Raw genomic sequence first — 56,203 nt, 5'->3', positions numbered from 1 at the left:
CACCGGTGACGAAGATGATGCCGGTTTGCTGGATGTCTTGCTGCTTGCGGACTCGATTCAGGTCGATGAAGCCCAACTCGGTGACAAGGATACCCAGTCGTCCCAGCGCTGTGACACGACGGTCCGCTCGGGTAATGCCTTCCAGGTCGCAGTTGCCACGCCTGGGGCTGCCAATCGCTGTTCTGACGACAGTGAAACGCTGGTCTCTGGCCGCTGTGGCGATAGCGCCGGTGTGACAAGGATCAGCGCCGTACAAGGCGCAATTGACGACGCGAACAACGATGCCAGCCCGTTGAATAACACCCGTGTGGTGGTTGAGGCGGTCGTTACACTGGATGCCCGCAGCGGTTACGGTGGTTTCTGGATTCAGGAAGAAGACGCAGATGCCGACAGCGATGCCAGCAGTTCGGAAGGGGTGTTTGTCAAAAGCAGCGACTATGACCTAAGCGCAGGCGATACGGTACGGCTGGTGGCCAGTGTGACAGAGTCTGCGGGCGTTACCCAGCTGGACGAAGTCAGTGAGCTGATGGTCTGTAGCCAGGGTGCAACCTTGCCGTTGGCCATCAAGCTGGTATTACCAGTAGCGGATTTGTCCAGCCTGGAAGCGCTGGAGGGGATGCGTATCCAGAATCAACAGGGTCTGGTGGTTTCTGACCTGTACGGGGCGGGTTATGGCTTGGGTAACTACGGTCAGGTGGTGGTGTCGTCGGAGCTGCATTTTCAACCGACGGATGTTGCCTTACCCGGTTCGGCAGAAGCAGCCACTCTGGCACAGCGATATGCCCGGGATCGGCTGCTGGTCGATGACGGGGTGAAGGCCTATTACCCGACGTTTATTCCCTTCCCGGATGTGACCACTGGCTACAGTGCGGACAATCCGGTGCGTATCGGGGATACTTTCACCACCCTGAGTGGCGTGATACATCACTTTAATAACGACTTTATGCTGATTCCCGGCAAATACGCGATCGCCGCCAGCCATGCCCGCACCACCGCGCCAACTGTGAGTGACGCAGCCAACCTGCGAATCGCGACGATGAATGTACTGAATTATTTTAACGGTGACGGTCAGGGCGGCGGCTTCCCGACCTCTCGTGGGGCCAGTACCTATAGCGCCTTCCAGATGCAGAGTAACAAGATCGTCGCGGCGCTTGATGCTATGGATGCGGATGTGGTCGGGCTGATGGAAATTGAAAATGATGGTTATGGCGAAAACAGTGCCATTCATCAGCTGGTGGATGCGGTAAATGCCTTGCAGGCCAGCGGTGATGAGTATGCCTTCGTTGATCCGGGAACGGCCCGGACAGGCACCGACGCGATCGCCGTCGGCTTGTTGTATCGGCCGGAGCGTATCCACCTGAGTGGTACAACCAGAGTTCTATCGTCGGCCAACTCGCCGCGTGATGGGCAAGGGGTGTTATTTGACGACAGTAAAAATCGCCCATCCATCATCCAGTCGTTTGAATTTAATGATTTTGTTTTTACGGTGTCGGTGAATCACCTCAAATCCAAAGGCTCTTCGTGTGGAGAGGTTAATGAAGGCGCAGATGGTCAGGGTAACTGCAACCGCGTGCGTACCCGTGCGGCAACCGGCCTGCTGCAGTATTTGCAGACCAGACCGACCGGTGTGGCATCCACTGCCGTTCTGGTGATCGGCGACCTGAATGCCTATAGCCAGGAAGACCCGCTGCAAGCCTTCCTGGCTGGCGGTTACAGCAACCTCAAACATTCAGATATTGCCACCGAGGAAGCACCGTATAGCTACAGCTACAGCGGCTTGTTGGGCAGCCTGGATCATGCTTTGGCGACGGCGACGCTGGCCTCACATGTGGTCAGTGCCGGTGCCTGGCACATTAACTCGGTGGAAGATTCATTGATGGGTTATGAAACCGAAGCCAATGGCCAAAGCTATTCCTCAGTAGATAACTACGCCAATGCGGATCCTTATCGCTCATCCGATCATGACCCCGTCGTGATTGGTTTACGGCTAGACGCCAGTGTTCAACAGAACCAGCCGCCGGTGCTGGTGAGCGCGCTGACGGATGTCCGTATTACTCGCGCAGGAGCCACTGTCAGCCTGGATCTGGCAGCGCAATTCAGCGATCCCGAAGGGGATGTACTGGATTTTGTTGCCAGCGGTTTACCTGTTGGCTGGGCCCTGTCGGCCAGCGGCGTGCTGACCGGTTCGGCCACTACCACCGTGCTGGCCGAACTGCCAGTAACCATCGTGGTTACGGCAAGAGATGGCGAAGGTTCGGTAGCGGCTCCATTGCGGGTTCTGAATGGAATAGCAGGCTCGGTGGATGAACCGGACGAAGCCGATGCGGGTGACAGTGATACTGGCACCGAGACCGACAACGGTACTGGTAACGGTGCAGATTCCGGCAGTGCGACTGCCGGTGATGGCACGTCTGGCGGTAGTGCTTCTGGCGGTGCTATCAATGGCTTGCTACTGCTGGCGGGATTACTGCTGCTGTGGCGTCGTCGGATATAACTAATCGTCTCTCTGGACAGACATTCCCTATTCAAAATGACCGAGCGCCACGCGGACAGAACCCGACAGCTCACAGTTCTAATGGCCTTGCTGGTGCTGGTGCTGGTGCTTGTGCTCCGTTATTGATCTCTGCCGCGATACATTGTGGCGCAACCTGCTGGGGTGTTCAGACATGCCTTGCAGAATCTCCGGTAAATACCCTGAAGACGCCATGAGATGGAGCGGGCAGCTTATTTGTGCCTTGCTTTGGGGCGCTTGCTGCACAAAATTGGATGTATCTTGCGGGCTTGACATCCAACAAATTCTGTAACTTTTTGTCAGACAATCTAAGATTTTGAATCCCAATGGCTGTTTCTGCGGACTTACCCCTTTTGAGGGATTGATGACCTGTTTTGATGTGTGCGTTGGCACAATAGTTGTACCTGCAAAGCGGCTGTTTGTTACTTTTCGCTACACGTCAGGGGATTAGCACATGTTTAATGGACTTTTGGGTAAATATCGAGCGGTGGTTTTATCTGTCGCCATGTTTATTTTTCTGGATGCGGGCGTACTGGTGCTGAACTTTTATATTTCATCCCAGTTGGCTGAAGATGCCAGTAACGTAAACCTGGCGGGGCGACAACGGATGCTGTCGCAAAAGACAGCAAAAGCATTTTATGACTATGACAAACGGCTGAGTGAGGGCGGTGAAAGCGAATCAGCCTACCAGGAATTACAGCAGGCGGTGGCGCTGTTCGACCGTACTCTGGTTGCGTTTGATCAGGGTGGGGCAACGCGGGGTGCCAGCAGTAATGAATTGGTGCTGGACGCGGTTTCATCCGACGCATCCCGTGCTGCGGTAGAAGCGGCCAAGACGATCTGGCGGCCGATTTCATCCGAATTCAAGGCGTTGTTTGCAACAGCGTCTGGCACTTTGGGACATGAACGCGCCTTGCGGCGGCTGGCACCAATGGTTCGAGACAATAATAACCAGTTGCTGAAACTGATGAATGATCTGACCAACGATCTGGAAACGATCGCACGCAACAAGTCAGAAACCCTGCGAATGATCCAGGCCGGTGCGATTACGCTGGCGATTCTCAACTTCCTGTTGATTCTTTTTCATTTTATTGGCCAGTTGCGGCGCAGTGATTCTGTCGCGGAAGAAGCCCGTAGCGAAACCACGGAAATTCTCAAAAATGTACGCGAAGGCCTGTTGTTGCTGGATGGCAACTTGACCATTGGTACCCAGTACTCCGGCTCCATTCGGGACATTTTTGGTCATCAGGAATATGCCGGTACCTCCTTTCGGGTGTTGCTGAAGAGTCTTGTGACAGAAAGCGATATGCAAACGGTCGAGGAATACATCAAGCTGCTGCTGAACAGTAGCGTCAAGGAAAACCTGATTGGCTCGCTTAATCCTCTTTCGGACATCGAAGTCAGCTTGCCGGATGACCGTGGTGGTTTTCAGGTGAAGCATCTGTCTTTCCGCTTTAACCGGGCGATTGAAAACGGCGAGATTCGCCATGTGCTGGTAACGGTGCTGGATATCTCCGAGCTGGTTGGACTGCGGCGTGAGCTGGAGCAGGCGGCGAAGAACAATGGCCTGCAAATTAACGCCTTGAAAGAGCTGTTACACGTCGACAAGGATTCGATGATGCTGTTTATGACCGCTGCTGAGAGCAGCCTGGTGGCGGTCAACGATATTTTGCGGCAACGGGTTAATAGTAGTTCTGACTTCCGCGACAAGGTAGTCAGCAGTCAGCGGATTATGCATCGGGTAAAAGGCGATGCCAGTGCCCTGAATTTGCCCGAGGTTGTTCGTGCGGTGCACGAATTTGAGCAACAGCTGGAAGAAATGGCGGACATGGCGTCGTTGCAGGGGGGAGATTTCCTGCCGTTGACGTTGGCGCTGAATGATCTGTTCCGCTTGCTGGGCGACATGAAAGATGTGGTTGAGGTGCTTGGTGTCACACCGATGAGACAGCAAGAGCCCGTAGCGGTGAGTACTCTGGATAGCGACAGATTGGGGAGTCTGGTGACGCGTATTGCTGCGGAACAAGGCAAACAGGTAACTTTTGAGCTTGCACAACCCGAGTGTATCAATCTGCCTGCTGAGCAGCTCAAAGTGGTTCAGGACTGCGCCATCCAGTTGCTGCGTAATGCTGTGGTTCATGGTGTCGAACCGATTGCCATACGCCAGCAGCGTGGCAAGGATGACGCTGGCAGGGTGGTGCTGAAAATAACGCAGGAAGACGACGGCTATCGGGTGTCTGTGCGTGATGATGGCCGTGGTATCCAGTTGGAAACTATTCGCCAGCGGGCCATCGAAAAAGGTCTGTACAGCGCCGAGCAACTGGATTCCATGCAAGCCACCAGAATTATGAGTCTGGTCTTTGACCCCGGTTTTTCAACACTGGAGGAGGCTGACGAGCACGGTGGTCGTGGTATCGGTATGGATGTGGTGAAGGCTAATATCCAGCAATTACACGGTCGTATTCGGGTGGCTAATCGTCCTGGTCAGTACTGCGAAATATCCTTTTTGATTCCTGCTCAGGTTGAGCAATATGAAGTAGCGGTGGCGGTATGAAAAGACTGATGATTGTTGATGATTCGCTGATTATTCGTCGGCGAATCAAACGCGCTCATGGATTGGAGGATTTCAGCGTGGTCGGCACGGCAGCTGACGGCGAGCAGGCGGTCAGTCTGGCGCGCCAGACCGACCCGGATCTGATCACGATTGACCTGACCATGCCCAACATGGATGGCATCGAGGCCATTCCGATTCTGGCGTCAATCTGTCCGAATGCCCGTATCCTGGTGGTATCGGCATTGGCAGACAAGGCCACAGCCATCAAGGCACTGAGTCGCGGTGCGCACGGTTTTTTGTGCAAACCATTTACAGACCAGGAATTACACAGCGCGCTGACGGAACTGGCGAGCGATTAGACGCCGTACTGGCGATCTCATTTATCCGGTTGGAGAACACGAATGGATAAAGAATCCATTGAGGTATTTATTAATAGTCTGACTCATTTCTATCGTCAGGTTGGCGTTGGAGAGGTCAGTGTTGGGGTGCCTTATCTGTTGGATAGCAAGTCCCCGCTAGTGTTTGATTTTACCGGTATTATTGGTATCTCCGGCAAGCGCAGGGGCTGCGTTTACTACACTTGTCCCAAGGCGATGCTGACTCATATTCTGACCTCCATGGGGGAGCGCGATGTCAGTTCAGCCCATCTGTGTGATGTCGTGGGCGAAATTGCCAACACCATCGCCGGTAATGCCAGAAAGGCATTCGGCGCTGATTTTCTGATCTCGGTGCCGGTGGTTGTACAAGGGGAACCAGAACGTATTCATATGCCAGATAATACCCGCAGTGTGGTGATTCCGACCCGCTGGAAGAACTACCAGTCAATCATTGTCGTAGCGCTGGAGTAGTGGCGCTAAAGCTAAAGTAGTGGCGCTGGATGTCTGCTGCAGCCGGATACGCTCACTCAGTGCTTCCAGTTCCCTATCGTACAGCGGTTGCTGGCGTGTGGACTGGCCATCCGAGTAGATCAGCCGGGTTTGCATTTGCCAGCGGCATGGATGCTGTTGTGTCAGCCACTGGTTCAACAGCGTCATCGGCATGTCGGTCAGCCCTTCGAGCATCTCAGCCCCCAGCTGTTGTAACTGGGTGCTGAGCTGCGCCAATGCCTGTAAGCGGTCATCGTCGTAACAAAACTCGTTGCCGGTGCCGCATAACACCACTTGTTTGCCGTGATAACTCAATTCTTCCAGAATGGGCCAGGCGTCCGCCCAGGGCGTTTCTGGCGTACCGAAGGCATGGATCGGCAATGCCAGCACCAGTGTCTGGTAGGGCTGGATGTCTTCTGGTACGCAACTGAGCAAGTTGCAAAGCGCAACGGGAGCCCAGTGAATATGGTGTTCCAGTGCGCAGGCCGTCGCAGTAGAGCAACGGCAACTGCTGTCGTAGAGGATGGCTATGTCTGGCATGACACTCGCTCCGGTTAAATCAGGTAACGGGTGGATGCCGACAAATCCTGACTCAGACGGCGGATACAGAGGCGGCCCTGGGGCTGTTGCCGATACAGGTGACGCAAGGCAAAAAAAGGCTGGTACAGACTTTCAAGGCAAAGTTGGCGGCAGTGCGGATTGCAGTCATCGGCGAAGGCGGTGTTACGCAGGTGGCTATAAAGGCGACGCAGCCAACTTTCCTGCAGCGCCGGGAGATGGCGACTGCCTGCTTCTGCGGCCAGATCAAGTCCGATGTCCAAGTATTCATTAACCCAGAGTGTCAGCAGAACCGCGTTGTTTTGCAGCGGGATCAGCTGTTCCAGTTGTTCCAGACGACGGCTATTACTGGAACCGGACGTCAGGAGTGGCCATGGGTTTGTGCCGGAATGGGTGCGGGCGGGTTGCATCGGAAAGGCGAGTAGCGTGGCGGACATGAGTGTGGTCTCTTTCTGATCGAGTCAAGACCACTCTAATGATAATTATTCGTATTTGCAATAAGAAATAATTATTTCCAGTCGAAGGCTTTTTCTTGCCCGTGTGTCAGCTTGATCCAGCCCGGTTGATCACCGCTTTCTGATTCATTCCATTCTCGTGCAGCACAACGGATTTCAGTTTCCAGCACATGGTGGGCTGACCTGGCACATTCAAGGTCGTCAGCCCATGGGGACTGGTTTTGCTTGATCCACAAACTGTCGAAATTCCCTTCCGCCCGAACGGTAAATACCATTTCCATGGATTCACATTGCCAGAAGTGGCTGTTGCCCTTGATGGCGGTTTCGGTCACCGGGCCGATGCTGGATTCGAGCCAGGCACGCACCTGTTCCGGTTGTGCCTTTAACAGGTAAATTTCAATATCAGAAAGAGTTGGAGTCATCTTTGTGGCTGTGCCTCATGAGTCGGAATACGCTTAGCGCAATATACCCCAAGGTGGCACTGATTGCGCCGCCTGCTGTAATCAGCAATCCGAGCAGTGTGATTAATTCCTGGCCAACAGAGTCGGCCAGACGCAGATTGGCGGCGTAGATAATACTGCCACCGAGAAAAAAGAAGGTCGCACCGGCCACAAACAGACCCAGATTGGCGCGTTCCATCTCCGCCCGGCGTAACATCCATTGGTAAGCACGTTGCCAGATGTTTGCCTGAATCTGCATGGATGGCTCCCTTTTTAAAGCGATGACAGTTGCCGTTACTCTGTATCAAGAGTCTGTATCAAGAGCGGCATGGGTAAGAGTGGCACGGTTATTTGTCTCATGGCGTGCGGGGTCTGCGACACGGAGAACATGTCAAGTATAGAAGAGATCGTGCCGGTTGTGAGTTGAAAAAGAAAATCGCCCTGCAGCTGCCAGTATTCATGAGTAAGTACTGACCGCGACGGGGCGTTGCTTAACGCAAATTGCTGGTGGTTGCTGATGGAATCCGGTCAGCGCCCCAGCGGAAGGGAGATGAGCTACCCTCATAGCTCACCAGTAGAATAACTCTCTGGTTATGTAGCGGCTATGTGACCGGATGTCGCAGTGGCGGGTGGGGTTTTGCAAGTGTGTTGCTGGCGGTGCGAGTGGGTGTTGTCTTTGGTGCTGTCTTTGGTGTTATCGGTGGAGGCAACGAAGGGAATGGAACGCCTACCGGCGATCCGGCGGCATTGGTTACGTGGTTGTTTTATAGCCGCTGTTCTGGTAAATTCCGCGCTCCTTTTTATCCGTACACTGTTTGATCTGAGGACTGTTCGCAGCGCCGCCGATCATAAGAACAAAAACGGACTCCTTGTCTTACCGGATTGGCCGGAAGGCTTTCTACCCATAAGGAGCTGACAATGCGTCACTACGAAATCGTTTTTCTGGTTCACCCAGATCAAAGCGAACAGGTTCCAGCGATGGTTGAGCGTTACACCGCGACGATCGAAGGTTCCGCAGGTTCTATCCACCGTTTCGAAGACTGGGGCCGCCGTCACCTGGCATACCCGATCAACGAAGTTCATAAAGCACACTACATTCTGATGAATGTTGAGTGTACCCAGGAAGCCCTGGACGAACTGACCACCAACTTCCGTTACAACGATGCCATTCTGCGTAACCTGGTGATCCGTCGTGATGAAGCGGTCACTGAAGTTTCTCCGATCAAAGCCGCTGAAAGCCGCGAAGATCGTCGTCGTTCCGAGCCGCGTGAAGACAGCCGTGAAAAAGCGGTTGAAACCGATGAGTCTGATGTTGAAGACTCTGCCGATTCCGCTGAAGACGAAGAATAAGAGAGGAGTTAACTCATGGCACGTTTTTTCCGTCGTCGCAAGTTCTGCCGTTTCACTGCTGAAGGTGTAACCGAGATCGATTATAAAGATCTGGAAACCCTGAAAGGCTACGTTACTGAAACTGGCAAAATCGTACCAAGTCGTATCACTGGTACTCGCGCCAAGTATCAGCGTCAGTTGTCTACAGCAATCAAGCGCGCGCGCTATATTGCACTGCTGCCGTATTCTGACGCACACGATAATTGATTGGTCTTGTTGGTTAGGTAGACTGAGCCGCAAGCCTGTTTACCTTAATCAACACGAGAACCAGGTATGAAAAAACTGGCTCAATGGGCCATGCAAAGCCGACTACAAGCAATATTGGTAGCGGCGATTGCTTTTGCCATTCCCATGCTGTTCTGGCTGGGAGCGGCGCTACAGGCGCTGGTGTTATTACGCCAGCCCTCCAGGGACAGCGTTCCGGTGGTTTTGTGGTCTTCCTTGCCAGCATTGGCATGGTTGGCGGCGGGCGATCCGACGCCTGTTCTGGTGTCAGCAGGAACTATCCTGATTGCACAGGTATTACGTTACTCGGTGCGCCTTGATTGGGCGATTCTGACAGCGCTAATACTGGGAGAATTGATTTATTGGTGTTTGCCCTTGTTGCTTGCCGATGTACTGCCCCTGGTGGTGTCTCGCAGCGAGGTTGCTGTCATGGAAGCGTTGCAGTCCAGCCCGGACTTGCAGGCGCGTCTACGACCCTTGGTTGGCCCCATGATTCATGGGGTACTGGCTGCTTTGCATACGCTGGTTATTATCTTGTGTCTGTTGTTGGGACGCTATTGGCAGAGTGCCTTGTATAACCCGGAAGGGTTTGGTGCTGAATTCCGACAGTTGCGATTGCCTTTGGCTTTCACGCTGCCTGCTGTACTGGTCGTGTTTGCTGCTGGCCAGTTGTCGCCGGAGTTGTCTGGCATGGTGCCGGTGTTAACCGTCGCCATGATGTTGGCAGGTCTGGCAGTGTTCCATGGCGTGGTGCATGGCACCAATGCCAGTCCGAACTGGATGTTGCCGATTTATATCGGTTTGATCGTGTTTGGGCCATACATGTACACATTACTAATTTTCGTAGCGATGCTGGATAGCGTATTCGATATCCGCATGCGACTAAAAGACACGGCGTCTGGTGACGAATAGCACCGACTCCCTGTAATGAGGAATTCAAGATGCAAATTATTTTGTTGGAAAAAGTGGCAAACCTGGGTGAACTGGGTGAGATGGTTAACGTCAAGCCTGGCTACGCACGTAACTTCCTGGTTCCCAAGGGCAAGGCTGTTCCTGCTACCAAGGCTAACGTTGAGCACTTCCAGGCACGTCGTGCCGAACTGGAAGCAACGGCGGCTGCCAAATTGGCTGAAGCACAGTCTCGTAAAGAGAAGATTGAAGAAATCGAACTGTCTGTTGCGGTCAAAGCCGGTGACGAAGGCAAGTTGTTCGGTTCTCTGGGTAACCGCGATATTGCGGATCTGGCTTCCCAGGCAGGTGTGGCGTTGGCGAAGGCAGAAGTTCGTCTGCCAACTGGCCCAATCCGTGCCGTCGGTGAATTTGATGTTGCGATTCACCTGCACCCGGAAGTAGAAGCGGTACTGAAGCTGCATGTTGTTGCAGAATAAGTAACCGTCAGTTCGGTGAATGTTTGTTCACCGGCTGCGAAAAAGGCACTATTGGGCGTTGCTCTCTAGTGCTTTTTTTATGTCTGGCGATTACGCCTGTGGCAGGATCCTTTGCTCCAGGTTACTTGCCGGACGTTTCGCACAGCAGGTAGACAGGGCAGCTCTGACAAGACCGGGCGATATTCAGGAAAGGCACTATGACTGACGACTATCACAACGATGACACCGCTGAAACCAGCCAGCGTACACCGCCGCATTCGGTGGAGGCAGAACAGTCTGTGCTGGGTGCCTTGATGCTGGATGAACGGGCCTGGGAATCGGTCAGTGAAACACTGCGAGACAATGATTTTTATCGTCATGACCACCGTCTGATCTTTCGGGCAATCAGTCATTTGTCGTCGGTTGAACAAGCCATTGATGTGGTGACGGTGGCGGAAGAACTGGAAGAACGCGGTCAGCTTGAAAGTATCAATGGCGGTTCTTATCTGGCTCGCCTGGTGGATATGACGCCGTCGATTGAAAACTGCGATGCCTACGCCGAAATCGTGCGCGAACGTTCACAGCAGCGACGCTTGATTGAAGCTGCCAGCGATATCATGCAGAAAGCGTATGAGCCGGGTGGGGATGAAACCCTGACGCTGATCTCGGATGCGGAAAAAGCCATTGCGGAAATTGCCGAGGGTAACCGTAAGGATGGTGGCCCCGAGAAAGTCGCCCCGATCCTGAAAAAGACACTGGATCAGCTCGACCAGATGTTTAACCAGCCGGATGGCCTGACCGGATTAACCACCGGATTTAACCACATCGATCAGCGTACATCCGGCTTCCAGAAGGCTGACCTGGTGATTGTGGCGGCGCGTCCATCGATGGGGAAAACCACCTTCGCGATGAACCTGGTCGAAAATGCCTTGCTGGCCAGCAAGCGCCCCTGTCTGGTGTTCTCCATGGAAATGCCATCGGAATCCATCGTGATGCGGATGCTGTCGTCGATCGGCAAAATTGACCAGAGCCGGATTCGTAGCGGCAAACTGATTGAAGAAGACTGGCCGAAACTGTCGGCAGCCGTCACCATGCTGAAAGATCTGCCACTTTATATTGATGATACCGCCGCGCTGACCCCGCAAGAGATGCGCGCCCGTGCCCGCAAGGTCTACCGTGAAAACGGCGATCTGGCACTGATCATGGTGGATTATCTACAGTTGATGCAGGTGTCAGGCAAATCCGAAGGCCGTACCCAGGAAATCTCCGAAATATCGCGCTCGCTGAAAGCCATTGCCAAGGAATTTGAATGCCCGATGATTGCGTTGTCGCAGCTCAACCGCTCGCTGGAGCAACGCCCCAATAAACGTCCGGTGATGTCCGATTTGAGGGAATCCGGCGCGATCGAGCAAGACGCGGATATTATCCAGTTTATTTATCGTGACGAAGTTTATAACGAAGACACCCCCGAGAAGGGCGTCGCTGAAATCATCACCGGCAAACACCGTAACGGCCCGATTGGTACAGATCGTCTGGCATTTATCGGCAAATACACCCGCTTTGAAAACCTCGCTCATGGCTACGATGACTACGACGACGAATAAAACTGGCTGGCATCAGGCGTGAAGCCCGTGACGTGTCAATCGTGGTGATGAAATGTTATTCAGGAATAATTAATGAAATTTACCCCAACACTGACATTTGAGGGTGGCCGTATCCGTCCGCTGGAAGCCACCGACCGTGATGCGCTGCTGGTTGTGTACCAGCAGCCGGAATTGCCGGGACAGCGACCGTTGGAACAGCCGGAACAGCTGGATCGCATGATTGAACTCAGCGTGCAGATGGCGGCCACCCAGCGCGGCATGATGTGGGCGATTGAGTTGGGTGACGACGCTTCGGGTTATCAGCTGTTGGGGATGGCCAGTGCCTACGACTGGCAACCATCGCTGCTGAAAGTGGCACTGAGAATTGATGGGTTATCAGCCCTGACGATGGCGAATCGTGCTGCCGTACTGTGCAGTTGTATCCACTTTATGGCGGCAAAATATCACCTGTGTAACTTTGCCTATGCCTGGGTTCAGGGGCAGAGCGATGCCATTCCGGCGATGCTGGAGAGTATCGGCTTTCGAGCTTCTGTCATCATGCGTGATGGCTGGCGTCTCGGGCAGCATGACTACTGTGAGCAGACGCTGTATCACCGCATTTTGGCAACGACCGATATGGACACCGCGACGGAGGCAAACGTATGAACTGGAATCTGGAAGTCGGCCCCTTTGTTATTCGTTTGCCGGTAATGGATCAGGACGGTGATGCCTTGTATGGTTTACTCAAGGATCCAGAGGTCAGCGCTCATATTCCCAAACCTCCGATGTACGCATCGGTACAGTCACTGGATGAACTGCGCCGGGCCTCGATGAAGTTTCAGGGCCGGGAGGGCGCTTGCTGGCTGGTGGAGTGCCACAGCGGTGATGTCGATGCCCTGGCCGAGTTGCTGGCTCGGGTCACGCTGTACAACATCAACTGGATGCTCAACAGCGCCCGCTTGCAGTGGGAAATCAGCCCAGCGGTAGACGTCGCCGAATTCGAGACCATCATTGGTGCGATTGAGGCCTTTTGCTTTAATGAACTGGGATTACATCGTCTTGAAGTGGCACTGGTGCCAGGCTCCGCTCGGCATGAACATTTTCTGGCCCAGCTTGGCTACCGGCATGAAGGGCGTTTGCCTGCACAACTGGAATTTGATGGGCAGTGGGTGAACCTGGATCTATATGCCCGTTTGGCAACCGATGCGACCGTTGAGGCTCACGTCTGACAAACTCTCATCAATGGCACTGCGGAACGCGGATGGTATTCCTGTATCTCATTGTTTTTATTATGTTCAGTGGTTCTATTGTGTCTGGTTATCAATGAATGGATCAATAACGTGTCCCAAACACCTATTAATACGCTGGCTGATAGTCGGTTCCTGGAACAGTTACGCAGTCAGATGTTGTCGTTTGCCCGCCTGCAATTAAACGATGACCATCTGGCAGAGGATGCTGTGCAGGAGGCGCTTGCCGGAGCGTTGAAAAATGCCGAGGCGTTTAAACGTCAGGCGGCGTTAAAAACCTGGGTGTTTGCTATCCTCAAAAACAAGATCACCGATGCACTAAGGCAAAAGTACCGTCTGCAAGAGCACGTGCTGCCCGAAGACGACATCTGTAAGAATGGCGAGGATCTGGACGACCAATTGTTTGATCGTCGTGGTCATTGGCATGCGGATGAGCGGCCGCAACACTGGGGATCGCCCCAGCGTCTGGTGCACGAACGGCAATTCTGGTCGGTGTTTGATGCTTGTCTGAATCACTTGCCTGCGCAGCAAGCCCGCGTGTTTATGATGCGGGAATTTCTGGAGCTGAGCAGCGACGAGATCTGTTCCGCCCAGTCGGTCACGGTCAGCAACTTGCACGTCTTGCTGTATCGGGCGCGATTGCAGTTGCGGGAATGCCTGGAAAATAACTGGTTCTCCGGAATCCGGGAGACGTCGATATGATGAATTGTCGTGAAGCGACGCGACTGATGTCGGAAGCGCAGGAGCGTAAATTGACACTGGCCGAATCCGCTGAATTAAAAATTCATACGCTGATCTGTTCAGGCTGTAAAAACTTTGGCCTGCAAATGCAGACATTGCGAGGGCTAATGCACTCCTTCGCTCAGGATGACGAGCCGAAGAACAAAAAGTCTGATACCAAGGGATCTTCTGACGATACTTCCTTGTGACCGATGCTGTAAACACACCTTGCAAAAGGCCTGATCAATGATTTTGTAAGAAACCGGATCGACTAGCGACTGATTGGAAAGTACAGCGGAGTTGTTCTCCGTCCCGTTCTCTACTCACCAGACAGGAATATTCATGAGCCTTCTTGCCTCTCTCTACCGTCCGGCTGACCAGGTACTGCGATCTGTCCAGCCTCTGGATGGTCTGGCGCCCTTGTTGATGCGTCTCTATCTCGCTCCGGTACTGATGCAGGCCGGATGGAATAAGCTGATGGCGTTTGACGATACCGTGGCCTGGTTTGGCAACCCCGCTTGGGGCCTCGGCTTGCCGATGCCAGAATTGATGGCGGCGCTGGCAGCAGGAACCGAGTTTTTCGGGGCCTGGTTGCTGATTTTCGGATTTGCCGTACGCTGGGTATCCATACCCTTGATGTTTATCATGATGATTGCTGCCTTGTCGGTGCACTGGGAAAATGGCTGGTTGGCGATTGCCGATGCTTCCAGCTGGCTGGCGAACGATCGTGTTGCCGACTCGGCAGAACGGCTGGAAGCTGCCCGCAGTATTCTGCAAGAACATGGCCACTATGACTGGCTGACGGGGCGCGGTTCCTTTGTGATATTGAACAACGGTATTGAATTTGCCGCGACCTATTTCCTGATGCTGTTGAGCCTGTTTTTCACTGGTGGTGGTCGATATCTGAGTCTGGATTACTGGCTGGCTCGTCATCATGGGCTGCTGCGCTAGGCTGACGCGGGTTCGAGCAGAAAACAAAAACCTTCCGGACATTTTATGCAGCGGAGCTGACAGCCTTATGTCGAAACAAGGTTTGGGAACCGCTGCTTGTAGCAATCCACACTGGTATGAGCGAATACTCCCATTTCGGGAGTTTTCGTCGTTTTCGTACACCGACAATTATTCACCGCTACCGCAAGACTGGTGGGTGGTGGTCGCCGATATTCGAGGTTCTACCAGAGCGATTGAGAATGGGCGTTACCGTGACGTCAACAGCGTCAGCGCCGCCTGTATAGTTGCCATGATCAATGCCGTAGCGCCGTTGCAGGTGCCGTTTGTCTTTGGCGGTGATGGCGCGACTTTGTGTATTCCACCGGATTGTCGCGATGCGGTTGCCAGGGCAATGGTGGCCAGCCAGCAGTTGGCGACCCGTGAGTTTGATCTGCAATTGCGTATTGGCATGGTGACGTCCCTGTCGTTGATCGAGGCCGGTGCGCCGGTGCAGGTCGCTCGTTACCAGCCTCACCGTCATTTTCAGCAAGCCATGTTTACTGGCGGCGGTCTGGCGCTGGCAGAACAGTGGATCAAACAGGAAGGCAGTCCCTGGCTGCTGGATAGCCAGAGAATTCCGGCCGTCGCGAACTTTGGTGGCTTTGAGTGTCGTTGGCAGGAAGTGCCCAGCCCGGCGGAAGAAACAGTGGCCATTATGGTCGAGGCTTGTGCATCAGATGCCAGGGGGCGCGCCGAGGTACTGGCCCAGGCCGCTCGCTGTATTTTTTCTATCTATGGTGATGACAGCCTGCATCACCCTCTGCGTTCAGACTCACTACGACTGATAACCTCTCCGGCATCGCTGATGACTGAAACCCGCATTCGCTGTCACGAGGATGGCTTTTGGAAACGGCTGCATTATGTCGTCCGTACCTTTGGACGGGTATCGGCCGGTCGATATCTGATGCGGCTGTCTGGCACAAGTCATTGGACTGGCTATCGCAAACGCCTGCTGGCGAATACCGACTACCGCAAATGTGATGATGGTTTACGGCTGGTACTGGCAGGCACTGCAGACCAGCGTATGCAGCTGGAACAGCAATTAGAGGCGCTCGAGCAACAACGGCTGTTGGTTTTTGGCATCCATGCGTCACGAGCGGCGTTGCTGACTTGTCTGGTGTTTGATTATTACCAGCACCATGTGCATTTTCTGGATGCTGCCGATGGCGGTTATGCCATGGCATCCAAAGATCTGAAGCGACGGCGCAAAAAACAATAAGGAATGATTGTCCCCTTTTGGGATGACTCAACGTCTTCTTGATAAGAGAGGCTGAATTTGGCCCCAGATCCAGTGCCCGCGTTTAGTTTGACGTTGATGGCGTGATGTTTGGCTACCATTAATAAAAATGACATGAATGCGTGGTCTGATGGCGAAACCTTCGTCTTTTTTCGGGATAGGCCATGAAACTGACCAGCCAGGCATTTACAGCCCGCCTAGCTTGCGACAAAAATCCAGCTTCTTCGTTACCCGGCGATGACGACAAAGGTGCGCCTTACGAACACCAGTTGACCCAGGATATTCCCCGTTTGCGACGTTACATCGCCAGTCAGGTGAACAACCCTCAGGAAGTGGATGACTTGCTGCAAGATACCTTGCTGCGTTCACTTCGGCCCACCAATCATGAGCGTATCAGCAGTCCTGTGGCTTACGCCCTGCGGGTCGCACGTTCGGTGGTGGTGGACTATTGGCGAGCTGGCAAGCGGCAGCCCGAGCTGCTTGAATCCTTGCCGGAAGCTGTCGGTATCTGTATGGAAGATGAACATATTGACCGGCAAAAGCTGGAGTTATTAAGCAAGGTTGTTGCTGCCATGCCAGAACTACGTCGCCAGGTGTTTATCCTGCGACGGGTTGAGGGCTTGTCTCGTGAGCAGATTGCTTGTCAGCTGGGTCTTGCCGATGAAGCCGTTAAAAAACACATCACCCGCGCAATGATGGATATTGCCAAAGCGATGGCGGGTGCAGGGTATACACATTGAACACTGTGTTGGATCGTATCGGAATCACGACAATCAGCGGGAGGTGGCCAATGGATATCTGGCATGACCTGACCGCATTCGCAGGCGATTTATGAATAAACTGATGTTTTCTGATGATGTGCTGGAGGCGGCTACCGATTGGTATGATCGCATGGAAGAGCTGACGCCAGAGCAGCTGCAGAGCTATCAGAGCTGGCTTGAACAACGCCATGAACATAGAGCGGCGGCGGAATACATTGCCCGTTATTTTGGTGATAACGAGGCGCTTGCTATTGCGGTGCTACAGCGCTCTGCCACAGAAGGGCCTCCTGCCAGTCATCCTTCAGTGCCCCCCGTTGCTGGTGATACTGACCGGGTTGAACCGTCGGCATCAACAAGCCTGCTGGATCAGATTCGGGCATGGTTCAGCCATGAGTCCTTGCAGCCGCTGTTGGCGCCCTTGATGCTGGTGATACTGCTGTTACCACCAGCTATCGGCTATGTTGTTTTATCTCAACCTGCGACCAGCAAAACCCTCAGTTACGCGACTGAACGGGCAGAGCGGCAGGACATGATGCTGGAAGATGGCTCTCGAGTGGTGCTGAATGCGGATAGCCGCGTGCAGGTGACTCTGAGTGAGTCGCAGCGTTATGTTGCTCTGAATAAAGGTGAAGCCTACTTCTCGGTCAGCAAAGACAAACAGCGCCCTTTTATTGTGGATACCGATCTCGGGCAAATCCGAGTGGTGGGTACAGCCTTTAATGTTGATCGTAGCGGTGACCATCTGGTGGTGGTGGTCGAGCACGGTATTGTTGAAGTCACGGCCGCCGGTACAACCTTGCAGTTATTGGCCGGAGATGGGTTGCGACTGGCGGAAGGAACACTTTCCATGTTTCGTGATGCGGACGCTGCGGAATGGCGCAGTGGCTGGCGTGAAGTCAGTGAAGAGCCATTGTCTGAGCTGATTGCCCATTTGCAGCAGTACACTGCGCGTGAGATTGTGCTCGACCAGGTGGATACCCGCCAGGTTTTTTCCGGGCGCTACAGTCAAACCGATGTGCAGACAACGCTGGCGTTGATTGCCAATCTGTTTGATCTGAAACTGCAAGTGACGGATGACCGCCTGCTTCTGAGCGGTCGCTAGCGTCCTGTTAGCCAACAACCAGCTGATAGGCCAGAATCAACAGTACGACCAGCTCGATGATGGCAGCGCCTTGCCAGAAAGCCACCGGGTTACGCTCCATCAGCGGTGGGCGAGCCTTGCGTAAAAAATCCTGATTCGGTGTGTGCAGGTCGTGCACAAACTCGAACATATCGTCGTAGCGCTTGTACGGATCAATACGGGTTGCTTTCTGGATAGCGTCATCGACCCAGGCAGGCACTTCAGACTCCTCATCCACCAGAATACTGCGGTATTGCAGCCGCCGCTGGGCAGACACTGATTTGCAGCGTGCCACTTCCACGCCATAAGGGAATTTACCGCTTAGTAAATGGTAGGCCAGTACCCCCAGCGAAAACTGGTCAGACTGTGGCTGGCCTCCCTGACCAAGAAAATATTCCGGTGCCATATACAGCGCTGTACCGGGCAATTCGTTGCTATTGTCGAGTCCGATTTCTGCCAGTCCACGCACGCTGGTGGAGCCAAAATCAATGATTTTTAATCGCCCTTCATCGTCAATCATCAGGTTATCTGGCTTGAGATCCTGATGCAGCATTTCCAGTCGATGAAAAGCACGCAGACCACGGGCAACCTGATCGATGATGACGCGTACCTGCTCCAGTGTCGGTTTGGGATTGTCCCTTAGCCATTGCGCCAAGGTGCGGCCTTCAAAGTATTCGCTGACGGTATAAAGATATTGGCGAGGTCTGTCCGGTATCCATGGCTGGATAACGTGGGCATTCTGGATGCGCCGACCAATCCACTCTTCCATCATCAGACGTTCGAGATAGTCCTCATTGTGTTGCTGCTCGACAGACGGCAGCTTGAGTACGACTTTTTCGTTGCTTGGCAGATCACGGGCCAAAAATACATGGCTGCGGCTGGTGGTATGCAGGTTACGTATGATCTCGTAGCCATCAAACGTCATGCCTGGCTCCAGCGCCGGAGGCAGTGGCAGCCGGGTCACGTCGGGCAGTAGCGATGTCTGGCTGCTGTCGGGGACGGCAGTCATGCGGATCAGCTGGATACTCAGGTTGTCGTCACTGCCGTTATCCAGTGCATGCCGGGCGATCTGCTCGGCAGCGTTATCCAGATCATCAGCATGCTGGCGAATGGTTTCACGCAGATATTCCGGTGTTACGTATTCATAGATACCATCGGTGGTAAGGATAAACACATCCTCGGCTTGCAGGCTGGTATGGCGATATTCAACCTCCACGCTTTCAGCCATGCCCATGGCGCGGGCCAGATAACTCTTTTCGGCAGATTCCCAGAGTCGGTGATCGCTGGTGAGCTGTTCCAGCGCCTGGTCTCGCAGCCGGTATATACGGCTGTCACCGACGTGAAAAATATGGGCGTTATGGCCGCGCAGAATCAGTGCGCTGAGTGTGCAGACATACCCCCTGTTGATATCAAAGCGGAATTCACTGCGCCGGGTTTGCGAATAGAGCCAGCCGTTAATCGCCCGCATGACCTGCTCACCGGAGTGTTGCACGGTCCAGGTTTCCGAGGTGCAGTAATAATCTTCCAGCAGACTGTTAATGGCGGTTTCACTGGCAATATGGCTGACGTCGCTACTACTGATACCATCCGCAATCGCCGCTGTGATGCCCTTGAGAATAAGCTGGGGCGGAGTGGGGCTGACCAGACCCAGGTAGTCCTGGTTTTTGGCTTTAATGCCCTTGTCAGAATATTGGCCTGCGGCAATACAGAGGCGTTGGGTCATGCATGATTTCCTGACATCTGTTAGTCAAAAAAAGAGGGCCAACGGCCCTCTCTTCTATCTTGCATCATGGGAAGGGATCAAGAACCCAGTTGGCGCTTGGCACCGGTGCGTACGTGAGTGAAGTACAGCGGCAGACCAACCAGCAGGAAGCCACCAAACAAGTTGCCCAGTGCCGTTGGTAGTTCGTTCCAGATCAGGTACTGCATAAAGGTAAAGTCACCTCCCATGATCATAGAGAACGGGAACAGAAACATGTTCACAATGGAGTGTTCAAAACCCATAAAGAAGAACAGCATAACCGGCATCCACATAGCCGCCATTTTGCCGGTAGCCGAGGTGGAGATCATGGCGCCCACCACGCCCATAGACACCATCCAGTTGCACAACATGCCGCGAATGAAAATGGTTAGCCAACCATCAAGACCGTGGGCAGCATAACCCACGGTGCGGGATTCACCGATGTGGCTCACTTTCTCGGCAATGGCACCACCGTCGGTGTTGTAGCCATAAGTCAGGATGAAAGACACCATAAAGGCTGTCATCAGAGCACCAGCGAAGTTACCAATAAACACCAAGCCCCAGTTGCGCAGCAGTTGCGGCATGTTACAGCCTGGACGCTTGTCGATCAGTGCCAGTGGCACCAGCGTGAACACACCGGTCAACAGGTCAAATTTCATCAGGTACAACATGATAAAGCCAACCGGGAACAGACAGGCACCGAGAATCGGAGAGCCACTCTTCATGGCAACGGTAATGGCAAATACGGCAGCCAGACCCAAGATGGCACCGGCCATAAAGGCACGGATCAGGGTGTCTTTGGTCGACATGAAGATTTTTTCTTCACCGGCATCGACCATCTTGGTCACAAACTCGGAAGGCGCGAGATAGGACATATCAAATTCCTCTGGTTCGGTAGGTATCGGGTCAAGGTCGATACCGAATAGTTGGTTCATGCCGCCAAAGGGCTAACACGAATGCTCAGGTCACTGAATTGAGTGGTCGCTGGCGTTTGAACCTGTCCGAACGAGGTGTTTCGACATGCTGCAGAGCACGACGTGGCACCATCCGCAGGCAAAAGTCAGGGAAGCACTCAACGTCGTTGTTTTCTAGACCGGGAATCACCATTGATTCACCGTCTGGAGATCATAAAGCATTTAATATGCCATTATTATCAACCAATTGATTTTTAAGTGTTTATTATGATTTTAACGTGATGGGTGATCAATCAGACCATTGCTCATGGAATTATTGATGAGTTATTTTAGGGCTATGACTTTTCGGACGCTCTAAATGAGTGCGCGTCCTGACAGGGAGAAACATATCGCTGAATCAGTGTGCACCGAGCAGTCGCTGTCACTGTTTCAACCGCCGCTGGTGCTTCGGAAATGCGGGCCACCAGGCCCGCTGAATCGTGCAGATTACCAGGCTTTGTAGGGCAGGAACTTGCCATTCATCGTCAGTAGTACCCGATCTCCTTTGGGGTCTTCGATTTTTTCGACATCCATAGTGAAATCGATGGCACTCATGATACCGTCGCCAAATTTCTCCTGAATCACTTCTTTCAGTGTATCGCCATAAACACCAACGATTTCGTACAGGCGGTATACCAGCGGATCTTGCGGCACTTGCTGTTCCCAGGTTTTGGTGGGGTAGGCAATCAATGCCGCTTTGACCTCTTCAGACAGTTCGAGGATGTCGCATAGTTTACTGGCCGCGTTTTCCGGCATGCTGTTTTTACCCAGGCAGGCCGAGGTGACCCAGACAGTCCCCATCGCCATGGAGGCAGCGATGGCTTCCCAGCTTAATGCCTTGGCCTGTTTGGCCAGAATAATGGCTTCAGTCATTTCCAGTTTGTTCATTACAGCACTCCGGGGATTAGAGAGGGTTTGGGAAAGTGGCATTTATAATGCCAAAAAATTAAAGGCTGTCAGGAATAGTAACGAGGAGCAGAGTAACCAAGTGGACAATAACCAAGGAGTCTTGGTGTTGGAACATTATTCCAGCAAGTCGCTTTTACTGCTGCCTAATTGCAGCATTTCAGAGACGCTGATGATATTACTGGCGACTTCGACAATACGCTTTTTGTTATCCATCGCTGCCTGACGAATCTGGCGATAAGCCTCTTCCTCATTGATCCCCTGATTCTGCATCAGCAAGCCCTTGGCCTTCTCGATCAGCTTACGCTCATCCAGGGCCTGACGGGCCTGCCTCAGTTCATCGCTCATCCGTTCCAGATGCTCAGCCTGGCGCTGTACCAGTTCTGAAATCGAGCTGGCCAGCTTGGTATTAAATCCGGGAGTCACTGTCAGTTTGTCTGATTCGCTAACCGAGTTTGGCAAGGAAGACAGCGAAGACAACGGCAGCTCCTCGATATCCGTCAACTCGCGGATGTGGTTGTGATGCAGATGCAGATCTTTTTCCGCTTGGGCAATTTTTTGCTGGCAGAGGTGAAGCAGTTCAGAGGCCAGCTCTTTTTCAATCGTCTGCATCTGATCAATTCTGTGCGTTGACAGCTCATACCAGACTTCGCTGATCGCCGTTGGTAGCGTATCGCTACGGCGGAATCGGGCAATCATGTTACGTAACTTGTTCAACTCGATGGTGGCTTCACTACTTTCTGCCTGACGCCATTGGTCGGCGGGCACCGCCTGGGTCAAACTGGCAAAAATATCGAAACAACGGTGCTGGGCATCCTGAAGGGTCTTGATACGTTCCTGCTGCTTTTTGGTGAACTCGCCAGCGGTAAAACCGATCACTCCCCAAGCCCGCTCCTGGCCAGAATATTCTTTGCCCTGAACAAAGTTGAACATGGCGACCAGTGCGCGAGTGATATCGGGGTCGCTGGCAATATCGGCTGCTTCAAACACCACACTGAGCAAGCCGGAAATGATGCGGTTGAACAGCCGGGTATTTTCAGCCGCAGTGAGTAGCTGCTCACTCACCCGTACTCGCAGTGCTGGCAACTCATCCAAACAGTGCAACACAAACGCCAGGGCACTGAACAAGCGGGCGGAAGCAGGTGAGTCACCATCAAGATCCAGCAGTGACAGCGCTGCCCGAAAAACATGCTCCGCTTGTTCTGTAGCGTTTAACTCATCCAGCCGTTGACTGGCGAAGCGCTGCCCGTGAGAGACCAGATAAATATTGGATAAACCGCGTTCACGTTGCAGTTCATGGATCAGATCGGTGACCCTGGTGACCAGACCACTACTTACTAACAGTTGTTTCAGGGCGCTGATCTCAGCGCGTTTGGCAGCTAGCAGAAAATCTTCAGTCGTCAGTATCATCAGCAATCACAGTATGGGTTTGAACTCATATTGGGAGGATAACAAGGGCGGCCATGGTTCCACAGCGCTTTGTCTTGTATCCGCAGGGCCAGCTGACAAAGTGGCTTAAAGGCAGGCAACAGCCCTGATACTGCGGGGGCGGGAATACTTGATATACATTTTAGGCGTTCGACAACAGGAGGATACTTTTCTTGAAATCCTCATCGATAGATTTCCAGTCTTTGTCGAAATCAGCGTTCAGGTCTTCTCAGATGCCTGCTTTTTTTAAGTATTTCTGGGCTTTGGAGGTTGGCATAATATTTAGTGATTTAATTGACTCAACAGCCCTGCTTTTGGGGGGAGCTGACTGATCGAAGCTGGAGCTGATGCTCGTTTGTTCTTGGTATTCATTAGCTGTCACCTTGTATCGATGAATAAGCAATAGCTCTACTCTTAGAGTAGAGCTAAGCCAAATAATTTACATCACCCGCATCCCAGGCTGCGAACCTTCATTGGGTTCCAGCAGGTAGATCTCTGACCCACCCGGCCCTGCGGCCAGTACCATGCCTTCGGACAGTCCAAACTTCATTTTTCGTGGTGCCAGGTTGGCCACCATGATGGTGAGTTTGCCTTCGAGGTCTTCCGGTTTGTAGGCGGCCTTGATACCGGAGAAGACGTTGCGGGTTTCGCCGTTGCCGATGTCCAGCGTCAGTTGCAGCAGTTTTTCAGCACCTTCGACGTGGTCAGCCTTGATGATGCGAGCAACACGCAAATCGACTTTAGCGAAGTCTGGGAACTCGATGGTGTCGGCAATCACTTCGTTGCCGTCTTCCCGGAGTTCTGGTCCTTTGGATTTTTTCTTCTTGTCTTGTTTTTTACTCTCTTTGCTGGCGTTAGCGTTGCTGGCAGCCGCAGGCTCTTCGCCGTTCTCAATGGCCAGCTCCGTTTGGGTTTCTTCCAGAATCGCAGTGACCTTGTCCATTTCGGCGCGGGCCAGCATGGGTTGGAATTTGTTGATGTCATGGCCCAGCAGGATGTTGCTGCGGCTTTCCCAGTTCAGGTCGTCGAGGTTCATGAATTGGCAGGTTTTTTCCGCCAGTTCGGGCAGTACCGGGGTCAGGTAGGTCATTAACTGGCGGAACAGATTGAGGGCAACGGAGCAGACGTCGATGACTTCTTGCTGGCGGCCTTCTTCCTTGTTCATGGCCCAGGGGGCTTTTTCCTGGATGTATTCGTTGGCGCGGTCGGCCAGTGCCATGATGTCTTTCATGGCTTTGCCGAAATCGCGGGCTTCGTAGTGCGCAGCGATCTGGTCTCCGGCGTCGATAAATTCTTGCATCATGGCTGGCTCGGCACAGCTGTCGCTGAGTTTGCCTCCGGCTTTGAAGACAAAGTTGGCGGTACGGCTGGCGATGTTGACCAGTTTGTTGACCAGATCGGTATTGGCGCGCTGGACGAAGTCTTCGAGGTTGAGGTCGAAATCATCAACGCTGGAACCCAGTTTGGCAGCAAAGTAGTAACGCAGGTAGGTCGGGTTCAGATGGTTAAGGTAGGTACGAGCCTTGATAAAGGTGCCGCGTGACTTGGACATCTTGGCACCGTTGACGGTGACAAAACCGTGGGCGTTGACGGCCGTTGGAGTACGGTATTCGGCGGCAGTGAGCATGGCCGGCCAGAACAGCGCGTGGAAGTTGACGATATCCTTGCCGATGAAGTGATACACCTCAGCGTCGGAGCCAACCTTCCAGTAATCGTCGAAGTTCAGGCCACGGGCCTGACCGGCGTCGGAGTTGCAAAGGTTTTTGAACGAGGCCATGTAGCCAATGGGAGCATCCAGCCAGACATAAAAATATTTGCCTGGAGCATCAGGAATTTCAAAACCGAAGTAAGGGGCATCGCGGGAGATGTCCCATTCTTGCAATCCGGAGTCCAACCATTCGGCCAGCTTGTTGGCAATTTCCGGTTGCAGGGTGCCGGAGCGTGTCCATTCTTTCAGGAATGCATCAAAATCTTGCAGCTTGAAGAAATAATGCTCGGATTCTTTTTCAACCGGTGTGGCACCCGAGATGGTGGAGTACGGGTTTTTTAATTCGGCCGGACTGTAGGTGGCACCGCAGGCTTCGCAGTTGTCGCCATACTGGTCGGGAGTGGAGCACTTGGGGCAGTCGCCCTTGATGTAACGGTCGGCCAGGAAGATTTCTTTTTCCGGGTCGAACGCCTGTTTGATGGAGCGTACCGCGATATGGCCTTTGTCGCGCAGGCGAGTGTATATCTGCGCCGACAGTTCACGGTTTTCTTCACTGTGGGTGCTGTGGAAGTTGTCGAAGCCAATCTGGAAAGCGGCGAAGTCGGCTTCGTGTTCCGCTTTGACAGCAGCAATCTGGTCTTCTGGCGAACGGCCTTCTTTTTCGGCGCGCAGCATGATCGCGGTGCCGTGGGCGTCGTCGGCACACACGTAGGTGCACTGGTGGCCACGGGACTTCTGGAAGCGTACCCAGATGTCGGTCTGGATGTATTCCAGCAGGTGGCCGAGGTGAATGGAGCCGTTGGCGTAGGGCAGGGCGCTGGTGACCAGAATTTTGCGAGTGCTGTTTGTCATGGAAGGGCTACCGGTGGAAAAACGGGTGAAAATCAAAGGGCGACATTGTAGCGGGTACGGGGAGGAGGTTCACCCTCGGTGGTGATGGTAAACGCGTCAGCGTTGCGGTTCCTCCGATCGATAAGCAGCAGTATTTCTTCACGACAGCAGCAAGTCACGACAGCAGTACCAGTAAGGCGGAGCTGGTGCCACAGTAGATCAGTCCGGCTTTGGCGGTCTGGGCTAGCAGGGTATTCAGTTCGCCTCCGCTGAGGCTATAAATACCGCGAATCAGGTTCAATACCGGTTTCAGGCACAGCAGCACGGGAATCAGCATGAGCCATGGCTGCGGCCAGGCCGCCAGCAGATGGATCAGCAAGGCAGCTGCAGTAACGCCGAGAAACAGCTGTCGCGTGCCTGCTTCGCCCAGACGTGCCGGTAAGGTGAGCTTGCCGCTGGCACGATCGGTAGGAATGTCGCGCAGGTTGTTCACCAGTAAAATAGCCACACTGAATAATCCGGCGCTGGTGCCATATAGCAGGGCGGTGAGTGTCAGCTCGCCAGTTTGCAGCCAGTAGCTGCCCATCACGGCAACCCAGCCAAAGAATATCAGTACCGTGACTTCTCCAAGGCCCACCGAGGCTAATGGCAGTGGACCAGCGCTATAGGCAAATACGGCCAGCAGGCAGGTGATGCCGACCAGCAGCAGGTTCCAATGGGTCAGTGCGGCCAGTGTCAGGCCACACAACATGGCCATCAGAGTGAATAGTGCCAGTGCGATCGCCATGGCTTTGGGCGTTATAAAACCGGATTGCACCATCCTGGCGGGGCCTAATCGTGCTTCCGTATCGACACCGTTGAGGCCATCAAACAGGTCGTTGGCGAGGTTCACCGCAATCTGTAAGGCAATGGCACAGAGTATTGCCAGGCCGAATACCAGGCCATTAATGGTGGTCTCGGTGGACGCAAGCGCAGTGCCCAGCAGAATCGGGCCAATTGAGGCTGGAATGGTTTTCGGGCGAATGGCTAGCCACCAGTACGACACGCAGGATTCCTCTGGAAGTGGGATGGTTATTGGGTTGGTCGTTGCTGTGCGATATGTTAACACCTGGTTTGACACGCCAAAGCCTGATGTTTGAGTGGTTGTAAATCAGCAGACCGCATTCATGAGCAGCTTATAACAAAACCTTGCGTTAAATAGGTTCTTGATTTGCACAATGGACGTTAGAGTAAGGTTTGTATTAACCCCGTACCCAATAGCAAGGAGCGCTAAATGCAGCAAATGGTTTCACAAGTGGTTTTACCCGTTGTCCTGGCACTGATTATGTTTGCCATGGGGCTGGGCTTGACCCGCCAGCACTTTATCGCGGTATTACGCCAGCCCATGGTGGCGTTGCTGGGTCTGGCATTGCAGATGGTGTTACTGCCACTGATCGCCCTGACTATTATTTTGATATTTAACTTACCGCTGATTGCCGGTGCAGGACTGTATCTGGTGGCCTTGTGTCCGGGTGGTGCCACTTCGAATCTGTTTACTTTACTGGCACGCGGTAATGTGGCGCTGAGTATTTGCCTGACGGCGATGACCAGTATGCTGGTGCCGTTTACCTTGCCCTGGTTATTTTCTGTCTATATGCAGGCGGAAGGGGCGGAGATGAGTCAGTTCGGCTTGCCACTAGGCTTGATGACCAAACAGCTGATCGTGGTGACCCTGGTGCCGGTATTACTCGGGATGGCGATTCGTCATTTTTTTGCAGCTCTGGCTGTTCGGGTCGAGAAACATATCAAGACCGTGGCGACGTTAGCCATGCTGGCTGTGATCGGATTACTATTGGCCAGCAACTGGGCATTGCTGGAAACGATGTTCTCGATCAGTGGCGCTGCCGTTATGACGCTGAGTTTGTCGTCGTTATTGCTGGCATGGAGCGTTGCCCGGCAGTTACAGCTGAGTCAGGCAGACAGTCGCACTATTGCCTTGGAAGTGGGTGTTCAAAATGCCGGTACGGCGATGATGGTAGCGCTGTCGTTATTGCATCAGCCGGAATTGGCCATGGTGCCGTTGATGTACGGCTTATTGATGAACATTCCGGCGTTTGGTTTTATCGGCTGGATTACCCGGCGGGATGACTCTGTGCAGCAAGAGCAGGGGCAACAGCAAGCGGGTTGAAATCCGGCTTGCTGTTGTGGCGGCCGGGCTAGCGCGGACTTAGGCGTTCGTTTTGCGTGGCTTGTCCAGCGTCACCCTGACGGCTTTGATCATATTATCCTTGAGCTGCAAGATCTCGAAGCGGTAACGCCCGATGCGCAAACAGACGGGCGATTCGGGAATATGTTCCAGAATCTCCACAATCATACCATTGATGGTTTTTGGGCCAGCAATGGGTAAATCCCAATGCATGGTCTTGTTCACATCGCGAATAAAAGCGGTGCCATCAACAATAAAACTGCCATCTTCCTGCGGATGTACATCCGGTGAACTGGCCGACAGCACATCGGTGGTGAATTCGCCGACGATCTCTTCGAGAATATCTTCCAGCGTACAAATCCCTTGGACATCACCGTATTCATCAACCACCAGTGCAATCCGGCGCTGGTTTTTCTGGAAGTTGAACAGCTGGGTATGGAGTGGGGTGCTCTCGGGAATAAAATATGGCTCGCGTGAGGCGGCTTCAATATCCTCGCGGGTAAACTCGCCCTGACTCATCACTCGTGCCAGTGAGCGGGCATGAAGAATGCCAATGATGTTATTGATGTCGCCACGATAAATCGGCACACGGGTGTGTTGTGTGGTACGCAGCAGCTCGACCAATACATCCATGTCGTCGTCCAGATCGACCCCATAGATCTCATTCCGTGGCACCATGATGTCGTTTACCGTCATCTTTTCCAGATCGAGGATACTCAGCAGCATGTGCTGGTGGCGCTTCGGAATCATCGATCCAGCTTCGCGTACCACCGTGCGCAGCTCTTCTGTGCTCAGATGATCCGAATTGGTGTTGCTGGTGTCGATGGGAATCAGCTTCAGCAGACCATTGGCAATGGTATTTACAAACCACACAAACGGATGCAAAAACCACTGCAGTCCCAGCAGGATAGGGGAGGCCGGGAACGCGATCTGCTCCGGGGCTATAGCTGCCAGGGTTTTGGGAGTCAGCTCAGCAAAAATCAGCACGATCAGGGTGAACAGAATGGTGTTGACGAAAACGGCGAGATCCGGATTGTCAGGCCACAGCCGTTGACTAATGATGGTCGCCAGCGCCGCAGCGGCAAAGTTGACCAGATTATTACCGGTAAGGATCGTGCCGATCAGGCGGTCGGGTTTTTCGAGCAGTTTGGAAGCCAGTTTGGCGCCCTGGTGGTTATTTTTAACCAGATGCCGCAAACGATAGCGGTTAAGCGACATCATGCCGGTTTCGGAACTGGAGAAGAATCCTGAAAAAATGATCAGTACCGCGAGTATGCCGAACAGCACACTTAAGGGAACCTCGTTCAAGACTGCGTCCTTTGACTATTAAGATTCCGCCATCATAGGGCGCGCATGAAAGCTGTCAACTGAAGAAGGGTGACGGTCTGATCATGCAGCCCGGCCTGGCATATTTCTTGGTGTCTGTTGCATCTGTCCGCAGTGCTTTATGTCTGCTTTATGTCGTGCTTTGTTGATAGTGCATAGTTGGATCATCAATGATTCAGATGTCAACCTTGATCAGCGTAGGCCCGGTTCGATGTTAGCTGAGACAAGCCCTTGACGATTTTGAACACCGTCCAGATAAACGTCCCCAGCAAAATCAGCCAGCCAATAAAAATAAAGGTAGTCACAATGCCAATCACCGTCATGCCCATCCCCCACCAGAACACTTTGATGATATTGACAAAGTGATCCTCAAACAGCGATCCGCGGAAATCATCAATTTTGACCATCGCCCACACCCCGCCAATGACCCAGAACAAGCCGGTAAAGTAGCCAGCACCCAACAGACAGTAAGCAATCAGTGCCTGGGTTTTGGCATTGTCGTCTTGCGGCGACAACGGTGGTCTTGGTGGTTTGGTTGCTGGCTGGTGGGGTGATGGCTGGTTTGGAAAGCCTGACATGGAAATCTCCCGGAATAGTCTGCCTTGGATGGTCGCAGATGTTCCTGGTTCACGCCATGGCAATAAATCCGGGCGTCGCTTCAACACGGTCAAGCCAGGCCTGGATAGCGGGATAGCGCTCAAGCTCAAAACCGCCTTCATGGGCAACATGGGTATAGGCATAAAGGCTGATGTCGGCATTGGTGAGCTGGTCACCGCAAAGATAGGGCGTTGCTGCCAGTTGTTGTTCCATGACCCCTAGCGCCAGGTAACCGCCAGATTGTTTTGCCTTGTATTCAGCCTGACGTGATGCGGGCATACCCTGGTATTTGGCAATAAAACGGGCAACAGCAATGTAGGGTTCGTGGCTGTATTGCTCAAAACACTGCCACTGCTGCATTTTTGCCAGTGTGAACGTGTCTTTGGGGAGCAAGTCGGAATCCGCCGCCAGATAGTTGATGATGGCGTTGGATTCGCTCAGTGTGCGGCCATCGTCCAGCTCCAGTGTCGGAATCTTGCCATTGGGGTTTTTGCGTAAAAACGCCGCGCTGCGGGTTTCGCCAGCCAGAATATCCACCGTAATCCACTGATGTGGGATATTCAGCATGGCGCACACCAGCTGGATTTTGTAACAGTTGCCGGACTGGCTATCGCCGTAGATTTTCATACGCTCTCCTTGCATGGGTGTGTGGCGGGCAGGTGTCCCGCTGGTTAATCAGCTGGCTCGCTGGAGCAAAATATCAAATTCCTGTTTATTCACCGGCATGATCGACAGCCGATGGCCCTTCTTTACCAAGCCCAGTTCGGTGATCTCTGGCATGGCCTTGATGGTCTTGAGTGGCAATACGCGGGGGAATGTCTGTTTCAACTTGACGTCCACCCGATACCAGCGCGGCTTTTCCAGCGTGGCTTTGGGATCATAGTATTTTGATTGTGGATCAAACTGGCTGTGATCGACATAGCCTTCCTGCACCACCTCCGCCAGCCCGGCAATCCCTATTTCTTTACAGCTGGAGTGATAAATAAACACCAGATCGCCCGATTTCACCTCGTCACGGAGGAAATTGCGCGCCTGATAATTACGCACGCCATCCCATGGCTCGGTTTGCTCCGGGCGGGATGCCAGATCATCAATGCCAAAGGCATCCGGTTCTGTTTTAAACAGCCAGTAGTTCATAAGGTGTCGTGGGTGGCCATCATCAAGAAGGAAGGCTGATTCTGACGTCTGGATTGGCCGCTGTCGAGAGGCTGAGGAAGGGTAAATCTCAACGCAGTAGTGCCAGTTGAAGGCAATGTGAAAGAGGGTGCTGGTCTGTCTATTTATCTATGGCCTATGGCGTCTATGCGGCTTGGTTGATGGATGACCACAACGGGCTGTAACGACTACTTAGATATATAGCCATAAGATGATATATATCATCCTGGCGGAGTTGCTCCGGCCAGGCGGGAAGCCTACTGTGGCAACAGACGAATAGGCAGTTGCTTGAATAACCACCGCAGGAGGTCGTGAACATGCAATGTAATGTCGGTAAGAGTGATCGGATTTTTCGTATCGTCGCAGGCTTGGCAATGATACTGGCGGGTGTGTTTTTTCACTCCTGGTGGGGCGCTGTTGGTTTGGTGCCATTGGTAACGGCAGCAATGGGCTGGTGCCCGCTGTACGTCGTACTGGGTATAAAAACCTGCAAAGCGCCGGATTGACCGCAAGGGCATCGAACGGCTTTAAACGTTAAGGCGGGCAGGAAATTTTTGTCGAGCATCTGGAGTGCCGGGGAATAAGTCAGGAGTTGCCGCCTGCTATTCCCACTTTGTCATTTTTTAAACTATCGCTAGTACTATAGAATGAGTCAGTTAGACCGGCCAGAGTGTTTCCAGCATTTTGGGCATTCATCGGCATCGAAGGCATTCTGTGATCATTACTCGTTTTCCCCCGCAATACCCTGCTCAGTGGCTGTATTCACTTTTCGCGATGACGCTCTTGTTTGCGCTCATGCTGAATCCGCTACAGGCGGCGGAAGCTGATGGTCTGGCAACCGGGTTAGAAGCCGGGCCAGCGGCGAATCTTAATCTCACCGAAGAAGAGCGCACCTGGTTGCTGAACCATCACACTATACGGGTGCACAACGAGACCAACTGGGGACCGTTCAACTACTACGAATTCGGGCGTCCGAAAGGTTATTCCATCGAGTTTATGGGTCTGCTGGCGGAAAAGCTGGGCATCCAGGTTGAGTACATCACCGGGCCGAGCTGGGGCGAGTTTATGGCGATGCTGGGCAACCAAGAGCTGGATGTGATGCTCAACATCATCAAGACCGAAAACCGCAGCAAACACATTCTGTTTACCGACCCCTATGTCAACAACCCGCCTGGTATCGTGGTACGAGATGATAATAACGATATCCGCGATCTGCGCGATCTGAATGGCCGGGTGCTGGCGATTCCGAAGGGGTTCTTCTACCAGGAAATCATTGAGCGCCACTTCCCGGGCATACAGCTGTTGCTGTTGACCGACCAGTTGGAAAGCCTCAAGGCGGTGTCGTTTGGTCACGCAGACGCCACCATCGGTGGCATCGCCATTCAAAATTACCTGATGCGTAACCATTTGATCAACAACACCAAGGTGATTGGCGGTATCGACGATCCGCGTTTTGACAATAACCTGCGTATCGGTGTGCGACCCGACTGGGGAATCTTGCGTAATATTCTGCAAAAAACGCTGGAATCTGTGACCGAACAGGAACGCAACAGCCTCGGCCGCCGCTGGCTCAGCAGTGGCCTGCAGAGCACTCAGGTGTTGCAGCTGGATAAAGACGAAAAGGACTTTTTGACGACTCATCCGGTTTTGCGGGTTCACAACGAAATGGCCTGGCCACCGTTCAACTTTAATGAACAGGGCAAGCCCAAAGGTTTTTCTATTGATGTGATGAACCTGATTGCCAAAAAAACCGGTTTTCGTATTGAGTACATCAGTGGCCCTGGCTGGAGCGATTTTCTCCACATGATGCACGAGCGCCAGCTGGATATGATGCTCAATATCGTTAACACCCCGGAGCGACGTGAATATATTCGTTTTACCCGTCCTTATGCGGTGAACCCGAATATTATTGCTAGTAAAAAAAGTGCCAAATACGAGAGCATCGAAAGTCTGAAAGGCAAAACCGTAGCAATACCCAAAGGCTTCTTTTATGAAGAAGTACTCAGCAAGGAACACCCTGAGATCAAACTGCACCTGGTGAAAAATGCAGTTGAAAGTCTCAAGGCCGTCTCGATCGGCAAGGCCGATGCCGCACTGGGCGAAGCCGCCGTCTTTAACCATCTGATTGCCCGCAATATGCTCAACGACCTCACCATCTCTGGCGAAGTGGACGTCGGTCAGCCAGATCTGGCCAACCTGCGTATTGGCGTACGTTCCGACTGGCCGATTCTGCAAGGCATCATGGATCGTGCGGTCGACTCGCTCACCCGTGATGAACTGGCAACTATCTCCCAGCACTGGATGGGTAACGAAAACTACATCGCCCGTCCTGGCAGTGGCCTGGCGCTGACCAATGCTGAAAAAGCCTATCTGGAAAAACAGCCCAACATCACCTTCTGTGCCAACCCCGACTGGATGCCGCTGGAAAAAATCGGTGAAGGGGGCAAACACGAAGGTATGGTGGCTGATTACCTCGGCCTGATGGCAGATCGGATTGGTATCAGCCTGACACTGGTACAGACCGACAGCACCGCCCAGTCGCTGGAATACGCCAAGAGCCGCCGCTGTGACATCATGTCGGCCGCGTTTGAAACCCCTGAGGCGGCACGCCAACTTAACTTCACCAAACCTTACCTGAGACTGCCGTTGGTGATTGCCATCCAGGAAGACTCGTTATTTGTGGATGGCCTGAAATCCCTCGACCAGCAAACCATCGCGGTGCCCAGTGGCTATGGCTTGCTGAAAAAATTGCAACGGGATTATCCGCGTTTGCAGGTGATTGAAGTGCCCAGTATTACCGATGGTCTCCGGCAAGTTGAGGAAGGCCGGATCTTCGGCATGATTGGTGCCATTGCACCGATTGGCCACGCTATTCGCAAAGACCGCTTTATCGACCTCAAAATTGGCGGGCGACTGGATGAAGACTGGAAACTGGCCATTGCCGTGCGCAACGATACGCCGGAGTTGCTCTCCATGTTCAACAAGGCGACCGATTACATTACCGAAGAAGAACGATCCAAAGTTTTCCAGCGTTGGGTCGCCGTGAAGTTTGAACAACAAGTGGATTACCACCTGGTCTGGAAACTGGTGGCTGCGGTGCTGGCGATTATGCTGGCCATCGTCTTGTGGAACTGGAAACTGGCGCGCTTGAACCATCGTCTTAAAACCGAGATGGGACTACGCCATAAAGTCGAACAGCAGTTGCAAAACGCCAATAACGAGCTCAGCCGTAAAAACAATGAACTGTCGGTACTGTCGACTACCGACAAGCTGACAGGCCTGGCGAACCGCCGTTATATCGAAAGCCAGCTGGACACCGTACTGGAAAGCCAGCAAAGCGAACGAAATCCTTTCTCGGTGATGCTGCTGGACATCGACCACTTCAAACAGATTAACGACCAGTACGGCCACCTGTTGGGAGACGAAGTGCTGAAAAGCATCGCCCGTATTCTGGAAAACAACACCCGTGACACCGACAGAATTGGCCGCTGGGGCGGGGAAGAATTCATGATTATTCTGCCCAATACCTCCGCTGCTCTCGCTTACCGCCTGGCAGAAAAATTACGCACCGCCATTGCTGCAGAACAGTTTGAAGACGTCGACCACGTCACCGCCAGCATCGGGCTGGTCGACAGCAGCATTCCTGGCGAAACCGCACGACAACTGGTACTCAAGGCCGACAACGCGCTTTATTGTGCCAAAAAAGCTGGTCGTAACCGGGTGGTTGCCGACAGCGAACAGCCAGCGCTTGATCTGTACTAATCAACGGACTGAGGAATCACGACCTCTGTGTCAGACATGACGCGGAGGTTTATCAGCAAGGTGCACAACCAAGGTGCACAACCAAAAGTGATCCCAAACACAGGATGGCTCAATATAATCGCTTGGTGACAAACCAGATTGCACCTCTACCGTCGTCTATCTACGCGTGCGTATACCGAAATCAGGCAAAGTGATTCGCCTGCTGACCTATCGCCTGTACACTTTATCCGAACGTAAAAACAGGCCGATAAAGCCACCCAGCAACAAGCAAAACAACACTTGGCCGATCACTTTGGTATCACGCGAAACCGGCGGCACTGGTGAGCAAACTGGAATGGATCGATAAGGTAACCCTATGCTGAAGCAGGCAACACTGCGCAACCTGACGGTATTCAAACAAGCAGACCTGGCGTTTTCTCCAGGTTTGAACGTTGTCGTAGGGGAAAACGGCAGCGGTAAATCTCATTTGCTCAAGGCGATATATGCCCTGATTGCCACCAGTGCCCAAGAGGGCTTGAAGCCCCAATCCGAAGCGCCCACCAAAACTCTGTTGCAGAAAGCTTACGCTGACAAGTTGATGAATGTACTCAGACCTGAATATTTGGGACGACTGGCGCGGAGGAAACAGGGCAGAGAACGCTGTGAACTTTCGTTACAGTTTGTGGAATCGAACCTTGATATCCATATCAGCTTTGCGACAAACAGCAAATCGGATGTACAGGTAGATCAACTACCCATTAATTGGCAAGACAAGGCACCGGTATTTATCCCTACGCGTGAAGTACTCAGCACCTACCACTGGCTCAGCAGCCTGTACCGGACATCACATGTTGATATTGAAGAAAACCTGATCGACCTGTGTGATCTGTTGGGAGCCCTGTCCGTCAAAGGTCCAGGGGAAAAGAAAGTTGCCGAGTTGGTTTCGCCTCTCGAACAGGCAATGGGTGGCAAGGTGATTCTGGAGCCGAATGGCCGCTTTTATTTAAGCATTCCTGGTAGTGGCAAAATGGAAATGCCATTAGTAGCGGAAGGCTTGCGCAAACTGGCAATGGTGGCCCGGCTAATCAGCACCGGCTCCCTGCTCGACAAGGGTTACCTGTTATGGGATGAACCGGAAGCAAACCTGAACCCGAAACTGATCAAGGTAGTGGCTGCCTTGTTGCTGAATCTGAGTCTGCATGGAATTCAGGTGATTGTCGCCACGCACTCCTTGTTCCTGTTACGCGAACTGGAAATTCTTTCCGGGCACCGGGACTATGCAAAATTACAGAATCGCTATTTTGCTCTTTGCCAAACTGACGGCGGTATGGAAGTGGAACAAGGTAATCATCTTGACGATTTACAGACTCTGGTTTTACTTGATGAAGAATTAACCCAGTCAGATCGCTTTATGGAGTCGCAAGGATGAAATGTTTTACCGAAGGAAAGCTGACTTTCAAATTCGAAAGTGATGACTCCAGCCAATACGACAACTGGTCGTTTTATCGAAACCAGTTTAATAGTGCCTTTGGTGGAACCAAGGCGATTGATTTTATTTCGATCGACAGCAATCACACCTGGCTGATCGAAGTAAAAGACTACCGCTATGATCGACGAACCAAACCCAGTGATCTGGCAGATGAAGTAGCGATAAAAGTACGTGATACTCTGGCCGGTTTGGTTGCCGCTCAAAGCAATGCAAACAACAAAAATGAAAAACGGCTCGCATCCCTATCACTGATTTTCTGGCGGCATAGCAATCCTTTTGACCCACTCTGAGATGAATTTAGGCGAAAACGCCTACTGGACAACTAGGGTGACAGAGCGGGCACCTGCAATAACGCAAACATTCGGGGATTACTGGCCGCTTTTTCGCGGAACCAGGCACCAAACTGATCGGTATATTGTCGTTGCCAGTCGTCCAGTTTGGCACCCTGGCTGCCAATATAACTGCCCAGTTTACTGACTGCCTTGGTCAGGGGTTTAACCGGATTCCAGAGATAACCACTCGGGTCAACCAGACTGACCGGGTTGTTCATTACATAGCTGTAACGATTAAACGACTGGCTGTTGGCCGGGGCCTGGACAAAGGGGTCGGCATTCAGCGCAGGATGTATTAGCCAAGGCCGACAGGCCGGGGTAATACATCACTTGATTAATGTAATACGTTATTACATCTACGCTCTGCAAAGATCTCTGGCAGCGCCAGAATACGCTCCTCCTGCCAGCAACGCCGGGGCTCGTAGCCGTTGCTCGACGCCTGATCGGTGCCGCACAACAACGCCCGACGCACACAGAGGGAAACGCAGTGATACCAGGGCGTTGCATCCAGTGACACACGTTGCTTGCGAGGCTTCGGCATGATCGGTTCCTTCCGGGGATTCCGATCAGTATGGCTCTGTCGGGATGAAATAAAATCAGGCGAAATGCTGATTTGGGTGATCCGGGTTGTCGTGCAAAAGTCTGCCGATAGCAGCTTACGGGCAAAGTGATTCCGGCGATTGAGAAAGCGGGCAGGGGTTGAAGACCGGGGGCGATTTTTGGGGTATCCGTTCGGATACTCCAGTAAGTTCAATGGATGTGGGCAGGTTCGGTTCCTGTTGTGGAATCGAATCGGGTCTATGCTGGCCAGCACCCTCCGTTGGCATCATAATCCACAGCAGATTTGCTATGAAGAGAAGAAGATATGAAACCCTCTGAAGCATTGGAATTGAATCGGGCCGTGATTCGGCGGGTAGTGGAGGCTTATCACGCGAGCAATGCGCGAGTGTTCGGCTCTGTGCTGAGCGGTCAGGACACCGATAACAGCGACCTCGATATTCTCATTGATCCGACACCCGACACAACGCTGATGGATGTAGCTGCCATCCAGCTGGAGTTGCAAAACCTGTTGGGGGTATCGGTGGATGTGCTGACGCCACGATCCCTGCCGGATGCGTTTCGGAGTCAGGTTCTCTCTGAGGCCATGCCGGTATGAATAAGGAACTGAGGGTGCCTGATTACCTTGGGCACATTCTCAAGGCCATTGAACGTATCGACCGTTACACTGCCGATATGGATGAAGTGGCCTTTCTGAATAATGAACTGGTGCAGGATGCGGTTATTCGCAATATTGAAGTTATCGGCGAAGCATCCAATAACATTTTACGTGTATCTTCTGAGTTTGCAGAGGTACACGCCGATATCCCCTGGCAGGTGATGTACACCATGCGCAATCGGGTCTCTCACGGATACCATAAGGTGGACCTTGAGATTGTCTGGAATACGCTTCAGCGTGACCTGCCAGAATTGCATCAGCAGATACTGCAAGTATTACCATCGGTTTGACGATGGAGGGTGCCGACATTGATGTCTGAGCGTGCGGGACGCAAGCCCCGCCCACCAGCCCTGCCGAGCTTTTATCACCATCAGCAGTTTGTTGAATGATGCTGGCATGATGGCTTCAGTTTGTAGTACGTTGCCGTACTACGTCATATATATCAATCATACATATCAAGAAGTGGGGAGCGTCTATATATGTCCTGGATATGTCCTGGTTACCCTATTGGCGTGACTGTTCTGGTTGAATATTCCGGACACCTCAAGAAGAGATAAACTCTTCGCCAACAGAGGTGCCAACCATGAGCCAGAAACGCAGTTACAAGCAGTACCCGCAAGAATTTAAGGAAGAAGCCGTTGCTCTCGTGACCGAACAAGGTTACTCCGTTCCAGAGGCCGCCAAGTCTCTGGGGATAGCCACCAATTTGCTCTACCGGTGGAAGGAAAAACAGGCGCAATCAGCCAGTGAATCGAAGCCTGCGGAAACTGAATTGGAAGAGCAGAAACGGCTTCGTCAGGAAGTCAAAATCTTGCGTATGGAGAAAGAGATTTTAAAAAAGGCTTCTGCTTTCTTCGCGAAAGAAATGAAGTGAAATACCACTTCATTGATAAACACTGACAGAGCTATCCGGTACGACTGCTCTCTCGTGTTAAGCAGCATCGTAAACTGGTTCAGCCCCGGCAAAAATTTACCCAGCGTTTTGATGCATCGCTGATGCAATTACGTGAAAACGTAGTGGGTGATACCGCACATGTTATTAATTCTTTGATGCACCGGTTTCATGGTGTTCCGATTCTGGAGAGTTCAGTGCGAAACCTGGCCAGTGGCGCCAAGCAGTTGCAGTTGGTGTATGACAAGGTGCTGAATTTGTACACCTACTCGGGTACGGATGCTCATAAGACGGCTCGTAAACACTTTTGGTGTGGTGCCGAGCAATGGGTGGATCCAGGAGTGACCGAAACAGTGCGGGAGGGGGATAAAAAAATGCGCTCCGGTGAACCCAAATACAAAATACGGGATTTGCTGTTGTATCCTGGCAGTCAGGTGTGTTCCGAGTGCGGTTATAATCCATATCAGTTACTGGAAGTGGCTTATAAAGAACACAGAACGCTGAGGACGGATGGCGAGGGTATTCTTGATTTGGGTGCGCACCAACTTCAACTAATGACTCGTAAGCAAGCTAACCCGAAACACTATCGTCGCCAGAATATTCGTGCTCCGTTTGACCAGCCTTTGGCTAACAAAAAGCTGAATCGTGATGAGGCATTTAAACAGGTGAAATTCCAGTTACGCCGTGCGCCGGATTCGTTGAGGTCTCGGGATACGACGCAAAGCCGTTATCACTGTGTGATGGTGGGATGTGGTCATGTGATGCACGCGGATGCCAATGCGGCGATCAATATTGTGCGAAAATGGATTCATGACCGGGCGATAACCCCGAAAGCAGGAAGCTGATTGTCAGGATACTGGGCAGCCCTTGCAGGGCTGTTCTGGCTCCAAGATCCCAGACTCCCACCCGACGCCGGTGTTTCCCGACGTCAGGTGCGCTATTACCGGCTCAATTACAAGCGGCTTTCGCCGTATACCAGTTCTTCCATCTTCGAAGCCTGTGGCCCAGGTACTGCTTCACCTGTTTGTGGAGTAACCGGGAAGATGGCATTGATCTGGCCTGTGCCGGAGCTGCCGAAGTAGGGAGTGATGACTTCGACCTTGCCGTCGTAGTCCGACCAGCCCAGCGCGCCGAGCAGCATGGCAGTGTCGTGCATAAAGCCTTCACCATGACCTTTGGCAGCGTATTCTGGCAGCATGTCGCAGAAGGTTTTCCAGTCGCCGTTTTGCCACATTTTTACCACATCGTGGTCGATGGTTTCCAGCAGCGGGCTCCATGTTTTATTGGAGAAATCCGGTGCCTGGCCGTTCTGGGCGAAGCGGTGCGACAGCGAGCCGGAGGCCAGAATGGCGACGGTGCCGTCGTAATATTTTTCAATCGCTTCCCGCAATGCCCAGCCGAGACGGGCACTGTCGTTGAGGTAGTGAACCTGGCACAGAGCTGAAATACAGATGACCTTGTAGTGGTTGTCTTTGTTCATATAGCGCATCGGTACCAGGGTGCCGTATTCCGGTGCCAGGGTGGTGTTGTCGTGCGCCAGTGCGTCTATGCCGTGCTCGTTGCAGACCTTGGCCAGCAGGTTGCCCAGCTCCGGGTTGCCGTACAGATCGTATTCCATGTTGCTGATAAAGTGCGGCAGTTCGTTGCTGGTATAGGTGCCTGACCAGTGCGGTGCGCAGTTAATGTGGTAACCGGCGTTGACCAGCCAGTGGGTGTCGAATACGACGATGGTATCGACCCCCAGCTCACGGCAGCGGCGGTCGATTTCGATATGGCCGTCGATGGCGGCCTGGCGACAACCTTTACGCGGGCCATCCAGTTCCGACAGGTACATGGAGGGGACGTGGGTGATTTTTGCTGCGAGTGCGAGTGTGCCCATTGTTGTTATCCTCGTGGTGTGACAGCCACGCCATCAGTATGGCATTGGCGGAGTCTGTGTTGTTATAAATTGGCTTCAGCGACAGCCGGTCGTTGTCGCTTGAGCCAGGAATAGCTGTGGCAGGCCATTGCCAGAACGGGAGCAGCGACCATGCAGCCCATTAATACGATCAGTCCCTGATGCATGAGCCAAGGGGTGATTTGGGCCATCACGGCACCGGTAAGTAGTTGTATAAAACCCATGAGCCCTGACGCGGTTCCGGCGGCGGTATTGGGAAAGCTCAGGGCGCAGGCTATGGCGCCCGATTGAGCGTTGGGCTGGCTGAGGCCACGGCCGAGAGTGACTACCGACATTGGCGCAAACAGCGTCCAGAGGCTGAGTTGGTGTTGCAGGGCGAACCACAGCAGTAATAACGTGCCCAGTAACGACAGGCTGTTACCGAGCATGACCATACGATCGATGTTGAGCGTTTGCGCCAGCCGGGTCGACAGCAAGCTGCCCGTCATAAAGGCCAGTGATACAGCTAAAAACCAGCTGCCAAACTGGGCCGAGTTGCCACCCAGTTGATCCACGACGATGTAGGGCGAACTGCCCATAAACATGTAAAACACTGTAGCGATAAACGTGGTGGAGAGGGCGTAGCCGAGGTATTCCGAAGAGCTCAGTACCTGTCGATACTGAACTAACACTCGTCCTATGCGCAGACCATCACTTTTTTGCTGGCAGGTTTCTGGTAACCATTTTACGGCAGCCAGTGCTACGCCGGTGCCAATCACCAACGGCAGTAAGAAGGTGCTGCTCCAGCCAAACCAGAGGTTGAGAAAGCCACCCAGCGTGGGGGCGATGGACTGGGCGATGGCAATCGACATCACCATATACCCCATTTTTCCGGCTGCGCCCTGACGGCCGTGTACATCGACAATGATAGTGCGCGCCAGCGACATGGCGGTACTGCCGCCCAGTGCCTGTAACATCCGTCCGGCAATCAGCAGGGTGATATCGTTGGCGCTCGCGGCTAAGACACTGCCAGCCACATGTAATGCCAAGCCCCATAACAACACCGGTTTGCGGCCGAAGTAATCCGCCAGCGGCCCGGAGATCAGCTGGCCAATGGCCAGGGTCAGCAGGTAGGCGGTAAACGTCAGCTGAATGGTGTTGATGTCCACACCCAGATCCCGCGCTGCATCTGGCATGGCGGGCACGAACAGGTTCAGTGCCAGCGGGCTTGCCAGCGCCACGGTAGAGAGCAGCGGCATGGGGACGTGGGGTTTGTTCAAACGTGTTCCTCGTATGGTTTGGTGACCCAAAAGCCGTTCCCACGCTGAGTGTGGGAACGGCGGTGCAACCGACGCTTACGTGTTCGGGTTGCGCAGTACCATCAAGCGGATTTCGGTCATGTCTTCGATGGCATACCGCACGCCTTCACGGCCAATGCCGGAGTCTTTCACACCGCCGTAAGGCATGTGGTCGACTCGCCAGCTCGGGACATCACCAATGACGACACCGCCGACGTCCAGTTCGTCCCAGGCTTTCTGTGCTTTGTAGATGTCTTTGGTGAAAATGCCCGCTTGCAGGCCGAAGTCGGAGTTATTGACTTCTTTCAGCGCGTCATCGAAGTTGCTGAATTTGCTCAGGATGGCGACCGGGCCGAAGGCTTCTTGGGTGTTGACGTTCATCTCGGCTGTGACGTCACACAGCAGTGTGGCTTGCAACATGGCACCGTCGCGCTCGCCGCCACAGAGTACGGTGGCGCCGCCTTCTTTGGCTTCTTCTACCCAGGTGTGCAGTCGGATGGCTTCTTTCTCGGAAATCATCGGGCCGATAAAGGTGTTTTCATCGGCGGGGTCGCCGTGTACCAGTGCGCCAACGGCCTTGGCCAGACGGGCTTTGGTATCGTCGTACAGGCTGTCGTGCACCATGATGCGCTGCACCGAAATACAGCTCTGGCCAGACTGGTAATAAGCACCAAACACAATACGCGTCACGGCATCGTCAAGGTCGGTGCCTTCGTCAACGATACAGGCGGCGTTGCCACCCAGTTCCAGTACTACGGGTTTTTTGCCGGCTTTGGCTTTCAATGCCCAGCCAACTTCCGGCGAACCGGTGAAACTCAGTAGCTTGAGGCGCTCGTCGGTGGTGAACAGGTCAGCGCCATCGCGGTGACACGGCAGAATCGAGAACGCGCCTTTGGGCAGGTCGGTCTCGGCCAGAATTTCACCGATAATCAGTGCGCCAACAGGGGTCAGGGAGGCGGGTTTGAGTACAAACGGACAACCCGCTGCCAGTGCCGGGGCCACTTTGTGGGCCGCCAGGTTCAGCGGGAAGTTGAACGGCGAAATAAACGAACAGGGGCCAATCGGCACGCGTTTCCATTGACCGCTGTAGCCTTTGGCGCGCGGGGTTATGTCCATCGGGATTACTTCACCGTAAATACGGGTGGCTTCTTCGGCGGCGATCTTGAAGGTGTCGATCAAACGGGTCACTTCACCGCGAGCATCCTTGATTGGCTTGCCTGCTTCCAGGCACAGGGCCTGGGCGATTTCTTCAAAGCGTTGTTCAAAACGACGGACGCAGTGGTAAATGATTTCCTGGCGCTTGTAGGCTGGCATCTTGCGCATGGGTTCGGTGGCTTCAACCGCCGCCGCAATGGCTTTATCGATGGCGTCAACGTCAGCCATGGCGACGCGGGTGGCTACTTCGCCGGTGTATTTGTTTTTTACTTCCAGATCCTGGTTCGGAGCCATTGGCTCGTTGGCCAGGTAATAGGGGTAGGATGCCTGCAGCATGGTAAACCTTCTGTGTTGAGTTTATTGGTCTTTCAGGGCGGCCTGGCCCAGCGCTGAGATGGCCGCTTCTGCACATTGAATATCGTGTTCTACGGTTGCCCCCGATATGCCGACAACACCCACCACCCGAGTCCCGGATGGTAACTCGCCAATGGCACTCCTTGGGGGCTGACAATACAAATACAAACGGCCACGCCAAGCTCTCCGGCCTTGAGCCGGGCAGCCTGTAACATGGCCAGAGCGGAGTCGCGGCTCCGCTCGTCGAGCGAGTGGGTCACGCTCATAAAGCGTCGTGTCTATACATGGAACTGGACGTTGGTCTGACCGGTGCCGGAGCTTTCGAAATAGGGGGTCAGTACTTCGGCCTTGCCCTGGTACTTGTCCCAACCCAGGGCACCAAACAGCATGGCAGTGTCGTGCATACCGCCTTCGCCAGAACAGAATTTGGCGTATTCCGGCAGCATCTTCAGGAACGTGGCGTACTTGCCTTGCTCCCACAGTTGCAGTACCCGCAGGTCAACCTGCTTGTGAAACTCGCGGGAGATGGTGAAGGTGCCGTTGTTGGCTTCGTACAGTTCGTTTTCCCAGATCTGGTGCGACAGCGAACCAGAGGCAACCACCATGACCTTGCCGTCGTACTCCTTGATTGCTGCGGCGATGGCTTCGCCCAGTACGCGGGAGTCGTTGAGATTATGAACGGTGCACCAGGCTGCTACCGACACCACCTTGAATTGCGAATCCGGATCCATAAATTTCAGTGGCACCAGCGTGCCGTATTCCAGATCCAGCGTTGGCACCTGGTGCGACAGAGTATGCACCCCTTTTTCCGTCGCCTTGGCGGCAATTGCATCCCCCAGCGCCGGTGCACCAGGATGGCTGTATTCAAGGTTCTGGATAAAGTGCGGAAACTCGTGGCTGGTGTACACGCCTTCAAAATGTTTGTTGCTGTTAATGTGGAACCCGGCGTTGACCAGCCAGTGGGTGTCCAGAATCACCACGGTATCGACACCGGCAGCACGGGCACGACGCCCCAGCTCACGGTGGCCATCAATGGCGGGCTGGCGGCAGCCTTCCAGTTTGCCAGGCTGCTCCGACAGCAGCATGGTAGGTACATGAGTCACTTTTGCAGCAAGGGTCATTTCGCCCATGGTCGTCACCTTTTTATCGTTGTTAGACAGAATTGGCTTGTCCCGACGGCAGACCGGCTTTTGGTCGGGAGCATGGAGGGTATGGTTATCCATGCGGCTAAGTGATCACTAAATATTAACATGTTAAGTAAAAATATAATTAACATGTTATCTAATGTCAATGGAGCATCCTGGCTGGAGTGAACGAGCCTTGAGGTAAATCAGTCCAGGGCTTGAGGCAGGTCAGCTTTTGCTGGCTGAGGCGTTGTTAGCCGCGAAGAGTGTTTGCGTGCCAGGGCCCCGAGCTGTCGGGGAGGGACGACAACGGCATGCCGGGAGAGATTCAAGGTTCAAGTTTGATGATTTCATCCAGCAGCTCTTTCAGCAAATCCATCTTTTGTGGTGACAGCTGGCTGGTCATTTCAGCATAGAGTCCTTCCATTCGTGGGCTGGCGTTGGCAAACATGGTTTTGGCTTTTTCGGTCAGGCTGATCAGGATCCGGCGCTGGTCTTCGGTGGACTTGCGGCGGCGGAGATAATCTTGTGCTTCGAGTCGGTTGATGATGCCAGTGAGACTGGGGCTGAGAATACAGCACAGTTCAGCCAGCTGCTTGGACTCCAGCTCCTCGTATTCGTTGAGGGCTCGAATCACTCGCCATTGCTGTTCTGTGAGGCCGATTTCTTGCAGGATAGGCCTGAAAAAAGCCATGGTGGACTCGCGTGACTTGAGCAATTTGAGTGGAATGGAGTCGTCGAACTTGCGCATTAAAAGGGCTTCCGTTGTGCTTGTCTGAATCGTCTGGGCGGGCGGTGTCTGCCCGTATTTATTGTATACCGGCTGCTTCCATCACCAGCAATATCAGGCTGGTGAGTAGCAGCATCAGCAGGGTGTAGGGCAGGTTGTGACGCAGGATCTCGCGATTACCAACCTGGTACTGGCCCTGCACGATAAAGTTCAGGCCGCTGAATACACTACCCGACATCGACAGGGATACCCCCATGATATAAGCAATGGCCATCAGTGTCGGGGTAGCGGTGACGTTGTGCATCAGACCGGCAAAGATGGCGAACAGGGCAAACTGGTGGACACCGAGGCTGGCAATAATAACGATGGCCAGCATAGTGATAATAGCCACCATGGCGCTGGTTTGTTCAAACGGAAAGCTGATCAGCCCGGAGCTGATGCAGGCTTTGACTCCGGCTGCGAGAAAACCGGCAGCAAGAAACAAAGACACTTCCGGACGACCGTTAGGCAGCTGGGTGGTGATGTGTTTTTTCAGCGTATCGAGGCCACCGGCAAGGCCATTTCGCCACCCCATCAGTGTGGTGGGAATCAGCACGGCGACAGCAGAGACAATGGCGACCATGGGGGTGTTCGGGAACAGCCGGTGGCTGATTAACAGGGTGCCGATCAGAATACCGGGAAGAAACAGGCTGGCTGGCCGAATTGGATAACCCTGATACGTTGCCAGTTCGTCACCGTAGCGCAGTTTCGCTTCGATCAGGGTGACGGCCATACCCAAAACGACCAGAGTTAAGGCCCATGGGTAGACCTGCGGCATTTGTACGCCGGGTACTTGTTCCAGAATCAGCGGGATCATGCTGAGAAATGGCGACCAGAAAATCGCCAGCGAAAACCCCCGTGACAATAAGATGTAAGACAGCGGGCTGATTCGGCCATCCCGCTGGATCTGGTCACCAATCAGCACCAGCGACGAGAAGTTCGCAACGGACGAAAACAGGTGCATACCACCCAGCGTCAGACCAAAGCTGCGTATGCCGCTGCTTTTACCGCCGGGATAGAGGCGAGTGGCGAGGCGAATAAAATTCACGGCGGCCAGCAGCATGACTAATTTCAGATGCTCTCGCATCATGTGCAGCAGATCAAAACCCCCGCCACGACTCCAGGCCCAGAGCGCAAATCCGAATCCGGCGGCGATCAGAATCAGAATGGGGAGCCGCTGTTTGCGATTGAGCCGTGGCAATTCAATCACCAGAAATGCCCACGCCAGCAGGGTGGCCAGGTTGGTGGCTTCGATCAGGTTCAGGGTATCGGCCAGAGTTAGCGCCCAGGTCAGCAGTAGCAACACACCGGAAACAGCAACCGGCGGCCAAAAGGGTGGCAGGGAGAGGTTCAAGAGAGTCTCTTAAGATGTTAAATAAATAATGGCTATCCTACACTGGCCAGCAGGAATGATGAAGTTAGTGCATGAAAATGAAGGCGTTGATCGATATCGGGCGGTCAATAATGGCATTTATGCAAGGTCACGTTCCTGTTCGCGAAATCCTTTTGGGGTGATTCCGGCCTGTTTGCGGAAAAAACGTGAGAAATAGGATGGATCGGTAAAGCCCAGCTGATAGCCAATATCGTTGATGGTATGGCTGGAATAGCGCAGCAGGCGTTTGCTTTCTTGCAGCATGCGGTCGTGGATCAAGCGTTTGGGTGGGCAGTTGGCGACGCGTTGGCAAATATGATTCAAATGGCTTTCAGAGACGCCGATGGCATCGCAGTATTTGATCAGCGGCCAGCGTTGGCGAAACTCCCGTTCAATCAGCTCGGAAAAGCGGCGGAACTGGCGTAGCTCTTCGCTGTTGACTATTTGCGACGGGGAGGCGGCAGGGGCGAGCCGCAGCAGTTGTAATAGCAACAGCCTGACCAAGGTTTCGAGCGCAAAACGTTTATCGCTATTGTGTTGATTCCATTCATCTTGCACTGACTCCAGTGTGAGCGCCAGGCGTTGCCACTGACGCTGACCGTCTGCGTCAAGCTGGCGTTGTTCAATGCCGATGGGAACCACGCGTTCCGCTTCCAGATGTGTGTGCTGGCTATCGTGTAACAGCTGCCACAGCAGGGACTCGTGCAGCGTCAGCACGTAACCGGTAACGCCAGGTTCGGTCATAAAGGAGTGGGGTACCGACGGCGGGGTTAAAAAACAGCAGGCTCCCTGGCAGTGGTAGACCTGGTCGTCGATGTAAAAATGGCTTTCACCCCCCTCAATAAAATGAATTTGCAAATAACGGGCATGCAGGTGCACCGGCATATCACGGCCAAAAAAATCTGCCATGCGGCCCAGTACATCGAAATGAAGACTGGCATTTTCGTAATGGCGGTCGTAGTCCTGACCGATAACGATATTGGGAATCCATTCGTTCAGGTGATTAACGGGCATAGTTGCTTCTGGTTGATTTTTTTATTGTGTCCTCTTGTTCCCACGTTCTACGTGGGAACATCCGGCTCTGAGGCCGGAGGTCTGACGCGGCGGTTAATACACCGAGCCTTTTTCCTGCTTGATGGCGTTAACACTGCTTTTGAATTCAGCTGCCAGGTCGGTGGTGGCTTTCATTAACAAACCGGTGTCGGTGCCGACTCCGACAAACAAGGCTCCCTGTTCAATGTAGCGCTTGGCGAGGGTTTTGTCGGCAATAAGAATACCGGGTGCTTTGCCTGCGGCAACGATTTTGGCCAGCGATGCTTCAATCACCGCCTGTACATCCGGGTGAGCCGGGTTGCCGATGTGGCCCATGGAGGCACTCAGATCAGACGGGCCAATAAACACGCCATCAACCCCTTCGACAGCCAGAATATCATCCAGCGCTGCCACACCTTGCGGGGTTTCAATCTGGATCAGCACGCACATCTGGTCGTTGGCGGTTTTCAGGTAGTCGGCAGTACGGTTGAACTCGGAGGCGCGAGCGAGGGCACTGCCGACTCCGCGAATACCGGCAGGCGGGTAGCGCGTTGCGGCGACCACCTCGGCTGCTTGTGCACCGGATTCCACCATGGGGGCCAGTACGGTTTGGGCACCGAGGTCAAGGATCTGTTTGATGCGCACGGCATCCGGCCAGGCCGGTCGTACGATGGGGGTTACCGGAAAGGCCGACATGCCTTGCAGTTGACCCAAAATGGTTTGCAGGTCGTTGGGGGCGTGTTCGGCGTCTATTAACAACCAGTCGAAACCGGCCCCGGCGCAGAGTTGGGCGGTATAGGCGTTGGCGAGCCCGAGCCACAAGCCAATCTGGGCTTGGTTACCGGACTGAATTGCCTGTTTGAATGTATTAATGGGAGCGGACATCTTGTCTCCTGAGTCTAACGCATGTCGAATGTGGGGCGGTTATTTGAAGAAACAAGTAATCGAACCCAGTTCGCCGTAATCCACTTGAAACGTGTCGCCCTGGCGCGCCGCCACTGGACGGGTGAATGAACCTCCCAGAATGATCTGGCCGGGTTCCAGTGTGATGCCGTACGGATGCAAGCGGTTGGCCAGCCAGGCGACGCCGTTGGCCGGGTGGTTCAAAACGCCAGCGGCGACACCGGTTTCTTCAATCACGCCATTGCGGTACATGATGGCACCGATTCGGCGCAGATCCACATCCATCGGTTTGATCGGTCGACCACCGAGGATGATCCCGGCATTGGCGGCGTTGTCGGAAATGGTGTCGAATACTTTACGCGGACGGCCGGAGTCGGGGTCAATGGACTGCGAGCGGGCATCGATCAGTTCCAGTGCTGGAATCACGTAGTCTGTGGCGTTGTAAACGTCGAAGATGGTGCAGTTCGGGCCGCTCAGCGGGGCCTTCAGGATGAAGGCCAGTTCGACTTCGATGCGAGGCACAATGAAGCGATCGGTGGGGATCTCTGCGGCGTCCTGAAACAGCATGTCGTCGAGCAGAGTACCGTAATCCGGTTCGTCAATTTGCGAGGACATTTGCATGGCCCGCGAGGTCAGGCCAATTTTATGGCCAATGATTTTGCGACCTTCGGCCAGCTTCAGCTTCAGCCATTCGCTTTGTACTTTGTAGGCATCCGGGATGGTGATGTCCGGGTGTTGAAGCGACAGCTGGCGGATTTGCTGGCGCTCTTTTTCGGCCTGGTGCAATTGGGCTGCGCAGTCTTTGATGATGTCGTCTGAGAGCATATTTTTCTTATCGAAGCGGCTTAGGGCTGCTTCTTACTCCTGTTAAAGGCGGTGTGCCGTGTGATTCAGGGGCAAGCCCCCTCTGCAATGGGAGGGGGCCGTGTTCTTCGGGGCAGCCCCTTCTATGATGGGGCGTGTCCGAACCGGTCGGCGGTCGCTTGCGGCCGATGTTTTTGGCAATCGGTTTACAGTGATTCCAGGTACTGACTTTCGCTGATGATGTGATTCACCAGACGGCCAACGCCTTCGACCTCGGTCACAATTTCGTCGCCGGGTTGCACGTCAGCCAGACCTTCGGGAGTGCCGGTGAAGATCATGTCGCCTTCTTCCAGTGTCATGATGGCGCTCAGGTATTCCACCAGGAACGGGATATTGAATACCATGTCCTTGGTTGAACCTTCCTGCTTCAGCTCACCGTTAATATAGGTGCGCAGGGCCAGATTGTGCGGGTCGGCAACTTCAGCGGCATCAATGATGTAAGGGCCAAGCGGCGTGCAAGTATCGCGGCTCTTAACGCGCAGGTTCGGGCGGTAGTAGTTTTCCAGATAGTCACGGATGGCGTAATCGTTGCCGACGGTATAACCACCGATGTAGTCCATGGCGTCTGCGCGGGAAACGTTTTTGGCGGTTTTGCCAATCACCGCAACCAGCTCACACTCGTAGTGCATGTAGTCAACGTTGTCTGGACGATAGGTGTTTTTACGGTGGCCCAGCAGCGCGTTGGGACCTTTCAGGAACACCAGAGGCTCTTCTGGTGCCTTGAACGCCAGCTCGGCCGCGTGGTCTGCGTAGTTCAGACCCAGAACAAACATCTTGCCGTCGCAAGGTGGCAGCCAGTTGGCATCGGCTTCAGTGATAACCGTGCCATCCGCCAGCAGAGCGTCATTATTGTCATTAACGGTAACTGCCGTGACCTGGCCGTTGAACAGAATGCGTGCGCGTTTCATATCGTTGCTCCCTTAAACCCGTTCCGCTTGGCTGTTTGATTTACTGACGCTTTCAATAACAACTGAGTTTTCCAGGCGGCCAATGGTGTCGATGTCAATCGCGACGGTATCACCGGCTTTTAATGCCAGCTGCTCCGTGCGTTCGGGGGTTCCGGCAATGATCAGGTCACCGGCTTCCAGCGTCATGAAGCTGCTCAGGTAGCTCACCAGTTCAGCAACACCGGCCCGCAACTGGTCGGTGCTAGTGGTATGCGTCAGCTCACCGTTGATATAGGTGTGAATCGCCAGTGCGGCGGGGGTGGCAACGTCAGCAGCATCCACAACCCATGGGCCAATCGGGCAGAAGCCATCACGGCACTTGGCTTTGACGGCCGGGCGGTAGAACGAGGTTTCGGCCAGCGACACTTCGTTAACCACGGTGTAGCCACCGACAAATTCCAGCGCGTTTGTTTCGCTCACGCGAGTGGCTTGCTTGCCAATCACAATGCCAAGGGACGGGCCTGCATACAGGGGTGCACCATCAGCTGGAGCCGGGATGGCAGCGCCGTAGCCAATGTGGGTGTTGGCGGTTTTAATGTGCAGAACCGGGCGTGTTGGCGGATTCACATGAGGCTTTTCATGGAACGATGGCTCCAGCTTGGCGTACAGCGCCTTGTCGTTCAGTGCGATGCCGAACACGGTGCCGGTGGTGGCTGCCAGCCACTCGGTGGAAGTCATGTCTTGATCGCTGTTGACAGCGCTGACCAGGTCGGTTGCAACGCCATCCTTCAGGATGCGGCTGTGCCTCATGGTGGGTTCTCCAGATAAATTGAAAGATAGCGGCGAGGCCGAATCATGCCTGGCTGCTTGATCGCTAAGCCCAAAAGCCAGTCGATCATTATTTTTGTTTACATGTTAACTAGTTTTGCGAGCAGGTCGCTAAATGTCAATAAGTTAATATGTTAATTAGTATGCTGTGTATGGAAAATGGGATGATTGGGAGTGTGCCGGTATAAAAGGGGGAAGAGGTGAATGGCAAAAAAACGATGTGTATTTTGAGCCTGGCACTCGACATCAACACCACCAGCAACATCAACACCACCAGCAACAGCACCAGCAACACCACCAGCAACACCAACAGGAACACCAACAGGAACACCAACAGGAACACCAGCAAAATCATGCACCGACTTGTGCCTGAAACACATTTGGATGGCATCTGTCTGTTGACAATGATTAACATGTTAAATAGATTGGTTAATATATTAATTGGTTTGCGGCTCACCTTGGGTTGGCTGACCGGTAGAACACCAGAGTCGTCAGCGGCTCGTTGCAAACAAGAAAAGGCAGACACAGATGATCAAGAACCTGATTAACGGCAAGTGGGTTGAGAGCAAGGAAACGTTTGAAACTGTGAATCCGGCCACGGGTGAAGTGCTGGCAGAAGTGGCTCATGCCACGCCGGAGCAAGTGGCAGCGGCGTGCCAGGCGGCAAAAAATGCCTTTCCGGCCTGGGCCAATATGGCGGTGGCGAAGCGTTCAAAAATCATCGAGAAGCTGGGTGACCTGATTGCCGACAACGTTGATGAACTGTCGGCGATGGAAACTGCCGACACTGGTTTGCCACTGTATCAGACGCGTAATGCCTTGATTCCACGGGCTTCCAGTAATTTCTATTTTTTTGCTGAAAAAGCCAAACAAATGAATGGTCATACTTACCCGATGGATGACCAGATGCTGAATTACACCCTGTACCAGCCAACCGGTGTGTGTGCGTTGATTTCGCCATGGAACGTGCCGTTTATGACTGGCACCTGGAAGACTGCTCCCGCTCTGGCATTGGGCAACACGGCCGTGATGAAGCAGTCCGAGCTGTCGCCGCTGACCACGGATTTCCTTGCAAAGCTGGCACTTGAAGCCGGTATACCAGCGGGTGTGTTTAATGTGGTGCATGGTTTTGGCAGCACCACGGGCAACGCGTTGATTACGGATCCTAACGTCAATGCGATTTCGTTCACGGGTGGTACATCGACCGGCAAGCACATTATTGCCAACGCTGGCCTGAAGAAGTTTTCGATGGAGCTGGGTGGCAAATCGCCGGTGATGGTGTTTGACGATTGCGACTATGAGCGGGCGTTAGATGCGGCGGTGTTTGGCATCTTCTCGATCAACGGTGAGCGCTGCACCGCCGGTTCGCGCATCTTTGTACAAGAAGGCATTTACGACCGTTTCTGTGACGATTTTGCTGCCCGTGCCAGCAAGATCAAAGTGGGCGACCCGATGGATATGGACACCAAAGTCGGTTCACTGATCAGCCAGGGGCATTGGGACAAGGTCACCGGCTATATCAAGATCGGTATCGAAGAAGGTGCCACGCTGATTGCTGGTGGCCCTGAAAAGCCGGTGAATGAGTTGCCGGATCAGCTGAAAGGCGGTCATTTCGTGCGCCCGACCGTGTTCCGCGATGTTACGAACAACATGCGTATTGCCCGTGAAGAAATCTTTGGCCCAGTGGCGGTATTGATTCCGTTCAGGGACGAAGCCGATGTTGTGGCGATGGCCAACGACAACGATTACGGCCTGGCCTCGTATCTGTGGACTCAGGATGTGGGCAAGGTGCATCGCATTGCCCGTTCAGTGGAAGCCGGGATGATGTTTGTGAACAGCCAGAACGTCCGCGACCTGCGTACGCCATTTGGTGGTGTGAAAGGTTCCGGTACCGGTCGTGAAGGTGGTGACTACAGCTTCGAAGTATTCTGTGAGCCCAAAAATGTGTGTATCAGCATGGGTTCTCATCACATTCCGAAGTGGGGCGTGTAAACCATGCCGCATTTCGTCGTCGACTATTCCGACAACTTGCACGAGTTGCTGGATTTTCAGCTGCTGTTCAAGGCGTTGCATGAATACGTGGTATCGACCGGTGCGTTCCCGATAGGTGGTGTGCGCAGTCGTGCCATTCGTTGTTACGACTATCGGGTGGCCGATGGTCGTGAGGATTTCGGCTACCTGAACCTGAGTCTGAAGATCGGCCATGGCCGTGATATGGAACTCAAACAGGCGGTTGCCAAACGGGTGTTCGAAATATTATGCGATTGGATGAAACCGGTGACCGACGCGCATTATGTTCAGATTTCGTTCGAAATGACGGAACTGGATCCAGTGCTCAAGTTTAATAAAAATAACATCCATCCACTGTTTGTCTGAGCGCTTTGCCGGGCAGATGAGTAGGTGGTTTTCCCGTGTTATTTGCAGCGTCGAGCCGCAGCAAATATCCAACCTGCCGTCTAAAACGGGCGGTAGATGACAATAAAAATACCCCTGCAACGAGATAGTAAGGCGTGCGCTTGACGCTTTACGTGTTTGGGGAGTGAACATCTCAAGAGGCCGAAAAATGATAACAATGAAACATCGTCTGAAATCTGCCATGTCGGTACTGATTCTTGCTGCTGGTGCAGCAATGACCGCACCGGCATATTCTGAAACCATTTTACGTGTGGGCACCTGGTTGCCGCCGACCAACGCCCAGAACGCGGTGGTGTGGCCAACCTGGGCCAAGTGGGTGGAAGAAGCCACGGAAGGCCGCGTCAAGGTCAAGATCGAGAACAGCTCGGGTCATCCAAAAACGCTGTTTCAACTGGTTGAAGACGGTGTTTACGATGCCAGTTTCAGCTATCACGGTTATGTTCCTGGTCGGTTCAAACTGCCCCAGATTGTCGAGCAACCAGGTTTGGGTGTGGGTGCCGAAGCAGCGTCGGTGGCCTTGTGGCGGGTATATGAAAAATATCTGAAGGATGCGAATGAGTTCGACGGTCTGGAAGTGATCGGCATGTTCACCCACGGCCCTGGCCATATTCATACCAAGAAGCCGATCGATTCTTTTTCTGATCTGGAAGGCATGAAGATCCGTGTTGGTGGTGGTGTCCAGAGCGTGCTGGCGGAGCGTATGCATGTCACGGCGGTAGGTGCTCCGGCCCCCAAAGTTTATGAGATGCTGCAGCAGGGTGTGATCGACGGGGTGTTCCTGCCGATGATGGAGCAAAAGGTGCTGCGTCTGAACGAAGTCACCAACTATGTCACTGTGTTGCCAGAAGGCATGTACATGGGCAGCTTCTCGATTTTTGTTAACCCTGAATTTATGGAAGACCTGGAGCCTCGTGACCGCAAAGCGATTCTGGCGGTATCGGGTGAAAAACTGTCGGCCATGGCCGGTCGTGCCTGGGATGCCGGTGATGCCGAAGGGTATCAGGCTGCCAAAGCGGCAGGGGTGAAAATTGTCCATGTTTCTGCCAAGGATCTGATGTCACGCCAGTTTGAAAAGCTGATACAGGGTATGGATCAGGAGTGGATTGAGTCGGTGAAGGATCGTGATGTGAATGCTGCGGAAGCGTTGCGTGAACTGCGCAAAATCGCCCGCAGCTATCAGCCTGCACAGTGAGGTAACAGTATGTCTTTCGCTGATTTTATGGCGGAGCACTACGAAGAAAAGGGACCAGCCGCCTGGCTGGCCCTGGCTCTTGAAGCCTTTGCGGCTGTGGTGCTGTTCGCCCTGATGTGCCTGACCTGTGCTGATGTGATTGGTCGCTATTTTTTTAATAACGCGGTTGATGGTGCGGTTGAGTTGACGGAGCTGGGTATTGCGCTGTTGGTGTTCGCCGAGATGCCTATTATCACCTGGCGCGGTGGTCATGTGGTGGTGGATATTCTGGATCGTTATCTGGGTAGCAAGCTGATTTGTGCCTTGGGTATGTTGTCGGCGCTGGCGATGTCCGGTGCGCTGTATTTCCTCGCGGGTCGGATGATGGATCTGGCTGAGCGCTCGATTCGACGCGAAGTTGTGACCGAGTATCTGGGAATGCCCGTGGGTTACATTGTCCAGTATATCGCGGTAATGAGTTATATCACCGCCGCGCTGATGCTGACCTACGGTATGTATCGGATCTTTACTGAATCCAGAGAGCCTTCCTGATTACTCTGGATGATCACTCTGACCACCCATTTCTCCGCTTTTTCTGGATTGTTTTATGACTGAAGCTCTTATCGGCTTTGCCATCCTGTTGGCATTGATCATTCTTATTCGAGTGCCTATTGCGTTTGCCATGGGCCTGACAGGTTTCTTCGGTTTTGCCGTATTGCAAGGCCTGGGTTTTGATAATTTTATGGATTTTCGCTGGACCGGGCCTTTGTCGATGGCGTCGAACCGGGTGATTGATACCGCTCAGGAATATGGCCTGTCGGTCATTCCGCTGTTTATTTTAATGGGCAATCTGGTGACCAAATCCGGGTTGTCGCAAGAGTTGTATCAGGCTTCCAATGCCTTTCTCGGGCACCGTCGTGGTGGTCTGTCCATGGCAACGGTGGTGGCCTGTGGCGGCTTTTCCGCGATTTGTGGTTCATCACTGGCGACCTCTGCCACCATGGCCAAGGTGGCGATGCCGCCGATGCGTAAATTCGGCTATTCCGATTCACTGGCAACAGCGTCGATTGCCGCTGGTGGCACGCTGGGGATTCTGATCCCTCCCAGTGTCATTCTGGTGATTTACGGTCTGTTGACCGAGTCGAGTATTCGCGAGTTGTTTGCGGCCGGATTCTTGCCGGGCTTGTTGGGTATTCTGTTGTATTTGGGCGCGGTGCGTTTTGTGGTCTGGCGTGACCCGTCGTCAGGCCCGCGTGGCGAGAAAATGAGCTGGTCTGAACGCTGGGATGCCTTGCGGGGTGTCTGGGGTGTACTGATTCTGTTTACGGTAGTGATGGGTGGGATTTATCTGGGAGTGTTCACCCCAACCGAAGCCGCAGGTGTGGGTGCAGGCGGTGCTTTTGTGATTGCGCTGGCACGTCGCTCGCTCAGTTTCGGTGATTTGTTTAATGCCCTGACAGACACCGGTCGTACCAGTGCGATGCTGTTTACGGTACTGATTGGGGCGCTGATCTTCTCTGATTTTATCAACCGTGCCGGTTTGCCGGATGAATTACTGACACTGGTGACCTCGCTGGATATTGGCCCTATGGGGGTGATTCTGGTGATTCTGGCGATTTATATCGTGCTTGGAA

Annotated in this window: 60 protein-coding genes (2 of these 60 cut by a window edge); 31 read left to right on the top strand and 29 right to left on the bottom strand. The window is 53.4% G+C overall.

Features of this window, described 5'->3' with window-relative positions:
• From SOJ49_RS15560 to SOJ49_RS15545, 4 genes are all read left to right on the top strand, one after another.
• Nucleotides 1-2,494, top strand: partial view of an ExeM/NucH family extracellular endonuclease gene (locus SOJ49_RS15560; RefSeq protein ID WP_369855409.1) — the 3' portion only. 416 nt of this gene lie to the left of the window's left edge; only the last 2,494 of its 2,910 coding nucleotides appear in the window; the start codon falls outside the window, past its left edge; it ends in the stop codon at nt 2,492-2,494.
• A gap of 472 nt (nt 2,495-2,966) precedes the next feature.
• Nucleotides 2,967-5,063, top strand: a complete 2,097-nt coding sequence (locus SOJ49_RS15555) for an ATP-binding protein (protein WP_369855408.1) — start codon at nt 2,967-2,969, stop codon at nt 5,061-5,063.
• Nucleotides 5,060-5,422: a response regulator transcription factor gene (locus tag SOJ49_RS15550; RefSeq protein WP_369855407.1), complete on the top strand. Its 363-nt coding sequence runs from the start codon at nt 5,060-5,062 to the stop codon at nt 5,420-5,422. Before SOJ49_RS15555 ends, SOJ49_RS15550 begins: the two co-directional genes overlap by 4 nt.
• Before the next feature lie 42 nt (nt 5,423-5,464).
• Nucleotides 5,465-5,911, top strand: coding sequence for a chemotaxis protein CheX (locus SOJ49_RS15545; protein ID WP_369855406.1), 447 nt, complete (start codon nt 5,465-5,467; stop codon nt 5,909-5,911).
• Here the strand turns inward: SOJ49_RS15545 and SOJ49_RS15540 are convergent.
• From SOJ49_RS15540 to SOJ49_RS15525, 4 genes are all read right to left on the bottom strand, one after another.
• Nucleotides 5,885-6,469 (bottom strand): flavodoxin family protein, encoded by a 585-nt coding sequence (locus SOJ49_RS15540; protein WP_369855405.1) that lies wholly within the window; start codon nt 6,467-6,469, stop codon nt 5,885-5,887. The two genes, SOJ49_RS15545 and SOJ49_RS15540, sit on opposite strands and share 27 nt — an antisense overlap.
• 14 nt (nt 6,470-6,483) lie before the next feature.
• Complete coding sequence (locus tag SOJ49_RS15535) at nt 6,484-6,924, bottom strand: hypothetical protein (RefSeq protein WP_369855404.1); 441 nt, start codon at nt 6,922-6,924, stop codon at nt 6,484-6,486.
• 71 nt (nt 6,925-6,995) lie between these two features.
• On the bottom strand, nt 6,996-7,364 hold the full coding sequence (locus SOJ49_RS15530) for a hypothetical protein (RefSeq protein WP_369855403.1): 369 nt from the start codon (nt 7,362-7,364) through the stop codon (nt 6,996-6,998).
• A complete protein-coding gene (locus SOJ49_RS15525) occupies nt 7,345-7,641 on the bottom strand; it encodes a hypothetical protein (RefSeq protein WP_369855402.1) in 297 nt (98 codons plus the stop codon). The genes SOJ49_RS15530 and SOJ49_RS15525 overlap by 20 nt, the downstream gene beginning before the upstream one ends.
• Before the next feature lie 659 nt (nt 7,642-8,300).
• Here SOJ49_RS15525 and rpsF point away from each other — a divergent pair.
• From rpsF to SOJ49_RS15460, 13 genes are all read left to right on the top strand, one after another.
• Nucleotides 8,301-8,732: a 30S ribosomal protein S6 gene (gene rpsF / locus SOJ49_RS15520; protein WP_369855401.1), complete on the top strand. Its 432-nt coding sequence runs from the start codon at nt 8,301-8,303 to the stop codon at nt 8,730-8,732.
• A gap of 15 nt (nt 8,733-8,747) precedes the next feature.
• The gene (rpsR, locus tag SOJ49_RS15515; protein WP_369855400.1) at nt 8,748-8,978 is read left to right on the top strand and encodes a 30S ribosomal protein S18; all 231 of its coding nucleotides are present in this window, start codon (nt 8,748-8,750) and stop codon (nt 8,976-8,978) included.
• Nucleotides 8,979-9,044: 66 nt separating this feature from the next.
• Nucleotides 9,045-9,908, top strand: a complete 864-nt coding sequence (locus tag SOJ49_RS15510) for a hypothetical protein (protein ID WP_369855399.1) — start codon at nt 9,045-9,047, stop codon at nt 9,906-9,908.
• A gap of 29 nt (nt 9,909-9,937) precedes the next feature.
• Nucleotides 9,938-10,384 (top strand): 50S ribosomal protein L9, encoded by a 447-nt coding sequence (gene rplI / locus SOJ49_RS15505; protein ID WP_369855398.1) that lies wholly within the window; start codon nt 9,938-9,940, stop codon nt 10,382-10,384.
• A gap of 197 nt (nt 10,385-10,581) precedes the next feature.
• Nucleotides 10,582-11,967, top strand: coding sequence for a replicative DNA helicase (gene dnaB, locus SOJ49_RS15500; RefSeq protein ID WP_369855397.1), 1,386 nt, complete (start codon nt 10,582-10,584; stop codon nt 11,965-11,967).
• 72 nt (nt 11,968-12,039) lie between these two features.
• Nucleotides 12,040-12,612, top strand: coding sequence for a GNAT family N-acetyltransferase (locus SOJ49_RS15495; RefSeq protein WP_369855396.1), 573 nt, complete (start codon nt 12,040-12,042; stop codon nt 12,610-12,612).
• A complete protein-coding gene (locus SOJ49_RS15490) occupies nt 12,609-13,175 on the top strand; it encodes a GNAT family N-acetyltransferase (protein WP_369855395.1) in 567 nt (188 codons plus the stop codon). Before SOJ49_RS15495 ends, SOJ49_RS15490 begins: the two co-directional genes overlap by 4 nt.
• A 111-nt stretch (nt 13,176-13,286) precedes the next feature.
• A complete protein-coding gene (locus tag SOJ49_RS15485) occupies nt 13,287-13,895 on the top strand; it encodes an RNA polymerase factor sigma-70 (protein ID WP_369855394.1) in 609 nt (202 codons plus the stop codon).
• The gene (locus SOJ49_RS15480) at nt 13,892-14,122 is read left to right on the top strand and encodes a zf-HC2 domain-containing protein (RefSeq protein WP_369855393.1); all 231 of its coding nucleotides are present in this window, start codon (nt 13,892-13,894) and stop codon (nt 14,120-14,122) included. Before SOJ49_RS15485 ends, SOJ49_RS15480 begins: the two co-directional genes overlap by 4 nt.
• A 133-nt stretch (nt 14,123-14,255) precedes the next feature.
• The gene (locus SOJ49_RS15475) at nt 14,256-14,864 is read left to right on the top strand and encodes a DoxX family protein (RefSeq protein ID WP_369855392.1); all 609 of its coding nucleotides are present in this window, start codon (nt 14,256-14,258) and stop codon (nt 14,862-14,864) included.
• A gap of 67 nt (nt 14,865-14,931) precedes the next feature.
• Nucleotides 14,932-16,122, top strand: coding sequence for a DUF3095 domain-containing protein (locus SOJ49_RS15470; RefSeq protein ID WP_369855391.1), 1,191 nt, complete (start codon nt 14,932-14,934; stop codon nt 16,120-16,122).
• A gap of 182 nt (nt 16,123-16,304) precedes the next feature.
• Nucleotides 16,305-16,880, top strand: coding sequence for an RNA polymerase sigma factor (locus SOJ49_RS15465; protein WP_369855390.1), 576 nt, complete (start codon nt 16,305-16,307; stop codon nt 16,878-16,880).
• A 91-nt stretch (nt 16,881-16,971) separates the two neighbouring features.
• Nucleotides 16,972-18,003, top strand: coding sequence for a FecR domain-containing protein (locus SOJ49_RS15460; protein WP_369855389.1), 1,032 nt, complete (start codon nt 16,972-16,974; stop codon nt 18,001-18,003).
• A gap of 7 nt (nt 18,004-18,010) precedes the next feature.
• On the opposite strand, the gene SOJ49_RS15455 is transcribed toward SOJ49_RS15460, so the two are convergent.
• The 6 genes from SOJ49_RS15455 to menA form a co-directional block, all read right to left on the bottom strand.
• A complete protein-coding gene (locus tag SOJ49_RS15455; protein WP_369855388.1) occupies nt 18,011-19,744 on the bottom strand; it encodes a protein kinase in 1,734 nt (577 codons plus the stop codon).
• A gap of 77 nt (nt 19,745-19,821) precedes the next feature.
• Nucleotides 19,822-20,637 (bottom strand): formate/nitrite transporter family protein, encoded by an 816-nt coding sequence (locus tag SOJ49_RS15450; RefSeq protein ID WP_369855387.1) that lies wholly within the window; start codon nt 20,635-20,637, stop codon nt 19,822-19,824.
• A gap of 525 nt (nt 20,638-21,162) precedes the next feature.
• Complete coding sequence (gene cynS, locus SOJ49_RS15445; protein ID WP_369855386.1) at nt 21,163-21,603, bottom strand: cyanase; 441 nt, start codon at nt 21,601-21,603, stop codon at nt 21,163-21,165.
• A 135-nt stretch (nt 21,604-21,738) separates the two neighbouring features.
• Entirely contained in the window at nt 21,739-23,031 is a 1,293-nt protein-coding gene (locus tag SOJ49_RS15440; protein WP_369855385.1) for a nitrate- and nitrite sensing domain-containing protein, read from the bottom strand.
• A 457-nt stretch (nt 23,032-23,488) separates the two neighbouring features.
• Nucleotides 23,489-25,609, bottom strand: a complete 2,121-nt coding sequence (gene metG / locus SOJ49_RS15435) for a methionine--tRNA ligase (RefSeq protein ID WP_369855384.1) — start codon at nt 25,607-25,609, stop codon at nt 23,489-23,491.
• Between the two features lie 154 nt (nt 25,610-25,763).
• Entirely contained in the window at nt 25,764-26,633 is an 870-nt protein-coding gene (menA, locus tag SOJ49_RS15430; protein ID WP_369855383.1) for a 1,4-dihydroxy-2-naphthoate octaprenyltransferase, read from the bottom strand.
• 228 nt (nt 26,634-26,861) lie between these two features.
• On the opposite strand from menA, the gene SOJ49_RS15425 reads away from it, so the two are divergent.
• Nucleotides 26,862-27,755, top strand: a complete 894-nt coding sequence (locus SOJ49_RS15425) for a bile acid:sodium symporter family protein (RefSeq protein ID WP_369855382.1) — start codon at nt 26,862-26,864, stop codon at nt 27,753-27,755.
• Nucleotides 27,756-27,794: 39 nt separating this feature from the next.
• Here the strand turns inward: SOJ49_RS15425 and SOJ49_RS15420 are convergent, their stop codons facing one another.
• The 4 genes from SOJ49_RS15420 to SOJ49_RS15405 all read right to left on the bottom strand — a co-directional run bounded on the left by SOJ49_RS15420 (nt 27,795) and on the right by SOJ49_RS15405 (nt 30,833).
• Complete coding sequence (locus SOJ49_RS15420; protein ID WP_369855381.1) at nt 27,795-29,081, bottom strand: HlyC/CorC family transporter; 1,287 nt, start codon at nt 29,079-29,081, stop codon at nt 27,795-27,797.
• Nucleotides 29,082-29,281: 200 nt separating this feature from the next.
• The gene (locus SOJ49_RS15415; protein ID WP_369855380.1) at nt 29,282-29,677 is read right to left on the bottom strand and encodes a DUF4870 family protein; all 396 of its coding nucleotides are present in this window, start codon (nt 29,675-29,677) and stop codon (nt 29,282-29,284) included.
• A 49-nt stretch (nt 29,678-29,726) separates the two neighbouring features.
• Nucleotides 29,727-30,323, bottom strand: coding sequence for a glutathione S-transferase family protein (locus SOJ49_RS15410; RefSeq protein WP_369855379.1), 597 nt, complete (start codon nt 30,321-30,323; stop codon nt 29,727-29,729).
• Between the two features lie 48 nt (nt 30,324-30,371).
• A complete protein-coding gene (locus SOJ49_RS15405; protein WP_369855378.1) occupies nt 30,372-30,833 on the bottom strand; it encodes an EVE domain-containing protein in 462 nt (153 codons plus the stop codon).
• A gap of 335 nt (nt 30,834-31,168) precedes the next feature.
• On the opposite strand from SOJ49_RS15405, the gene SOJ49_RS15400 reads away from it, so the two are divergent.
• The 4 genes from SOJ49_RS15400 to SOJ49_RS15385 all read left to right on the top strand — a co-directional run bounded on the left by SOJ49_RS15400 (nt 31,169) and on the right by SOJ49_RS15385 (nt 36,371).
• Complete coding sequence (locus SOJ49_RS15400; protein WP_369855377.1) at nt 31,169-31,357, top strand: DUF2892 domain-containing protein; 189 nt, start codon at nt 31,169-31,171, stop codon at nt 31,355-31,357.
• A gap of 277 nt (nt 31,358-31,634) precedes the next feature.
• Nucleotides 31,635-34,613: a transporter substrate-binding domain-containing protein gene (locus SOJ49_RS15395; RefSeq protein ID WP_369855376.1), complete on the top strand. Its 2,979-nt coding sequence runs from the start codon at nt 31,635-31,637 to the stop codon at nt 34,611-34,613.
• 355 nt (nt 34,614-34,968) lie between these two features.
• Nucleotides 34,969-36,021 (top strand): AAA family ATPase, encoded by a 1,053-nt coding sequence (locus SOJ49_RS15390; RefSeq protein ID WP_369855375.1) that lies wholly within the window; start codon nt 34,969-34,971, stop codon nt 36,019-36,021.
• Complete coding sequence (locus SOJ49_RS15385) at nt 36,018-36,371, top strand: hypothetical protein (protein ID WP_369855374.1); 354 nt, start codon at nt 36,018-36,020, stop codon at nt 36,369-36,371. Before SOJ49_RS15390 ends, SOJ49_RS15385 begins: the two co-directional genes overlap by 4 nt.
• 32 nt (nt 36,372-36,403) lie before the next feature.
• Here SOJ49_RS15385 and SOJ49_RS15380 read toward each other — a convergent pair whose 3' ends face one another.
• A complete protein-coding gene (locus SOJ49_RS15380; protein ID WP_369855373.1) occupies nt 36,404-36,631 on the bottom strand; it encodes a hypothetical protein in 228 nt (75 codons plus the stop codon).
• 116 nt (nt 36,632-36,747) lie between these two features.
• On the bottom strand, nt 36,748-36,954 hold the full coding sequence (locus SOJ49_RS15375) for a Type I secretion system protein TolC (protein WP_369855372.1): 207 nt from the start codon (nt 36,952-36,954) through the stop codon (nt 36,748-36,750).
• A 324-nt stretch (nt 36,955-37,278) separates the two neighbouring features.
• On the opposite strand from SOJ49_RS15375, the gene SOJ49_RS15370 reads away from it, so the two are divergent.
• From SOJ49_RS15370 to cas12c, 4 genes are all read left to right on the top strand, one after another.
• On the top strand, nt 37,279-37,569 hold the full coding sequence (locus SOJ49_RS15370; RefSeq protein WP_369855371.1) for a nucleotidyltransferase family protein: 291 nt from the start codon (nt 37,279-37,281) through the stop codon (nt 37,567-37,569).
• Nucleotides 37,566-37,919, top strand: a complete 354-nt coding sequence (locus tag SOJ49_RS15365) for a DUF86 domain-containing protein (protein WP_369855370.1) — start codon at nt 37,566-37,568, stop codon at nt 37,917-37,919. Before SOJ49_RS15370 ends, SOJ49_RS15365 begins: the two co-directional genes overlap by 4 nt.
• A gap of 293 nt (nt 37,920-38,212) precedes the next feature.
• Nucleotides 38,213-38,503, top strand: coding sequence for a transposase (locus SOJ49_RS15360; RefSeq protein ID WP_369855369.1), 291 nt, complete (start codon nt 38,213-38,215; stop codon nt 38,501-38,503).
• Between the two features lie 44 nt (nt 38,504-38,547).
• The gene (gene cas12c, locus SOJ49_RS15355) at nt 38,548-39,366 is read left to right on the top strand and encodes a type V CRISPR-associated protein Cas12c (RefSeq protein ID WP_369858080.1); all 819 of its coding nucleotides are present in this window, start codon (nt 38,548-38,550) and stop codon (nt 39,364-39,366) included.
• Between the two features lie 107 nt (nt 39,367-39,473).
• Here the strand turns inward: cas12c and hpaD (SOJ49_RS15350) are convergent, their stop codons facing one another.
• The 13 genes from hpaD (SOJ49_RS15350) to SOJ49_RS15290 form a co-directional block, all read right to left on the bottom strand.
• Nucleotides 39,474-40,400, bottom strand: coding sequence for a 3,4-dihydroxyphenylacetate 2,3-dioxygenase (gene hpaD, locus SOJ49_RS15350; protein ID WP_369855368.1), 927 nt, complete (start codon nt 40,398-40,400; stop codon nt 39,474-39,476).
• A 62-nt stretch (nt 40,401-40,462) separates the two neighbouring features.
• A complete protein-coding gene (locus SOJ49_RS15345) occupies nt 40,463-41,677 on the bottom strand; it encodes a multidrug effflux MFS transporter (RefSeq protein WP_369855367.1) in 1,215 nt (404 codons plus the stop codon).
• Between the two features lie 75 nt (nt 41,678-41,752).
• Entirely contained in the window at nt 41,753-43,186 is a 1,434-nt protein-coding gene (locus SOJ49_RS15340) for an aldehyde dehydrogenase family protein (protein WP_369855366.1), read from the bottom strand.
• Between the two features lie 89 nt (nt 43,187-43,275).
• Complete coding sequence (locus SOJ49_RS15335) at nt 43,276-43,470, bottom strand: hypothetical protein (RefSeq protein ID WP_369855365.1); 195 nt, start codon at nt 43,468-43,470, stop codon at nt 43,276-43,278.
• Nucleotides 43,471-43,482: 12 nt separating this feature from the next.
• Nucleotides 43,483-44,334 (bottom strand): 3,4-dihydroxyphenylacetate 2,3-dioxygenase, encoded by an 852-nt coding sequence (gene hpaD / locus SOJ49_RS15330; RefSeq protein ID WP_369855364.1) that lies wholly within the window; start codon nt 44,332-44,334, stop codon nt 43,483-43,485.
• A gap of 322 nt (nt 44,335-44,656) precedes the next feature.
• Nucleotides 44,657-45,079, bottom strand: coding sequence for a homoprotocatechuate degradation operon regulator HpaR (hpaR, locus tag SOJ49_RS15325; protein WP_369855363.1), 423 nt, complete (start codon nt 45,077-45,079; stop codon nt 44,657-44,659).
• Between the two features lie 58 nt (nt 45,080-45,137).
• Complete coding sequence (locus tag SOJ49_RS15320) at nt 45,138-46,451, bottom strand: hypothetical protein (protein WP_369855362.1); 1,314 nt, start codon at nt 46,449-46,451, stop codon at nt 45,138-45,140.
• A gap of 117 nt (nt 46,452-46,568) precedes the next feature.
• Complete coding sequence (gene hpaA / locus SOJ49_RS15315; RefSeq protein WP_369855361.1) at nt 46,569-47,483, bottom strand: 4-hydroxyphenylacetate catabolism regulatory protein HpaA; 915 nt, start codon at nt 47,481-47,483, stop codon at nt 46,569-46,571.
• Between the two features lie 93 nt (nt 47,484-47,576).
• Nucleotides 47,577-48,386 (bottom strand): 4-hydroxy-2-oxoheptanedioate aldolase, encoded by an 810-nt coding sequence (hpaI, locus tag SOJ49_RS15310; RefSeq protein ID WP_369855360.1) that lies wholly within the window; start codon nt 48,384-48,386, stop codon nt 47,577-47,579.
• Nucleotides 48,387-48,425: 39 nt separating this feature from the next.
• Entirely contained in the window at nt 48,426-49,229 is an 804-nt protein-coding gene (gene hpaH, locus SOJ49_RS15305; RefSeq protein WP_369855359.1) for a 2-oxo-hept-4-ene-1,7-dioate hydratase, read from the bottom strand.
• A gap of 185 nt (nt 49,230-49,414) precedes the next feature.
• On the bottom strand, nt 49,415-50,176 hold the full coding sequence (locus SOJ49_RS15300; protein ID WP_369855358.1) for a fumarylacetoacetate hydrolase family protein: 762 nt from the start codon (nt 50,174-50,176) through the stop codon (nt 49,415-49,417).
• Nucleotides 50,177-50,188: 12 nt separating this feature from the next.
• Nucleotides 50,189-50,965, bottom strand: a complete 777-nt coding sequence (locus SOJ49_RS15295; protein WP_369855357.1) for a fumarylacetoacetate hydrolase family protein — start codon at nt 50,963-50,965, stop codon at nt 50,189-50,191.
• Nucleotides 50,966-51,117: 152 nt separating this feature from the next.
• Nucleotides 51,118-51,342, bottom strand: a complete 225-nt coding sequence (locus tag SOJ49_RS15290; RefSeq protein ID WP_369855356.1) for a hypothetical protein — start codon at nt 51,340-51,342, stop codon at nt 51,118-51,120.
• Nucleotides 51,343-51,511: 169 nt separating this feature from the next.
• On the opposite strand from SOJ49_RS15290, the gene hpaE reads away from it, so the two are divergent.
• The 5 genes from hpaE to SOJ49_RS15265 form a co-directional block, all read left to right on the top strand.
• Nucleotides 51,512-52,975: a 5-carboxymethyl-2-hydroxymuconate semialdehyde dehydrogenase gene (hpaE, locus tag SOJ49_RS15285; RefSeq protein ID WP_369855355.1), complete on the top strand. Its 1,464-nt coding sequence runs from the start codon at nt 51,512-51,514 to the stop codon at nt 52,973-52,975.
• Between the two features lie 3 nt (nt 52,976-52,978).
• Nucleotides 52,979-53,359 (top strand): 5-carboxymethyl-2-hydroxymuconate Delta-isomerase, encoded by a 381-nt coding sequence (locus tag SOJ49_RS15280; RefSeq protein WP_369855354.1) that lies wholly within the window; start codon nt 52,979-52,981, stop codon nt 53,357-53,359.
• 187 nt (nt 53,360-53,546) lie between these two features.
• Complete coding sequence (locus tag SOJ49_RS15275; RefSeq protein WP_369855353.1) at nt 53,547-54,590, top strand: TRAP transporter substrate-binding protein; 1,044 nt, start codon at nt 53,547-53,549, stop codon at nt 54,588-54,590.
• Between the two features lie 9 nt (nt 54,591-54,599).
• Complete coding sequence (locus SOJ49_RS15270; protein WP_369855352.1) at nt 54,600-55,121, top strand: TRAP transporter small permease; 522 nt, start codon at nt 54,600-54,602, stop codon at nt 55,119-55,121.
• A gap of 55 nt (nt 55,122-55,176) precedes the next feature.
• Nucleotides 55,177-56,203, top strand: partial view of a TRAP transporter large permease gene (locus SOJ49_RS15265; RefSeq protein WP_369855351.1) — the 5' portion only. The gene runs 302 nt beyond the window's last position; 1,027 of the gene's 1,329 nt are visible here — the first part of the coding sequence; its start codon is at nt 55,177-55,179; its stop codon lies beyond the right edge, outside the window.

Origin of the sequence: Candidatus Thalassolituus haligoni (assembly GCF_041222825.1) — a bacterium.
Taxonomy (GTDB): domain Bacteria; phylum Pseudomonadota; class Gammaproteobacteria; order Pseudomonadales; family Oceanobacteraceae; genus Oceanobacter; species Oceanobacter antarcticus.
This window is presented reverse-complemented; position numbering and strand designations above follow the sequence as displayed.

What these genes read in the sequence shown, in the direction of transcription:
- SOJ49_RS15400 (WP_369855377.1), top strand. Translation starts at nt 31,169, where the DNA reads ATGCAATGTAATGTCGGTAAGAGTGATCGGATTTTTCGTATCGTCGCA.
- SOJ49_RS15555 (WP_369855408.1), top strand. Translation starts at nt 2,967, where the DNA reads ATGTTTAATGGACTTTTGGGTAAATATCGAGCGGTGGTTTTATCTGTC.
- SOJ49_RS15405 (WP_369855378.1), bottom strand. Translation starts at nt 30,833, where the DNA reads ATGAACTACTGGCTGTTTAAAACAGAACCGGATGCCTTTGGCATTGAT.
- SOJ49_RS15550 (WP_369855407.1), top strand. Translation starts at nt 5,060, where the DNA reads ATGAAAAGACTGATGATTGTTGATGATTCGCTGATTATTCGTCGGCGA.
- SOJ49_RS15465 (WP_369855390.1), top strand. Translation starts at nt 16,305, where the DNA reads ATGAAACTGACCAGCCAGGCATTTACAGCCCGCCTAGCTTGCGACAAA.
- hpaD (WP_369855364.1), bottom strand. Translation starts at nt 44,334, where the DNA reads ATGGGCGAAATGACCCTTGCTGCAAAAGTGACTCATGTACCTACCATG.
- SOJ49_RS15510 (WP_369855399.1), top strand. Translation starts at nt 9,045, where the DNA reads ATGAAAAAACTGGCTCAATGGGCCATGCAAAGCCGACTACAAGCAATA.
- SOJ49_RS15470 (WP_369855391.1), top strand. Translation starts at nt 14,932, where the DNA reads ATGTCGAAACAAGGTTTGGGAACCGCTGCTTGTAGCAATCCACACTGG.
- hpaE (WP_369855355.1), top strand. Translation starts at nt 51,512, where the DNA reads ATGATCAAGAACCTGATTAACGGCAAGTGGGTTGAGAGCAAGGAAACG.
- hpaD (WP_369855368.1), bottom strand. Translation starts at nt 40,400, where the DNA reads ATGGGCACACTCGCACTCGCAGCAAAAATCACCCACGTCCCCTCCATG.
- SOJ49_RS15495 (WP_369855396.1), top strand. Translation starts at nt 12,040, where the DNA reads ATGAAATTTACCCCAACACTGACATTTGAGGGTGGCCGTATCCGTCCG.
- SOJ49_RS15415 (WP_369855380.1), bottom strand. Translation starts at nt 29,677, where the DNA reads ATGTCAGGCTTTCCAAACCAGCCATCACCCCACCAGCCAGCAACCAAA.
- rpsR (WP_369855400.1), top strand. Translation starts at nt 8,748, where the DNA reads ATGGCACGTTTTTTCCGTCGTCGCAAGTTCTGCCGTTTCACTGCTGAA.
- SOJ49_RS15530 (WP_369855403.1), bottom strand. Translation starts at nt 7,364, where the DNA reads ATGACTCCAACTCTTTCTGATATTGAAATTTACCTGTTAAAGGCACAA.
- SOJ49_RS15300 (WP_369855358.1), bottom strand. Translation starts at nt 50,176, where the DNA reads ATGAAACGCGCACGCATTCTGTTCAACGGCCAGGTCACGGCAGTTACC.
- SOJ49_RS15375 (WP_369855372.1), bottom strand. Translation starts at nt 36,954, where the DNA reads ATGCCGAAGCCTCGCAAGCAACGTGTGTCACTGGATGCAACGCCCTGG.
- SOJ49_RS15370 (WP_369855371.1), top strand. Translation starts at nt 37,279, where the DNA reads ATGAAACCCTCTGAAGCATTGGAATTGAATCGGGCCGTGATTCGGCGG.
- SOJ49_RS15295 (WP_369855357.1), bottom strand. Translation starts at nt 50,965, where the DNA reads ATGAGGCACAGCCGCATCCTGAAGGATGGCGTTGCAACCGACCTGGTC.
- dnaB (WP_369855397.1), top strand. Translation starts at nt 10,582, where the DNA reads ATGACTGACGACTATCACAACGATGACACCGCTGAAACCAGCCAGCGT.
- cynS (WP_369855386.1), bottom strand. Translation starts at nt 21,603, where the DNA reads ATGAACAAACTGGAAATGACTGAAGCCATTATTCTGGCCAAACAGGCC.
- hpaH (WP_369855359.1), bottom strand. Translation starts at nt 49,229, where the DNA reads ATGCTCTCAGACGACATCATCAAAGACTGCGCAGCCCAATTGCACCAG.
- SOJ49_RS15450 (WP_369855387.1), bottom strand. Translation starts at nt 20,637, where the DNA reads ATGTCCTATCTCGCGCCTTCCGAGTTTGTGACCAAGATGGTCGATGCC.
- SOJ49_RS15480 (WP_369855393.1), top strand. Translation starts at nt 13,892, where the DNA reads ATGATGAATTGTCGTGAAGCGACGCGACTGATGTCGGAAGCGCAGGAG.
- SOJ49_RS15460 (WP_369855389.1), top strand. Translation starts at nt 16,972, where the DNA reads ATGAATAAACTGATGTTTTCTGATGATGTGCTGGAGGCGGCTACCGAT.
- SOJ49_RS15440 (WP_369855385.1), bottom strand. Translation starts at nt 23,031, where the DNA reads ATGATACTGACGACTGAAGATTTTCTGCTAGCTGCCAAACGCGCTGAG.
- SOJ49_RS15535 (WP_369855404.1), bottom strand. Translation starts at nt 6,924, where the DNA reads ATGTCCGCCACGCTACTCGCCTTTCCGATGCAACCCGCCCGCACCCAT.
- SOJ49_RS15270 (WP_369855352.1), top strand. Translation starts at nt 54,600, where the DNA reads ATGTCTTTCGCTGATTTTATGGCGGAGCACTACGAAGAAAAGGGACCA.
- metG (WP_369855384.1), bottom strand. Translation starts at nt 25,609, where the DNA reads ATGACAAACAGCACTCGCAAAATTCTGGTCACCAGCGCCCTGCCCTAC.
- SOJ49_RS15540 (WP_369855405.1), bottom strand. Translation starts at nt 6,469, where the DNA reads ATGCCAGACATAGCCATCCTCTACGACAGCAGTTGCCGTTGCTCTACT.
- rplI (WP_369855398.1), top strand. Translation starts at nt 9,938, where the DNA reads ATGCAAATTATTTTGTTGGAAAAAGTGGCAAACCTGGGTGAACTGGGT.
- SOJ49_RS15410 (WP_369855379.1), bottom strand. Translation starts at nt 30,323, where the DNA reads ATGAAAATCTACGGCGATAGCCAGTCCGGCAACTGTTACAAAATCCAG.
- hpaR (WP_369855363.1), bottom strand. Translation starts at nt 45,079, where the DNA reads ATGCGCAAGTTCGACGACTCCATTCCACTCAAATTGCTCAAGTCACGC.
- SOJ49_RS15455 (WP_369855388.1), bottom strand. Translation starts at nt 19,744, where the DNA reads ATGACCCAACGCCTCTGTATTGCCGCAGGCCAATATTCTGACAAGGGC.
- SOJ49_RS15365 (WP_369855370.1), top strand. Translation starts at nt 37,566, where the DNA reads ATGAATAAGGAACTGAGGGTGCCTGATTACCTTGGGCACATTCTCAAG.
- SOJ49_RS15490 (WP_369855395.1), top strand. Translation starts at nt 12,609, where the DNA reads ATGAACTGGAATCTGGAAGTCGGCCCCTTTGTTATTCGTTTGCCGGTA.
- SOJ49_RS15525 (WP_369855402.1), bottom strand. Translation starts at nt 7,641, where the DNA reads ATGCAGATTCAGGCAAACATCTGGCAACGTGCTTACCAATGGATGTTA.
- hpaA (WP_369855361.1), bottom strand. Translation starts at nt 47,483, where the DNA reads ATGCCCGTTAATCACCTGAACGAATGGATTCCCAATATCGTTATCGGT.
- SOJ49_RS15335 (WP_369855365.1), bottom strand. Translation starts at nt 43,470, where the DNA reads ATGAGCGTGACCCACTCGCTCGACGAGCGGAGCCGCGACTCCGCTCTG.
- SOJ49_RS15545 (WP_369855406.1), top strand. Translation starts at nt 5,465, where the DNA reads ATGGATAAAGAATCCATTGAGGTATTTATTAATAGTCTGACTCATTTC.
- SOJ49_RS15340 (WP_369855366.1), bottom strand. Translation starts at nt 43,186, where the DNA reads ATGCTGCAGGCATCCTACCCCTATTACCTGGCCAACGAGCCAATGGCT.
- SOJ49_RS15425 (WP_369855382.1), top strand. Translation starts at nt 26,862, where the DNA reads ATGCAGCAAATGGTTTCACAAGTGGTTTTACCCGTTGTCCTGGCACTG.
- SOJ49_RS15475 (WP_369855392.1), top strand. Translation starts at nt 14,256, where the DNA reads ATGAGCCTTCTTGCCTCTCTCTACCGTCCGGCTGACCAGGTACTGCGA.
- hpaI (WP_369855360.1), bottom strand. Translation starts at nt 48,386, where the DNA reads ATGTCCGCTCCCATTAATACATTCAAACAGGCAATTCAGTCCGGTAAC.
- SOJ49_RS15380 (WP_369855373.1), bottom strand. Translation starts at nt 36,631, where the DNA reads ATGAACAACCCGGTCAGTCTGGTTGACCCGAGTGGTTATCTCTGGAAT.
- SOJ49_RS15390 (WP_369855375.1), top strand. Translation starts at nt 34,969, where the DNA reads ATGCTGAAGCAGGCAACACTGCGCAACCTGACGGTATTCAAACAAGCA.
- rpsF (WP_369855401.1), top strand. Translation starts at nt 8,301, where the DNA reads ATGCGTCACTACGAAATCGTTTTTCTGGTTCACCCAGATCAAAGCGAA.
- SOJ49_RS15275 (WP_369855353.1), top strand. Translation starts at nt 53,547, where the DNA reads ATGATAACAATGAAACATCGTCTGAAATCTGCCATGTCGGTACTGATT.
- SOJ49_RS15385 (WP_369855374.1), top strand. Translation starts at nt 36,018, where the DNA reads ATGAAATGTTTTACCGAAGGAAAGCTGACTTTCAAATTCGAAAGTGAT.
- SOJ49_RS15280 (WP_369855354.1), top strand. Translation starts at nt 52,979, where the DNA reads ATGCCGCATTTCGTCGTCGACTATTCCGACAACTTGCACGAGTTGCTG.
- SOJ49_RS15360 (WP_369855369.1), top strand. Translation starts at nt 38,213, where the DNA reads ATGAGCCAGAAACGCAGTTACAAGCAGTACCCGCAAGAATTTAAGGAA.